Origin of the sequence: Nonomuraea rosea (assembly GCF_039539705.1) — a bacterium.
GTDB lineage: Bacteria > Actinomycetota > Actinomycetes > Streptosporangiales > Streptosporangiaceae > Nonomuraea > Nonomuraea rosea.
Genome location: NZ_BAABDQ010000056.1, coordinates 1 through 54,679, shown reverse-complemented (window position 1 = coordinate 54,679; position 54,679 = coordinate 1). Strand labels below are relative to the sequence as shown.

Annotated in this window: 59 protein-coding genes (1 of these 59 cut by a window edge); 30 read left to right on the top strand and 29 right to left on the bottom strand. The window is 72.2% G+C overall.

Annotation, left to right across the window (positions count from 1 at the left end; genetic code table 11):
• The 3 genes from ABEA43_RS61270 to ABEA43_RS61260 form a co-directional block, all read right to left on the bottom strand.
• Window positions 1–232, bottom strand: the 5' portion of a protein-coding gene (locus ABEA43_RS61270) for a hypothetical protein (protein ID WP_345577889.1). The gene continues 173 nt to the left of window position 1, outside the view; only the first 232 of its 405 coding nucleotides appear in the window; it begins with the start codon at window positions 230–232; the stop codon falls past the left edge of the window.
• Window positions 233–300: 68 nt separating this feature from the next.
• A complete protein-coding gene (locus tag ABEA43_RS61265; RefSeq protein WP_345577886.1) occupies window positions 301–1,059 on the bottom strand; it encodes a MerR family transcriptional regulator in 759 nt (252 codons plus the stop codon).
• A 10-nt stretch (window positions 1,060–1,069) separates the two neighbouring features.
• Window positions 1,070–1,954: a DUF2268 domain-containing putative Zn-dependent protease gene (locus tag ABEA43_RS61260; protein ID WP_345577883.1), complete on the bottom strand. Its 885-nt coding sequence runs from the start codon at window positions 1,952–1,954 to the stop codon at window positions 1,070–1,072.
• Between the two features lie 142 nt (window positions 1,955–2,096).
• Between ABEA43_RS61260 and ABEA43_RS61255 the strand changes: the two genes are divergently transcribed.
• Window positions 2,097–2,654: a GNAT family N-acetyltransferase gene (locus ABEA43_RS61255; protein ID WP_345577880.1), complete on the top strand. Its 558-nt coding sequence runs from the start codon at window positions 2,097–2,099 to the stop codon at window positions 2,652–2,654.
• 109 nt (window positions 2,655–2,763) lie between these two features.
• On the opposite strand, the gene ABEA43_RS61250 is transcribed toward ABEA43_RS61255, so the two are convergent.
• From ABEA43_RS61250 to ABEA43_RS61240, 3 genes are all read right to left on the bottom strand, one after another.
• On the bottom strand, window positions 2,764–3,339 hold the full coding sequence (locus ABEA43_RS61250; protein ID WP_345577877.1) for a dihydrofolate reductase family protein: 576 nt from the start codon (window positions 3,337–3,339) through the stop codon (window positions 2,764–2,766).
• Between the two features lie 104 nt (window positions 3,340–3,443).
• On the bottom strand, window positions 3,444–3,662 hold the full coding sequence (locus ABEA43_RS61245) for an SDR family oxidoreductase (RefSeq protein WP_345577874.1): 219 nt from the start codon (window positions 3,660–3,662) through the stop codon (window positions 3,444–3,446).
• A 197-nt stretch (window positions 3,663–3,859) separates the two neighbouring features.
• The gene (locus ABEA43_RS61240) at window positions 3,860–4,750 is read right to left on the bottom strand and encodes a hypothetical protein (RefSeq protein ID WP_345577871.1); all 891 of its coding nucleotides are present in this window, start codon (window positions 4,748–4,750) and stop codon (window positions 3,860–3,862) included.
• Window positions 4,751–4,892: 142 nt separating this feature from the next.
• On the opposite strand from ABEA43_RS61240, the gene ABEA43_RS61235 reads away from it, so the two are divergent.
• Window positions 4,893–5,408 (top strand): SigE family RNA polymerase sigma factor, encoded by a 516-nt coding sequence (locus ABEA43_RS61235; RefSeq protein ID WP_345577868.1) that lies wholly within the window; start codon window positions 4,893–4,895, stop codon window positions 5,406–5,408.
• A complete protein-coding gene (locus tag ABEA43_RS61230) occupies window positions 5,395–6,132 on the top strand; it encodes a hypothetical protein (protein ID WP_345577865.1) in 738 nt (245 codons plus the stop codon). The genes ABEA43_RS61235 and ABEA43_RS61230 overlap by 14 nt, the downstream gene beginning before the upstream one ends.
• A 59-nt stretch (window positions 6,133–6,191) precedes the next feature.
• On the opposite strand, the gene ABEA43_RS61225 is transcribed toward ABEA43_RS61230, so the two are convergent.
• Entirely contained in the window at window positions 6,192–7,514 is a 1,323-nt protein-coding gene (locus tag ABEA43_RS61225) for a phytase (RefSeq protein WP_345577862.1), read from the bottom strand.
• 108 nt (window positions 7,515–7,622) lie between these two features.
• Window positions 7,623–8,660, bottom strand: a complete 1,038-nt coding sequence (locus ABEA43_RS61220) for an ABC transporter substrate-binding protein (RefSeq protein WP_345577859.1) — start codon at window positions 8,658–8,660, stop codon at window positions 7,623–7,625.
• Window positions 8,661–8,902: 242 nt separating this feature from the next.
• Here ABEA43_RS61220 and ABEA43_RS61215 point away from each other — a divergent pair, with 242 nt between their 5' ends.
• Window positions 8,903–9,238 carry an HAD family hydrolase gene (locus ABEA43_RS61215; RefSeq protein WP_345577856.1) on the top strand — a complete coding sequence of 112 codons (336 nt, stop codon included), beginning with the start codon at window positions 8,903–8,905 and terminating at the stop codon, window positions 9,236–9,238.
• Between the two features lie 27 nt (window positions 9,239–9,265).
• Here ABEA43_RS61215 and ABEA43_RS61210 read toward each other — a convergent pair whose 3' ends face one another.
• From ABEA43_RS61210 to ABEA43_RS61190, 5 genes are all read right to left on the bottom strand, one after another.
• Window positions 9,266–10,282 carry an ABC transporter substrate-binding protein gene (locus ABEA43_RS61210; RefSeq protein ID WP_345577853.1) on the bottom strand — a complete coding sequence of 339 codons (1,017 nt, stop codon included), beginning with the start codon at window positions 10,280–10,282 and terminating at the stop codon, window positions 9,266–9,268.
• Window positions 10,279–11,094, bottom strand: a complete 816-nt coding sequence (locus tag ABEA43_RS61205) for an ABC transporter permease (RefSeq protein WP_345577850.1) — start codon at window positions 11,092–11,094, stop codon at window positions 10,279–10,281. Before ABEA43_RS61205 ends, ABEA43_RS61210 begins: the two co-directional genes overlap by 4 nt.
• 31 nt (window positions 11,095–11,125) lie before the next feature.
• A complete protein-coding gene (locus ABEA43_RS61200; protein WP_345577847.1) occupies window positions 11,126–11,893 on the bottom strand; it encodes an ABC transporter ATP-binding protein in 768 nt (255 codons plus the stop codon).
• Window positions 11,890–12,813, bottom strand: a complete 924-nt coding sequence (locus tag ABEA43_RS61195) for a DUF6282 family protein (protein WP_345577844.1) — start codon at window positions 12,811–12,813, stop codon at window positions 11,890–11,892. The genes ABEA43_RS61200 and ABEA43_RS61195 overlap by 4 nt, the downstream gene beginning before the upstream one ends.
• 74 nt (window positions 12,814–12,887) lie before the next feature.
• The gene (locus tag ABEA43_RS61190; RefSeq protein WP_345577841.1) at window positions 12,888–13,520 is read right to left on the bottom strand and encodes a GntR family transcriptional regulator; all 633 of its coding nucleotides are present in this window, start codon (window positions 13,518–13,520) and stop codon (window positions 12,888–12,890) included.
• Window positions 13,521–13,736: 216 nt separating this feature from the next.
• On the opposite strand from ABEA43_RS61190, the gene ABEA43_RS61185 reads away from it, so the two are divergent.
• The 8 genes from ABEA43_RS61185 (at window position 13,737) to ABEA43_RS61150 (ending at window position 22,100) form a co-directional block, all read left to right on the top strand.
• The gene (locus tag ABEA43_RS61185; protein ID WP_345577838.1) at window positions 13,737–14,504 is read left to right on the top strand and encodes an NAD(P)-binding domain-containing protein; all 768 of its coding nucleotides are present in this window, start codon (window positions 13,737–13,739) and stop codon (window positions 14,502–14,504) included.
• 55 nt (window positions 14,505–14,559) lie between these two features.
• A complete protein-coding gene (locus tag ABEA43_RS61180) occupies window positions 14,560–15,276 on the top strand; it encodes a PIG-L deacetylase family protein (RefSeq protein ID WP_345577835.1) in 717 nt (238 codons plus the stop codon).
• Window positions 15,273–15,914, top strand: coding sequence for an RraA family protein (locus ABEA43_RS61175; RefSeq protein WP_345577832.1), 642 nt, complete (start codon window positions 15,273–15,275; stop codon window positions 15,912–15,914). Before ABEA43_RS61180 ends, ABEA43_RS61175 begins: the two co-directional genes overlap by 4 nt.
• Complete coding sequence (locus ABEA43_RS61170) at window positions 15,911–17,044, top strand: ABC transporter ATP-binding protein (protein WP_345577828.1); 1,134 nt, start codon at window positions 15,911–15,913, stop codon at window positions 17,042–17,044. The genes ABEA43_RS61175 and ABEA43_RS61170 overlap by 4 nt, the downstream gene beginning before the upstream one ends.
• Window positions 17,044–18,798: an ABC transporter permease gene (locus tag ABEA43_RS61165; protein WP_345577959.1), complete on the top strand. Its 1,755-nt coding sequence runs from the start codon at window positions 17,044–17,046 to the stop codon at window positions 18,796–18,798. The genes ABEA43_RS61170 and ABEA43_RS61165 overlap by 1 nt, the downstream gene beginning before the upstream one ends.
• Before the next feature lie 11 nt (window positions 18,799–18,809).
• Entirely contained in the window at window positions 18,810–19,901 is a 1,092-nt protein-coding gene (locus ABEA43_RS61160; RefSeq protein ID WP_345577825.1) for an ABC transporter substrate-binding protein, read from the top strand.
• 80 nt (window positions 19,902–19,981) lie between these two features.
• The gene (locus ABEA43_RS61155; RefSeq protein ID WP_345577822.1) at window positions 19,982–20,620 is read left to right on the top strand and encodes a GntR family transcriptional regulator; all 639 of its coding nucleotides are present in this window, start codon (window positions 19,982–19,984) and stop codon (window positions 20,618–20,620) included.
• Between the two features lie 103 nt (window positions 20,621–20,723).
• The gene (locus ABEA43_RS61150; RefSeq protein WP_345577819.1) at window positions 20,724–22,100 is read left to right on the top strand and encodes an MFS transporter; all 1,377 of its coding nucleotides are present in this window, start codon (window positions 20,724–20,726) and stop codon (window positions 22,098–22,100) included.
• Window positions 22,101–22,276: 176 nt separating this feature from the next.
• Here the strand turns inward: ABEA43_RS61150 and ABEA43_RS61145 are convergent, their stop codons facing one another.
• Window positions 22,277–23,185, bottom strand: a complete 909-nt coding sequence (locus ABEA43_RS61145; protein WP_345577816.1) for a LysR family transcriptional regulator — start codon at window positions 23,183–23,185, stop codon at window positions 22,277–22,279.
• Between the two features lie 107 nt (window positions 23,186–23,292).
• Between ABEA43_RS61145 and ABEA43_RS61140 the strand changes: the two genes are divergently transcribed.
• From ABEA43_RS61140 to ABEA43_RS61060, 17 genes are all read left to right on the top strand, one after another.
• Window positions 23,293–24,276 (top strand): fumarylacetoacetate hydrolase family protein, encoded by a 984-nt coding sequence (locus tag ABEA43_RS61140; protein ID WP_345577813.1) that lies wholly within the window; start codon window positions 23,293–23,295, stop codon window positions 24,274–24,276.
• Window positions 24,273–25,217, top strand: coding sequence for a cyclase family protein (locus ABEA43_RS61135; RefSeq protein WP_345577810.1), 945 nt, complete (start codon window positions 24,273–24,275; stop codon window positions 25,215–25,217). The genes ABEA43_RS61140 and ABEA43_RS61135 overlap by 4 nt, the downstream gene beginning before the upstream one ends.
• A gap of 7 nt (window positions 25,218–25,224) precedes the next feature.
• A complete protein-coding gene (locus ABEA43_RS61130) occupies window positions 25,225–26,346 on the top strand; it encodes an FAD-dependent monooxygenase (protein WP_345577807.1) in 1,122 nt (373 codons plus the stop codon).
• Window positions 26,343–27,341: an amidohydrolase family protein gene (locus ABEA43_RS61125; RefSeq protein ID WP_345577804.1), complete on the top strand. Its 999-nt coding sequence runs from the start codon at window positions 26,343–26,345 to the stop codon at window positions 27,339–27,341. The genes ABEA43_RS61130 and ABEA43_RS61125 overlap by 4 nt, the downstream gene beginning before the upstream one ends.
• On the top strand, window positions 27,338–28,270 hold the full coding sequence (locus ABEA43_RS61120) for a VOC family protein (protein WP_345577801.1): 933 nt from the start codon (window positions 27,338–27,340) through the stop codon (window positions 28,268–28,270). Before ABEA43_RS61125 ends, ABEA43_RS61120 begins: the two co-directional genes overlap by 4 nt.
• Complete coding sequence (locus ABEA43_RS61115; RefSeq protein ID WP_345577798.1) at window positions 28,270–29,217, top strand: fumarylacetoacetate hydrolase family protein; 948 nt, start codon at window positions 28,270–28,272, stop codon at window positions 29,215–29,217. The genes ABEA43_RS61120 and ABEA43_RS61115 overlap by 1 nt, the downstream gene beginning before the upstream one ends.
• A gap of 224 nt (window positions 29,218–29,441) precedes the next feature.
• A complete protein-coding gene (locus ABEA43_RS61110) occupies window positions 29,442–30,638 on the top strand; it encodes a CaiB/BaiF CoA transferase family protein (RefSeq protein ID WP_345577795.1) in 1,197 nt (398 codons plus the stop codon).
• Window positions 30,639–31,241 (top strand): isochorismatase family protein, encoded by a 603-nt coding sequence (locus tag ABEA43_RS61105; protein WP_345577792.1) that lies wholly within the window; start codon window positions 30,639–30,641, stop codon window positions 31,239–31,241.
• Window positions 31,238–31,741, top strand: a complete 504-nt coding sequence (locus ABEA43_RS61100) for a MaoC family dehydratase (protein ID WP_345577789.1) — start codon at window positions 31,238–31,240, stop codon at window positions 31,739–31,741. Before ABEA43_RS61105 ends, ABEA43_RS61100 begins: the two co-directional genes overlap by 4 nt.
• Window positions 31,738–32,763 (top strand): LLM class flavin-dependent oxidoreductase, encoded by a 1,026-nt coding sequence (locus ABEA43_RS61095; protein WP_345577786.1) that lies wholly within the window; start codon window positions 31,738–31,740, stop codon window positions 32,761–32,763. The genes ABEA43_RS61100 and ABEA43_RS61095 overlap by 4 nt, the downstream gene beginning before the upstream one ends.
• Window positions 32,760–33,974: a CaiB/BaiF CoA transferase family protein gene (locus ABEA43_RS61090; RefSeq protein WP_345577783.1), complete on the top strand. Its 1,215-nt coding sequence runs from the start codon at window positions 32,760–32,762 to the stop codon at window positions 33,972–33,974. The genes ABEA43_RS61095 and ABEA43_RS61090 overlap by 4 nt, the downstream gene beginning before the upstream one ends.
• A complete protein-coding gene (locus tag ABEA43_RS61085; protein ID WP_345577780.1) occupies window positions 33,971–35,461 on the top strand; it encodes an MmgE/PrpD family protein in 1,491 nt (496 codons plus the stop codon). Before ABEA43_RS61090 ends, ABEA43_RS61085 begins: the two co-directional genes overlap by 4 nt.
• Window positions 35,458–36,618: a RidA family protein gene (locus tag ABEA43_RS61080; protein WP_345577777.1), complete on the top strand. Its 1,161-nt coding sequence runs from the start codon at window positions 35,458–35,460 to the stop codon at window positions 36,616–36,618. The genes ABEA43_RS61085 and ABEA43_RS61080 overlap by 4 nt, the downstream gene beginning before the upstream one ends.
• A complete protein-coding gene (locus tag ABEA43_RS61075; protein ID WP_345577774.1) occupies window positions 36,615–37,085 on the top strand; it encodes an FAS1-like dehydratase domain-containing protein in 471 nt (156 codons plus the stop codon). The genes ABEA43_RS61080 and ABEA43_RS61075 overlap by 4 nt, the downstream gene beginning before the upstream one ends.
• Window positions 37,067–37,471 (top strand): MaoC/PaaZ C-terminal domain-containing protein, encoded by a 405-nt coding sequence (locus ABEA43_RS61070; protein ID WP_345577771.1) that lies wholly within the window; start codon window positions 37,067–37,069, stop codon window positions 37,469–37,471. Before ABEA43_RS61075 ends, ABEA43_RS61070 begins: the two co-directional genes overlap by 19 nt.
• 4 nt (window positions 37,472–37,475) lie before the next feature.
• A complete protein-coding gene (locus ABEA43_RS61065; protein WP_345577768.1) occupies window positions 37,476–38,600 on the top strand; it encodes an acetyl-CoA acetyltransferase in 1,125 nt (374 codons plus the stop codon).
• Window positions 38,597–38,971, top strand: coding sequence for a Zn-ribbon domain-containing OB-fold protein (locus ABEA43_RS61060; protein WP_345577764.1), 375 nt, complete (start codon window positions 38,597–38,599; stop codon window positions 38,969–38,971). Before ABEA43_RS61065 ends, ABEA43_RS61060 begins: the two co-directional genes overlap by 4 nt.
• A gap of 157 nt (window positions 38,972–39,128) precedes the next feature.
• On the opposite strand, the gene ABEA43_RS61055 is transcribed toward ABEA43_RS61060, so the two are convergent.
• The 13 genes from ABEA43_RS61055 to ABEA43_RS60995 are packed head-to-tail and all read right to left on the bottom strand — an operon-like array spanning window position 39,129 to window position 52,033.
• Window positions 39,129–40,391: a DUF4437 domain-containing protein gene (locus tag ABEA43_RS61055; protein ID WP_345577761.1), complete on the bottom strand. Its 1,263-nt coding sequence runs from the start codon at window positions 40,389–40,391 to the stop codon at window positions 39,129–39,131.
• Complete coding sequence (locus ABEA43_RS61050) at window positions 40,375–41,889, bottom strand: class I adenylate-forming enzyme family protein (protein WP_345577758.1); 1,515 nt, start codon at window positions 41,887–41,889, stop codon at window positions 40,375–40,377. The genes ABEA43_RS61055 and ABEA43_RS61050 overlap by 17 nt, the downstream gene beginning before the upstream one ends.
• On the bottom strand, window positions 41,886–42,872 hold the full coding sequence (locus ABEA43_RS61045) for a hydroxymethylglutaryl-CoA lyase (RefSeq protein WP_345577957.1): 987 nt from the start codon (window positions 42,870–42,872) through the stop codon (window positions 41,886–41,888). The genes ABEA43_RS61050 and ABEA43_RS61045 overlap by 4 nt, the downstream gene beginning before the upstream one ends.
• Before the next feature lie 2 nt (window positions 42,873–42,874).
• Window positions 42,875–43,810, bottom strand: a complete 936-nt coding sequence (locus tag ABEA43_RS61040; RefSeq protein WP_345577755.1) for an alpha/beta hydrolase family protein — start codon at window positions 43,808–43,810, stop codon at window positions 42,875–42,877.
• The gene (locus tag ABEA43_RS61035; RefSeq protein WP_345577752.1) at window positions 43,807–44,466 is read right to left on the bottom strand and encodes a hypothetical protein; all 660 of its coding nucleotides are present in this window, start codon (window positions 44,464–44,466) and stop codon (window positions 43,807–43,809) included. Before ABEA43_RS61035 ends, ABEA43_RS61040 begins: the two co-directional genes overlap by 4 nt.
• Window positions 44,467–44,478: 12 nt before the next feature.
• Window positions 44,479–45,219, bottom strand: a complete 741-nt coding sequence (locus ABEA43_RS61030) for a maleate cis-trans isomerase family protein (protein ID WP_345577745.1) — start codon at window positions 45,217–45,219, stop codon at window positions 44,479–44,481.
• On the bottom strand, window positions 45,216–45,923 hold the full coding sequence (locus ABEA43_RS61025) for an SDR family oxidoreductase (RefSeq protein WP_345577742.1): 708 nt from the start codon (window positions 45,921–45,923) through the stop codon (window positions 45,216–45,218). The genes ABEA43_RS61030 and ABEA43_RS61025 overlap by 4 nt, the downstream gene beginning before the upstream one ends.
• Window positions 45,908–46,822 carry a hypothetical protein gene (locus ABEA43_RS61020; protein WP_345577739.1) on the bottom strand — a complete coding sequence of 305 codons (915 nt, stop codon included), beginning with the start codon at window positions 46,820–46,822 and terminating at the stop codon, window positions 45,908–45,910. The genes ABEA43_RS61025 and ABEA43_RS61020 overlap by 16 nt, the downstream gene beginning before the upstream one ends.
• The gene (locus ABEA43_RS61015) at window positions 46,819–47,601 is read right to left on the bottom strand and encodes a hypothetical protein (protein WP_345577736.1); all 783 of its coding nucleotides are present in this window, start codon (window positions 47,599–47,601) and stop codon (window positions 46,819–46,821) included. The genes ABEA43_RS61020 and ABEA43_RS61015 overlap by 4 nt, the downstream gene beginning before the upstream one ends.
• Complete coding sequence (locus ABEA43_RS61010; RefSeq protein ID WP_345577733.1) at window positions 47,598–48,803, bottom strand: aromatic ring-hydroxylating dioxygenase subunit alpha; 1,206 nt, start codon at window positions 48,801–48,803, stop codon at window positions 47,598–47,600. The genes ABEA43_RS61015 and ABEA43_RS61010 overlap by 4 nt, the downstream gene beginning before the upstream one ends.
• The gene (locus ABEA43_RS61005; RefSeq protein ID WP_345577730.1) at window positions 48,796–49,704 is read right to left on the bottom strand and encodes an alpha/beta hydrolase family protein; all 909 of its coding nucleotides are present in this window, start codon (window positions 49,702–49,704) and stop codon (window positions 48,796–48,798) included. Before ABEA43_RS61005 ends, ABEA43_RS61010 begins: the two co-directional genes overlap by 8 nt.
• Complete coding sequence (locus ABEA43_RS61000; RefSeq protein ID WP_345577727.1) at window positions 49,701–50,501, bottom strand: oxidoreductase; 801 nt, start codon at window positions 50,499–50,501, stop codon at window positions 49,701–49,703. Before ABEA43_RS61000 ends, ABEA43_RS61005 begins: the two co-directional genes overlap by 4 nt.
• Window positions 50,498–52,033, bottom strand: a complete 1,536-nt coding sequence (locus tag ABEA43_RS60995; protein WP_345577724.1) for a carbon-nitrogen hydrolase family protein — start codon at window positions 52,031–52,033, stop codon at window positions 50,498–50,500. Before ABEA43_RS60995 ends, ABEA43_RS61000 begins: the two co-directional genes overlap by 4 nt.
• Window positions 52,034–52,117: 84 nt before the next feature.
• On the opposite strand from ABEA43_RS60995, the gene ABEA43_RS60990 reads away from it, so the two are divergent.
• Entirely contained in the window at window positions 52,118–52,405 is a 288-nt protein-coding gene (locus ABEA43_RS60990) for a Dabb family protein (protein ID WP_345577721.1), read from the top strand.
• Here the strand turns inward: ABEA43_RS60990 and ABEA43_RS60985 are convergent.
• Together ABEA43_RS60985 and ABEA43_RS60980 are read right to left on the bottom strand one after the other, a co-directional pair.
• Window positions 52,387–53,331, bottom strand: a complete 945-nt coding sequence (locus tag ABEA43_RS60985; protein WP_345577718.1) for an alpha/beta fold hydrolase — start codon at window positions 53,329–53,331, stop codon at window positions 52,387–52,389. The two genes, ABEA43_RS60990 and ABEA43_RS60985, sit on opposite strands and share 19 nt — an antisense overlap.
• 91 nt (window positions 53,332–53,422) lie before the next feature.
• Window positions 53,423–54,679, bottom strand: a 1,257-nt coding sequence (locus ABEA43_RS60980) for an aldehyde dehydrogenase family protein (RefSeq protein ID WP_345577714.1), incomplete at its 5' end; no start/stop codon positions are given.

The following is a 54,679-nucleotide window of genomic DNA, read 5'->3' as shown; positions in this document are numbered from 1 at the left end:
CGCGGCGGGCCTCCTGGTAGGTCCAGTAGTACACCTTGCGGTTGAGGGTCTCCATGGTCCCGGGCTCCGCGCCGCCGAGCTGCGCTCCGACGCGTACGGGAAACTCGAAGAGGGCGGCGAACAGGTCGTCGGCGCCGGCCACGCCCGGGTCGGCGATCCTGGCGGCTCTGAGCCTGGTGAGCCCGGCCAGCCAGTCAGAGAACGCCCAGGACGCCTCGGGCGCCGCACCCACGCCCGCCAGCTCGGCCCGCGGGTGCGCCCCCCGCCGCGACGACCCCGGCCAGCAGCAGCGGTGGGGACCTACATCCGGGTCCGGGCGTACGCCTGCAGTGCGTCGCGGACGAACCTCGCCCCCGCGGCGTCGTCGTACATGCCGGCGAAGCGGGAGTCGTCGACGAACATGTCCCCCACGCCTTTCACCATCTCGATGGAGCGCTCCCGGTCGCCCTCCGCCGTGGGGGTGCCCGGGATCTGGCTCAGCCACCGGACGTGCCGGGCGGCCAGCGACTGAGCGTGCTCCGAGGTCGGAGAGACCCCGCCCTTCGCCGCGGCGACCCATGCGGCGACAAGGTCCTCGGTGTCCTGCTTCCAGGCCCGCTGCTGGTCAAGGGTCTTGCCGTGCCACCAGTCGTTGCTCACCTGGAACGCGCGCTCGCCCCAGCGTGAGATCACCTCGTCCTTGTAGTCGTCGTTGAACCCCGCCAGCATGACGTCCATTCGCGGTTCGATCCCCGCCTGCAGGGCTTCGAGCGTGTGACGTACGGACCGGATCTGCCGTTCGATGCGGTCCCGTTCCTCTTCCAGCGCGGCGATGTGGGCGCTGAGCCCGTCACACGTGTCCACCTCGTCGGCCAGAACCTCGGCGATGGCCGGCAGGCCCATGCCGAGCCGGCGCATGAGCAGGATCCGCTGGAGCCGGGCGACCGCGGCGGCGTTGTAGTAGCGGTACCCGTTCGCGCCGATCCTGGACGGGGCCAAGAGCCCGACGCGGTCGTAGTGACGCAGGGTACGGCTGGTGATGCCGGCCCTCGCCGCGAGCTCCTGGATCGTCCACTCCATCGTTCCAGTGTCACCCGCGGCGGAGCGTGGTCGCGATGATCTCCGAGCTGTCGGCGTGCAGGGCCTGCGCCGCCGTCTGCCCGGTCGCCGCCAGGTAGGTGTCGACCAGCCGGTTGCCCGCGGCGTAACCGGCGCCCATCGGCAGCCCCACCGGGGTGAGGCCGAAGCGCTCGGCGCTGGGGTCGCCGTGCACCCAGGCGGTGAAGTTCTCCATGCCTGTCACGTCGAGCCCGGTGAGCACCTTGGCGAAGACCTCGTCGTCGTGCAGGTGCGGCACGCCGATGCGGGCGGGGCCGAGCTCGTCGCCGTAGAGCTGGCGGGCGAAGGCGTCGGCCAGGCCCTCGCCGACGATGTGATCGCCGACCGTGACGGTCATCGGGTCCCAGACGATCCCGCCCGGACCCCACCGCAGGTTGTGGTTGAGCTCGTGCACGGCGGTGGCCTCCAGCCGCTCCACGTTCTCGGGGAAGGGCCAGAACGTGATGGCGATGTGGCCCGAGATGCCGCCGAACCCGGTCAATCCCTTGCAGGGACCCATGAAGTGTTCGTCACCCGGATCGCCGAGGACGAACAGCACGGTGATGTCGGGAACCTCCAGCCCGGGCGTCGCCTCCAGCAGCACGGCGAGAGCGTCGTCGAGCGCGCGCTGCATCCGCTCCCAGGCCCCGGCCGCCGCCAGGGTTTCGAGCGCGTCGAGGCAACGCTCCTCGTCGCGGTCGATGGGGAACCCGGACGTTTCGAGGTGCACGGCCACCAGGTCGACCTCGCCGGGGTTGTAGCGGTACATGCCCCTGTTGGCCTCCAGCATCGAACGCAGCAGGTCAACGCGGTCCGCGACCGGGGCCAGCAGGATCCGCCGCATGGCGGAGTAGGTGTCAAGAACGGTGATGGACATGGCCCCGATGCTAGAAGTTGACGCAGCGTCAACGTCAAACCGGCGTCGGCGCCACCGTTCAATAGGCCACTGCAGCCCTCTCGGGTCCGTGTGGTGGGTCCTAAAGTTGCGTCCCAGCGGTGACCATCCGAGGGGGCAGCACATGACGCAGCAGGGGACCATCGCGATCGAGCGCATGGACGGATCAGCCGCGGCGCAGGCCGAGGACGTGTTCAGGGTGATCTATGCCGAAGCGTTCGCCGAGCCTCCCTACGACGAGACCGAGGACGACGTCGCCGCCGCCTTCCGCCGTTTCCCCTTCCAGGCACGCAAGCACGGCTTCCGCGCTGCCCTGGCCCGTACCGGGGACGGCGAGCCGGTCGGCATGGCGTACGGCTTCCCGCTCGACCCCGGCGCGGGCTGGTGGGACGAGCTGACCGAGCCGGTGCCCGACGACATGCGGCGGGAGGACGGGCAGCGCACCTTCGGGCTGATGGAGCTCGCCGTGCGCGGGCCGTGGCGCGGGCAGGGCATCGCGCGGCGTCTGCACGAGAGGCTGCTCGACGGCATCCCGGCCGAGCGGGTGTTGCTGAACGTCCACCCGGGCGGCAGGGCGGCGCCGGCCGCCTACCGGGCGTGGGGATACCGCAAGATCGGCGAGGCGCGGCCATGGGGGACAGGCGCGGACCTCCATGACGTGATGCTGCTCGACCTGCGCTGAAAGCAGCCTGTGCGGGGAGGCCGGGGTGGCCGCCTCGCCGCCGCTTGAGGGTCCGCGGCGGCTGAGGTGGTCACCCCGGTCAGATTCCCGCCGAAGCCGGCATTTCCGCTTAGTTCGTGATCTCGTAGCGCAGGATCGCCACGCCGTTCTCGAACGCGGTGCCCTCGATCAGCTTCAGGTCGTGCCGATCCTCGAAAATGCGGGTTCCCTTGCCGCGTGCCGCCGGGCAGACGAGCAGGGTGATCTCGTCGACGACGCCGGCGGCCAGCAGGGAGCGCATGAGCTTCAGGCTTCCCCACAGCCAGATGTCCTTGCCGCTCTGCTCCTTGAGCTCGCGGATGGTGGCGACCGGGTCGCGTGTCACGGTCGCGGCGGGGAAGTCGCCCCAGGGGGCCTCATCCAGCTTCGACGAGGCGACGAACTTGGTGAGGTCGTTGAGCTTCTTGCCGTACTCGCCCTGCTCCTCGGCGTACGGCCAGTAGCCCTTGGACTGGGCGTAGGTGTTCGCGCCGAGAATGAGCGTGTCGACCGCGTCGACGAACCCCATCATGGTCGCCTTGAACCCCGGGTTGGTGGCGTCGGAAAAGGGCTCTCCCGACACGTAGCTGAGCCCGCCGTCCTCCTCCGCGGCGATGTTGTCGACGGTGACCCACTGCTGGACTATGAGTTTTCGGGTGGCAGTCATGGCATTACCTTGTGCCATGGGCTCGCCGGCGCACAGATGCATAAGTCACCTCGCGGGCGGTGAATTTCGCCGACGTCGTCGTCGACCCCATCGCGCGCCGGCGATCAGTGGACGCCGCGGATGGTGCCGCCGTCCACCCGCAGCGTGGTACCCGTGACGTAGTCGGCGAGCGGACCGCTGAGGTAGAGGACGGCGGCGGCGATCTCCTCGGGACGGCCCATCCGGCCGGCGTCGTTGGGCACCAGCTCCTCGATCGCGTTGCGTTCGATGTCCTCCCACGTCTCTCCGCTGATGCTCTCCCTGCAGGCGGGGGTGTGGCTCATGCGCAGCGTTCCGGGCACCACGGCACTGACCCAGGGACAGCCGCAGGAGCTCGCCCGGTGAATCGAATCGCTCTTCCAGGTGCTGGTGACACCTGCATCACCGCGGCCGGAACCAGAAGCATGAGGCTCGGCAGTCCCATGGCCTGAACGCCTGCCACGACGAGCCGCGACACCAGAACGCCGCACGCAAGCGCCCGTCAGGGCAGAGCCGGTACGGCAGGCGGGGAGTCGGTCCAGCCGACCTGGATCAGCGTCTCGTCGGTGGACATCTCCGGGAACGCCTTGCCGTCGACCGTGGCCTTCCGGTCCCGTGACAGCAGCACCATCCTGTCGGTGTCGACCGTCAGCCTCTCCCTGAACACGGTGACCTGCTTCCCCCTCCCGGTCGAGCTGTCGATCACGACGGCGGCGCCCGACCTGCCCAGGCCGTCCTTCGCGGCGCCTCCGGCGCGGACGCCCGGCAGCGTCAGCAGGGCCCGGTAGGCCGCGGTACGGACCTCCTTCGGGGCGGGGACGTCGTACAGCAGCTCGGGCAGGGTGTACCGGAGCCAGCCGGGGAGGTCGCTCTCCCGGCTGGCCTGGCCCGCCTTGGTGAGCCAGTCCTTCAGCCGATCCGGGTCGGCAGGCAGGCGCTGGACCTCGTCGTACGTCAGCCACTGCTGCGCGAACCAGAACCGGTTCGATTCGCCCGGCACGGGACCCACGCGGCCTTCGGCGGGATGGGCGGACAGCTTGACGGTCTTGCCGTCGATCGACTCGCTCCACTTGGACGGGGAGCCGTCGCGCCGCCACGCCTTCTTGTCGGCAGCGGTCCCCGGCAGCGTCGCCAGCTCCCGGTATCCGAACCAGGCCCCGCCGGCAGGGGCGCTCCACCGTTCCGTGATCTCCTGCTGAACCAGCGAATAGGGGTGCGCCTTGGTGCCGAATCGCCAGGGATGGGTGGACGTCGCCACCGTCCTGCTGTGCCAGTAGGCCCCCTCGGGGGGAGCCGCCGCGACGGCCGGCGGCGCGCTCAGGACGGTAACGCCCAGGGCCACGGCGACGCCGAGAACGGTCAGCCGGTTGGCCGGGGCGGCCGGGAAACTCATCAGATTGCTCCATCGATGGGAAGTCACGACCATCCATACGCCTGGGCCGCTCCAAGGGTTGCCCGCAAAACTATTCTGCGCGGGAGGGCAACGGTTGCGAAGGCCGAGGCGTATTAGGAGGCGTGAAATCGGACAGACAGCCGTGAGCGGCGGTGAACATGACTTCGGCGCCTTCGTGGCCGCGCGTGCCACGAGCCTGCTGCGGGTCGCCTATCTCGCCTGCGGCGACAAGACCGAGGCCGAGGACCTGCTGCAGACAGCACTCGAGCGCACCTACCGGAACTGGGACCGGGTGGCCTGCCACGACAACCCCGAGCCCTACGTGCGGCGCGTCATCATCAACGCCGCCATCAGCCGCGCCCGCCGCCGGGCGATCTTCAGCATCATCCCCATGCACAGCCCGCCGGAGACGCCGGCCGATGCGAGCGACCCCGACCTGCTCCATGTGCTCATGGACGCGCTGCGCACCCTGCCGCCCCGGCAGCGGGCGGTGATCGTGTTGCGCTACTGGGAGGACCTCACCGAGACGCAGACCGCCGAGGTGCTCGGATGCGCGGTCGGCACGGTCAAGAGCCAGGCGTCGAAGGCCATGGCCAAGCTCCGTACGGCGCTCGGCCGGGACATACTGGAAGGAGCGATCAAGGATGCCCACGCTTGAGGACGAGATCCGCCGGCTCATGGCAGACGAGACGGCGAGCCTCCACGCCGCGCCTGACCTGCTGGGACGGGTGATGCGCTCCCACCGGGACAAGAGGAGGAGGGTCAGGGCCGCGGTGGCCGCGGCGGTGGCCGCGTCCGTGGTCGTCGCCGCCCCGTCCGTCGCCTACCTGACCGCCGGCGCGGCGCGCCCCATCGGCGAGCAGAGCACGCTCTCCGCGGCACCGGAACCGCCTGCCATCGACGACGTCCCGCCCGTGCGGACCGAGCCGCCCGGCCTCGGGGACCTGGGCGACGGCAGGGAGTTCGGGCATGTCAAGGTGGGGTACCTGCCCGAGGGGCTGCAGTGGTCCCAGCGGTCGGTGAACCTCGGCGACAGGTACTCGACCACGTACGTCCACGCGGGCGACGACGAGGGCTCCTATCGCGTGCAGATTCACCTGTACGAGGAGGAGGCCGTCCAGGAGGTCGACGACCAGATCCAGGCGTATCGCGGCGAGGATGACGGCGAGGAGGTCACCGTCGGCGGACGGAGCGGCTACCTGGTCGTGCAGAACGTCGGTGAGGACGGCATGAAGGGCACCCCGACCCTCTTCCTCAGAATGGGCGACAGGCAGTGGGCCGAGATCACGTTCAGCCCTGTGTACGCGCAGGAGTTCGAGGGCGCCGATGCCGTCAGCGACGAGCTCAAGAAGATCGGGGAAGGGCTCACCTCCACCCTGTGATGCGACGTTCGAACGCGGGGCCCCGCTGACGCGGCGCGTCAGCGGGGGCGGTGCCGGGGTCAGTCGCGCGGGTCCCAGCCGCGCGTGTCCACGTCGAGGTCCAGCTCGCCGGCGATGTCCCCCCAGTCCGCGAACTTGAAGTTGGTGTTCTCGCGGTCCGGCACGGTCGGCGTGTTCTCGCCGTCGTGCACGACGAAGAGGCCCTCGTCGAAGCCGCCCACCGGGATGTTGAGCACGGCGGAGCCGTCACTGTGCTCGGCCCCATCGAGGTCGCCGCCGAGGTCGCCGTCGAGGTCACCGCCGAGGTCGCCGTCCTGGTCGCCGTCCGGTGCGACGCGGAACTGGCCCAGGTAGGCGTTGCCGCCCTCGCGGCGGTAGGCGGCGAAGGTGCTGTCGCCCTGGCTGGAGGCCAGCAGGTAGCCCTTGCCGTCCGCACGGTAGTAGATCGTGAGTCCCTCGGCGTCCGCGGTCAGGTGCCGGCCGCCGTAGCCGGGGTCCGCGCCCGGGGTGCATTCCTCCGTCTCCGGGTCGTACGTGCCGGGCACGCCGTACTCGCGTGTCTTGTCCATGAGCACGGGCCGGCCGGTGAGGTCGGCCCGCATCCGCCAGACGCCGACGTCCTCCTGGGCGGCGTAGAGCACGTCCCGCTGCTGGTCCACGACCATGCCCTCGACCTGCGCCTGCTCGCCGGGCTCCAGGCAGGGGGTCCAGGTCTGGCCGTTCGGCAACGCGAACGACGCGGGCAGGTCGAGCGTCCTGACGAGCTGGTAGCCGACCTTGCCGCCCGGCTTGGCGAGCAGCTTGACCAGGCCGACCGAGGTCCTGTGGCGGCGGCTGACCAGCGCGTACGTGCCGGTCGAGTCCTTCCAGGCGGCCAGCCCGTACGCGGTCTCCGCGTCGTTGACCTGCTCCTGCGTGGCGTTGAAGACGAACGGCGCGGCCGGGTCGGTCACGTCGGTGAGCCGGCCGCCGGAGATGGCGTAGATGCGCAGCGTGTCCCGCCCGCGGTCGGAGACGATCGCCAGGTCCCGCCGGTCGAAGCCGTAGGTGACGTCGACGTTGTTGAACCGGCCCGGCTCGTCCTCGGCCCCGGGCGCGGCGGGCGCCGGGACGTGCTGGAGCTGCCGCCCGCCGAGGTCGTAGACGAAGAGCCCGCCCTCCTTGGCGGTGGCGATCACCACGCTCTGGCCGGACCTGGACGGGTGCACCCAGATCGCCGGGTCGTCGCCGTTCGCCTTGCCGCCCGCGTCGTCGTCGAACAGGGCGGGGGTCTCCACCTCGGGCTCCACCGACGGGATGCCGCTGCCGGCCGCGGGCGCCGCCAGCCCTCCTATCAGTAAGAACGTCAGAGCGGCCGGGAACAGCCTGGACAGGGGGCGCATCGTGTCTCCTCGCTCGGGGATGATGGTGCCATGCAAGTAACAACGGATTAACTACGAAATAACAGGACATATAGGTGTTCTGGCCTGCTCGGGAAGACTGGGCCGCGCTCAGCCCCGGTTGACGCGCCAGAAGTCGGAGAGCGCCTGGCGGTTCTGCAGGTCGCCGAGCAGGCCCTTGGGGTCGGTGTGGAAGAGCCGGCCCTGCCAGTCGGGCAGTCCGGGCGGGGTGACCAGGGGCTTGACCGTGCTGTTGGCCGACACGCCGCCCTCGCCGATCTCGTGCTTGACGCCCTCCTCGGTCATGATGAAGTGGACGTACAGTTTGGCCGCGTTGGGGTGCTTGCTCTTGGCGGCGATCGCGACGTACTTGGGGTAGCTGAAGCCGGCGAACGGCGTCATCCCCTCGCACGCGGCCTGGTGATAGCCCTTGTCCTCGTTGTTGCGGAACTTCGAGATCGACATGAACGCGATCTTCCGGTCCGTGGCGTCCGGCGCGCCCACGGCGGCGGAGATGTCCTCGTCCGAGCCGGTCAGCACCGGCTTGTTGAGCGAGATCCGCTTGATCCACTCGTGTGCGGCGTTCTTGTCCTCCGTCTTCAGCGCCTTGCCGTACCTGGCCCGGTACGCCTGCTCCAGCCCCGCGTTGCCGTGCGCGTCGAGCTGGGTGAAGAACGACAGCACGGTCGGCTTGCCGAGCGGGTCCTGCATCACCAGCTTGCCGGCCCACGCCGGCTCGGTCAGGTCCCAGACGTTCTTCACCGGGCAGCCGCCGGGGGAGAGCTCGGTGTTGCAGGCGAAGATCGTCGCCTTCGACAGCGCGAGCAGGGGGTTGTGGTTCTCGGCCGGGATCTGCTCCGTCAGGTCGGCGGGCACCCACGTCCGTGTCACGCCGCGCGGCATCAGCTGGCCGACCAGCACGCCGCCGTCCTCGTACATCGCCGCGTCGATCGTGACGTTGTCGTAGACCAGCACGCTGCCCTCCTTCTCGGCAGCGGCGATCAGCGCTTGAAGATCGGAGTTCGCGTCGAGCGAAGCGCTGGGCAGCGCCGTGGCGGGCGCCGCCGCAGGCCGGCCGGCGGTGGACGGGGCACAGGCCACGGCGGTCGCCGGCAACGCCACAGAGATGATCTTCCCGGTACGCCTCATGCCGGCGTCGCTCCTCTTGCCTCTCGCGATCACGGGCGCCGCCTCGGCCCCGATCGGGCACCCGCATGTAACCCACGATGAACATCTGATGAACAGTTTGTCAAGACATACTTACTTCAGCTCGTCCGGGCAACCGCTCCTCGATTGGACCGAATGTCAGGACAAAGTATTGACTGTTCATCAATTGCTCATCTAGAACTGGCGACTGGACGGCCCTGCCGGAGGGCCGGATCACGAAGTGCATGCTGATCGGCGACCGGCTCCCCAGCCTGGACATCGCCGGGACGGTCACGGTCCGGTCCGAGGCCACCTACCTGGAGGTGCTGCTCGCGCAGGCCACCAAGGGCACCGCGCTGCGCGAGTTGGCCCTGGCGCGCGGGGTGCCCACGGGGCAGGTCGCGGCCATCGGCGACAACCCCAACGATCTCGACATGATCACGGCGGCCGGGCTCGGGGTGGCGGTCGGCGGCGGCCACCCCGAGGTCCGGGCGGCCGCCGACGTGGTGGCGCGGGCCTGCGCGGACGGGGCGGTCGCGCAGGTGGTGGAGCTCGCCTTCCAGCGCAACGCGTGGTCGTGACCCGCCGTTCGGCAGGGACCGTCCCGCTCAGCTCTGGTCGCGCAGCTCGGGCGGGACGATCTGCTCGTACGCGGGCAGGTGCTTGACCAGGCCGGTGGCGCGGTGGAAGGCGATGGCCCGGTCGAAGGAGGCCCGGGCGAAGCCGATGTCCTCCGGCATCTCGGTCCGCATGAGCTCCGGCAGGTCGGTCAGCGCCTTCGGATCGATGCCCTTGAGGTAGGCCGCCAGCATCGTGGTGACCTCGGCCGCGCTGGCCTCGTGGATGTAGCGCTGGGCGCGCTGGATCGCACGCTGGAAGGCGGCGACCTCCTTGGGCTTCTTGTCGATGATCCGCTGGGTGGTGAACACCACGCCGTGCGCCGTCCGCACCAGATCGGGCACGTCCCCGGCGGCGGGCGAGATGTAGCGGGTGCCGATGCCGGCCGCCGCGGCCTGCTGCGCGATCGGCTGGAAGAAGGCCAGCGCGTCCACCCGGCCCGCCTTGAGCGCGCCCAGCGCCGACGCGGCGGTGCTGCCCAGGTTGACCAGCTCGCAGTCGGTGGCCGAGTTCAGGCCGACCTTGGCGAACAGGTACGTCACCAGCGCCTCGGTGCCGCTGCCCGGACCGGTGATGCCGATCTTCGTACCGCGTAGTGCGCGGATGCGCTGGTCGAGGGGGTCGGTCGCGGCGGCGGCGGTGAAGGAGGAGCCGACCACGACGTCCACGTAGTAGCGGTCGACGAGGTTGGCCACGAGCCGGCTCTTGTCGTCGATCCTGGCCAGGTTGAGTGCGTCGGTCAGCACCCCGGCGCCCAGGTCGATGCTGCCCGACTTGAGCGCGGCGGCGACCTTGGCGCCGGTCCCGAGCCGGGGACGGTCGCCCAGCTTGACGCCTTCCTGGGTGAAATATCCCTTCTGCTCGGCGACGAAGAGCGGGAAGAACGCGATCGAGTTGCTGATCTGGCCGACGTTCAGCACGCCGGGCGGCGTCGTCGAGCTGCGCTGCGCGCACCCGCTCGCCACCAGGACCAGGACGGCGAGGATCGCCAGGGCCCGGCGCCTCACCGGTCCGTCCCCATCGGCTTCCAGCGGCCGGCCCGGCGGTCGAGCAGCCCGACGAACAGGTTCAGCAGCGCGGCGATCACGCTCAGGACCGCGAGCGTGGCGAACACCCCCGCGGTGTCGAACTGCGCGGCCGCGTCGTTGATCAGGTAGCCCAGCCCCCGGTTGGAGGCCACCAGCTCACCGATCACCGCGCCGATGAGCGCGTAGGGGACGGCGACCTTGAGGCCGGTCAGCAGCCCGGTCATGGACGACGGGACGACCACCTTGACCATGATCTCGCGCCGGCCGCCGCCCATCAGGCGCACGGCGTCGATCAGGCCGCGGTCCACCTCGCGCACGCCCGCTGCCGTGTTGAGGAAGACCAGGAAGAACACGGTCGCGCCGGCCAGCAGGACCTTCATGTTCATGCCGATGCCGAACCAGACGATGAACAGCGGCGCCAGCGCCACCTTCGGGATCGCGTACAGGGCCATGATGAACGGGTCGAGCACCCGGTAGACGGCGGGCGCGGAGGCCAGCAGGAAGCCGGTCAGCGCGCCGGCGACCGCGCCGACCACGAAGCCGTACACGATCTCCTGCACGGTGATCCACGTGTTGGACCACAGCGTCCCGTCCTGCTGCCACTCGGCCAGGCGGGTCCAGATGTCGCTCGGCCGGCTGGTGAAGGTGATGTCGAACCACCGGTCGGCGGTCAGCTCCCACACGACCAGCAGCGCCACCACGAGCGCCGCCCGCACGGACCACACCGTGACGGTGCCGCCATGCCTGCTCCACCAGCTCCGGTCGAGGGCCACGGTCTGAACGGCGGTCATCGCACTCCCTCCCGCGAGGTCTGGACGGCGGTCATCGGGCTCCCTCCCGCAGGGCGGCGGTCAGCTCGCGGTGCAGGGCCACGAAGTGCGGGTCCACCCGCAGCTCGTCGGCGTTCCGCGGCCTGGGCAGCTCGATCCGCCGGTCCAGCTCGATGCGCCCGACCCGGCCGAGCACGACGACCCGGTCGCCGAGCAGCAGCGCCTCCTCGATGTCGTGGGTCACGAACACCACCGTCTGCCCGCTCTCCCCCCACAGCCGCAGTAATTCGGCCTGCAGGTCGCCGCGCAACTGGGCGTCGAGCGCGCCGAACGGCTCGTCCATCAGCAGCGTCTCCGGATCGCCCGCCAGCATCCTGGCCAGGCTGACCCGCCGCCGCATGCCGCCGGACAGCTCGCGCGGATAGTGCTTCTCGAACCCGTCGAGGCCGACCTTGGCGATCAGCTCCGCCGCGCGTTCCCGTCGCCGCGCCGCGGGCACGCCGCCGATCTCCATGGGCAGCTCGACGTTGCGGCGCACGTCCCGCCACGGCATGAGCGTGTCGGACTGGGTGAGATAGCCCATCTCGGTACGCGGGCCCGCGACGGCCTCGCCCCGGTAGGCGACCGAGCCCCACGTCGGCGTGGTGAGCCCGGCGAGCAGGTTGAGCATGGTGGACTTGCCGCACCCGCTGCGGCCGAGCACCGTGACGAAGCTGCCCTCCTCGATCTCGAGGTCGAAGTCGCGCAGCGCCACGATGCCCAGGTCGTCCTTGACGAACTGCTTGCCGAGCCCGCCCATCTTGATCACGGTGTCGCTCACGACACCGCCCCCGCGAGCCGGCGCGAGTTGTCCACGGCCATGGTCCGTACGTCCTTCTCGGTGTATCCCTCGGCGAGCAGCCGGTCGGCGAGCAGGGCGAGGCCGTCCTCCACGGGCGGGTTGAACGGCTGGCCGAGGTCGCTGGAGAGCACGGAATGCTCGGGGCCCACGGCGCTGATGTGCTCCAGCCACGTCTCCCAGGAGACCTTGCCGCTGTGCGGGGTGGTGAAGCAGCGTTCGAGCAGCGCCCCCTTGGCGGCCAGCGCGCGCTGCCGGTCGATCGCGACGCGCTGGGAGGTGAACTCCGGATGGGTGATCACGATGCGGCGGACGCCTTCGGCCACGGCCGCGTCCACCACGGTCTCGATCTCGGCCGCGGCCAGATGGCCGGTGGCCAGCGTCATGTCGTGCTTGGCGATCACGCGCAGCACCTGGCGGGTGGGTTCGAGCACGTCACCGCCGGCGCCCACCACCTCCACCGGATCGGCGGAGATCCCCGACTCCCGCAGGTCGGCCTGCAACCGGGCCCACATGGGCGGCGTTGCCCCCTCGGGGTCGGTGGCCGTGCAGGCCCGCTGGTTGGCGCTGTCCACCGTGGGCAGCCACACGACCTGCGCGCCGCCCCTGGCGGCGATCTCGACCGCGATGGGGTTCATGCCGCCCACGGACGCGTTCAGGGTGATCGCGCCCACCGCGCCGAAGCCCGGCACCGCGGCCCGGACCACCGCCGCCCGCTCCGCCGTGGGGACGTAGTGCGATTTGAGCACGAACCCGGCCAGCCCCACCTCGGCGAAGCGCGCCGCCAGGGTGAGGTCGTCCGTCCGTCTGCGCATCACGTCGGGCGCCACGTGGATGTGGGTGTCGTACGCGCCGGCGACCAGTTCCCGGGCGCGGGCGGACGGCGTGGGATGATCCGGCATGCCTGTCTCCCAAATTGTTGCCATCTTGGTGAAACAGATTGTTAACAATAGGAGGACGAGCGGTCAAGGGCGGATCAGCCGGCGTGTGTCCGCAATGCCGCGATCACGCTGCGCAGGTGCCGGCGGGCGGCGTGCTCGGCCGCCTCCGGGTCGCCCGCGCGTACGGCGTCGATGACGGCCAGGTGCTCGCCCAGCGACACGGCCGGCCGCCCCCGCTGCATGGCCAGCCGGTACTGGTGCCGGACGCTCTGCGCGCGCAGCCGCTCCAGCACGCCGCCCGCGACGGACTGGCCGCTCAGCTCCCTGATCCGGCGGTGCAGGAGCTGGTTGAGCTCGGAGTAGGCGAGCACGTCGCCCGACGCGACCGTCTCCGACATCCGCACGCCGATCTCACGCAGCTCCTCGGCCTCCGCCGGGGTCGCCCGTTCGGCGGCCTTGGCCGCGCACAGCCCCTCCACCACCATGCGGACCTCGGTGATCTCGATGGCCTCCGCCAGGGAGACCGCGCGCACCCGTGCGCCCCGGTTCTGGACCCGTTCCACCAGGCCCTCGTTGGCCAGCTGCAGCAGTGCGGAGCGCACCGAGCCCCGGCTCGCGGCGAAGCGCTCTGACAGGTCGGCCTCGACGAGCCGCTGGTCAGGCACGAACTCGCCGCGCAGGATCCCCTCGCGGATCGCGTCGAGCACCGTTCCCGAGTCTGTGGACACTGTCCCTCTCTCTGATTGTCAACAATCGTCTGCCGGGCATCGTATCGATCATTGACTTCGCCGTGAGAGTCCCTGCGACGGCCCAGGCCGCAGCCCTTACATCATGGTCGGCCCGAAATCCCGCCCGCCTTCGACCGAAACATAGGGTTGACTTTGGCAACAAGAGTGTCAACAATTCTGGTCACTGTTTCATCAACAAGATGTACCGGAGTTGGCGTGACTGTGATCGCGGTGCTGGGGCTGGGCGAAGCCGGCCGGATCTACGCGCGGGACCTGCGCGAAGCCGGTTTCCACGTACGGGGCTTCGACCCGTACGTGCGGGCGGACGACGAGCAGATCGAGCAGGTGCCGGCCGTGGCGGACGCGGTGGTCCCGGCCGATCTCGTGATCAGCCTGGTGGGCGCCCGCGCCGCGGAGGCGGTCGCCCGGCAGGCCCTGCCGCACTGCCCGCCGGACGCCGTCTACGCCGACCTCAACACCGGATCGCCGGCGTTGAAGCGGACCCTGGCGGAGCTGGCGGCGGCGGCGGACGTCGCGTTCGCCGACGTCGCCGTGCTGGCGCCGGTGCCCAGAAAGGGCGCCCGCACGGCGCTGATGGCCAGTGGCACCGGCGCGGAGAGGTTCGCCGAGCTGGTACGCCCGGCCGCCGTGCCCGTGGAGGCCATCCCGGGCGGGGCCGGCGCGGCGGCCGCCAGGAAGCTGCTGCGCAGCGTCTTCATGAAGGGCCTGGCCGCGCTGATGCTGGAGTGCGAGAGCGCCGCCGCCGCGGCGGGCGAGCAGGAGTGGCTGCGCGGCCAGATGGTCGGCGAGCTCTCCGGCGACGTCGGCGAGCTGATCGACCGGCTGGTCGACGGCAGCAGGGTGCACGCGGCCCGGCGGGTCCACGAGGTCGAGGACGCGGCGGGCTACCTGGCGGAGCTCGGCCGGCCCGCCTGGGTCATGGAAGCCTCCCGCACCTGGCTCGCCTCGCTGCTGGACGACTGACCGGCCATCCCGAAACCCCCGAAACCCCCGAAACCCCCGAGAGAGGCAACCGAGCATGACCGCACGAAGAATGCTGGTCGTCGGAGCGCACAGCGCCGACTTCGTCTGGCGCGCCGCCGGCGCCATCGCCAAGCACACCCGGGCCGGCGGCGAGGCCCGGGTGGTCACGCTCTCGTACGGCGAGCGCGGCGAGTCCGGCGAGCTGTGGAAGGAGCCGGGGCAGACCGTCGAGAACGTCAAGCGGATCCGGCACGAGGAGGCCACCGCGGCGGCGAAGGCGGTCGGAGCCGGCTACGAGTGCTTCGACCTCGGCGACTACCCGCTGCACGCCGGAGCGGGCGACGTCGAACGCGTCGCCGAGCTGATGCGCGACTTCGCGCCCCACGTCGTGCTCACCCACCCGGAGAAGGACCCGTTCAACCCGGACCACCCGGTGGCCTACCAGGTGGTCTCCCAGGCCAGGCTGCTCACCTCCGGCGCGGTCGTCGAGGCCGGGTTCCGCACCGCGCCGCCGTCGGAGTTCCTGGTCTTCGAGCCGCACCAGCCGGACCTCTGCGGCTTCGTGCCCACGGTGTTCGTCGACATCACCGCGGTCTTCGAGGCGAAGGCCCAGGCCATGGCCGCGATGAGCGCGCAGGCGTACCTGCGGCAGTACTACACGGAACGGGCCGAGCACCGGGCCAACCACGCCCGCAAGGTGACCGGGGACAAGGAGATCCGCCACGCCGAGGCGTTCCAGCGGATGGTCCCGAACGTGGTGGGCGCCCTGTGAGCGCGGGATCCGCCGACAGGTTCGGCGAGCTGGCCCGGCTCGGGGTGGCCACGGTGTACGAGGCGTCCGGCCGCCAGGGCCTGGTGGACGAGGACTTCATCCGGCTGATCCCCGGCAGCGGCGTCGCGGGCCCCGCCAGGATCGCCGTGTGCGGCCCCGCGGACAACCGCGCCGTCCACGAGGTCGCCGCCCGCACCAGGCCGGGCGACATCGTCGTCCTCACCATGGACACCCCCGTCCCCGTCGCCCTGATCGGCGATCTGCTCGTCACCCAGCTCAAGGCCCAGGGGGCGGCCGGCGTGCTGGTCAACGCCTCGGTACGGGACGCCGACACCCTGCGCGAGCTGGGCCTGCCGATCTGGACCCGGTGGATCAGGGTGCGCGGCGCGACCAAGGCGCACCGTGGCGCCGTAGACCGGCCCGCCATCGTCGGCGGCACCCTGATCAGGCCGGGCGACGCCGTGGTGCTCGACGGCGACGGCGTGGTCGCCGTCCCCGCGGAACGCATCGACGACGTGCTGGCCGCCTCGCTGTCGCGGGAGGCCAAGGAGGCGACGGCGCGGCAGGAGTACCTGGCCGGCGGCCTGTCGTACGACCTGCACGGCTTCCGCGCGGCGGACGAAGGGAACCCGGCATGAAGGTCGAGGTCCACGGCCTGACCCTGACCTACGGTGACGCGGTCGCGGTGTCGGACCTGGACCTGACGGTCGAAGAGGGCGAGTCCCTGGTCCTGCTCGGGCAGTCGGGCTGCGGCAAGACCAGCACCATGCGCTGCATCGCAGGCCTGGAGACGCCGGCGGCGGGCGTCATCAGCATTGGCGGCCGGCCGGTGTTCGACAGCGGCAGCGGCCTCAACCGCGCGCCGAACAAGCGCAACATCGGCATGGTGTTCCAGTCGTACGCCATCTGGCCGCACATGACCGTCTTCGAGAACGTGGCCTTCCCGCTCAAGATGAAGGGCACGAAGGGCGCGGAGATGCGCACCGCCGTCCGCGAGACGCTGGAGCTCGTCGGCCTGGACCACCTCGCGGACCGGGGCGCCAGCCTGCTGTCCGGCGGGCAGATGCAGCGCGTCGCCCTGGCGCGCAGCCTCGCGATGCAGCCGTCGGTGCTGCTGCTCGACGAGCCGCTGTCGAACCTCGACGCCCGGCTGCGCCACCGGCTGCGGATGGAGCTGCGCGAGCTGCAGCTCAGGCTCAGGGTCACCTCGATGTACGTCACTCACGACCAGGACGAGGCGCTGGCCCTGGCGGACCGGATCGCGCTGATGCAGTCAGGCCGGATCGTCCAGATCGGCACCCCGCCCGAGATCTACGCCAAGCCCAGAAGCGCCTCCATCGCGGAGTTCCTCGGCGTCGACAACATCATCCCGGTCACCCGCGAGGACGCCTCCTGCGTCCGCCTCCCGTCGGCCGGGCAGAAGCTCCAGGTCGAGCCGTACGAGGCCACCGGCGACCTGCGGCTCTGCATCCGCGCCGAGGACGTGCTGCTCGGTCCGGACGGCATGAAGGACACCGACCTCGGGCCTGACGGCATGACGGTCACCAACGCGCTGCCCGGCAAGGTGGCCGGCTTCGTCTTCCAGGGCTCCACCGTCGTCTACCGGATCCGCGTCGGGACCGACCTGGAGCTGGACGCCGTCCAGCTCAGATCGTCCGGGCCGCTGCTCGGCCTGGACGACGCGGTCACCGTGGCCCTGCCGCCGGGCGCGATCCGCGTGCTCCCGGCGGAGGTACCCGTAGAAGAGCCCGCGGGAGTGCCCGCGTGATGACGGCACAGACCACAGAGCGGCCGGTACGCGCCGAGAGCGCCGCGCTGCCCGCCCGCGCCCGCCGCCTGCTGCGCTCGGCGACGTTGCCCGGGGCGCTGTTCGTGGTGCTCGCCGTGCTGATCCTGGCCCCGGTCGGGCTGGTGGTGCTGGCCGCGTTCGCGTCCGACGCCCCGAGGCCCGGCAACGTCGGCCTGAACGGGCTCACCCTGGACAACTTCGCCAGCGTGACGACCGCCGGCTCGGTCGCGGCGACGCTCAACTCGCTCAAGGTGGGGCTCGGCGCCTCCGTGCTGGCCCTGCTCATCGGCGGGTTCCTGGCCTTCGTCACCGCGCGGACCAACGTGTACCTGCGCGGATTCCTGTACCTGGCCGGGCTGGTGCCCATGCTGCTGCCGTCCTACGTGGGCGCGCTGGCGTGGTCGGTGCTCGGGAGCGAGAACGCCGGCCTGCTCAACATCACCCTGCGCGACCTCGGCCTGCCCGGGTTCGTGGACGTCAACAACGTCGCCGGCCTGATCCTGGTGCTCGCGCTGTACTACGCGCCGTACGCGTTCCTGCTCATCCACGGCGCGCTGAGCCTGATGAACCCCGACCTGGAGGAGGCCGCCAACGTCCACGGCGCGTCGTTCGGCCGGGTGCTGCGCCGGGTCACCCTGCCGCTGATCACCCCCGCGATCCTCGGCGCCACCGTGCTGATCTTCGTGCTCACCGTCGAGAACTTCCCGGTGTCCCAGATCATCGGCGGGGCGGCCGGCGTGGAGACGCTGCCCACCTACATCTACCGGCTGATGAACTCGACGCCGTCGCGGGGCAACGAGGCGGCCGCCGTGTCGATCGCGCTCGTGGCGGTCGTCCTGGTCGTCACCGCGCTGCAGCGGCGGATGCTGGCCAAGCGCGCGTTCACCACCGTCTCGGGCAAGGGGATGAAGCCGCGCAGGATCGACCTCGGCCGCTGGCGGCTGCCCGCGCTGCTGCTCGGCCTCGGCTATTTCGCGCTGTCGGCCGTGCTGCCGGTGCTGGCGCTGCTGTTCGTCGCCCTGCACGACTCGCCGTACATCGGCACGGTGCTCGGCGCGTTCACCAAGGCGGGCGCGTTCACGCTGGAGTCGTTCCAGGACGTGCTGAGCTCCGGCGTCACGCACCGGGCCACGGTCAACAGCGTCGTGGTGTCGATCGTGGCGGCCCTGCTCGGCACCCTGCTCGCCTTCGTCGTGGCCTACGTGGTGCACAGGACCAAGCTGCCCGGCCGCGGGCCGCTGGAGTACGTGTCGATGCTCCCGCTGGCGATCCCGTCGATCGTGCTCGGCCTGGGCCTGCTGTGGACCTGGCTGATCGCGCCCGTCCCGGTGTACGGGACGCTCGCCGTCATGGTGATCGCCTTCGTCGCGGCCCAGATGCCGCAGGGCTTCCGCGGGGTGGCGGCCTCGATCGTCCAGGTGGACCGCGACCTGGAGGACTCCGCCGTGATGCACGGCGCCTCCCGCGTCCGGGCGATCACCGCGGTCACCGCGCCGCTGCTGCGGGTCGGGCTGACCTCGACGTTCCTGCTGCTGCTGATGCTGTCCATGCGCGAGCTGACGGTCCCGCTCTTCCTGTTCACCTCCGATACGCGGCTGCTGTCGATCGTCATCTTCGACGACTTCGACAACGGAATCCTGCAGCGGGCGGCCGCCACGAGCCTGCTGTATTGCCTGGTGATCCTCACCCTCTCCATCGTGTCCCGGCGTCTCGGCGCCAAAGAGCAGAAGTAGCTGGAGATGTCATGAAAGCTGGCCGTACGGGCGCCCTCACGGTGGCGCTGCTGGTGACCCTGCCGATGGCCGGGTGCGGCGGCGGAGCCGCAGGCAGCGCCGACGCCACGTCCCTGGTCGTCGGCGGCGAGACGATCGCCGACCAGAAGCTGTACAGCGCCGCCAAGGACGAAGGCTCGCTGGTCTTCTACACCGGCGGCAGCGAGCAGTCGGAGAAGGCCGTCACAGAAGCGTTCACCAAGGCCACCGGAATCAACGTGGAGATCGTCCGGCTGGCTCCCAACAAGCTCACCGAGCGCATCCTCGCCGAGACCGGCGCCAAGAAGCTCGGCGCCGACGTGATCCGCACGTCGGGCGAGGACATCATCCTCTCCCTCGCCAAGGCAGGCACCTTCCAGAAGCTGACGCTCCCGGCCGCGGTGACGTCCGCGGTGGGCGACGCGGTCAAGGAGGGCGGGCTTTACTTCTCCGGGTTCGACCGGGTCTATTCCTTCGCGTACAACAACGCCGTCGTCCCCAAGGACCAGGCGCCGAAGAACTGGGCGGACCTGCTCGACCCGAAATGGCAGGGCAAGCTGTCGATCGTGCAGGTCGGCGCGGGCGGCAGCACGGCCGCGCTGACCCGGTTCCAGATCGACAAGATCGGCGAGGAGTACCTGACGAAGTTCGCCGCCAACAAGCCGCGGATCTTCGACTCGTCGGCCGGGCAGACCGACGCGCTGGCGCGCGGCGAGGTGTCGGTGGCGACGATGCCGGTGGCGACCGGGATCGGCTCGATCGCCGACGGGGCCCCGATCACGGTCGCCGTGCCCGCGGAAGGCGCCGTCGGATACCCGTTCTACGTGGGCGTCGGCGCGCAGGCGCCCTCGCCCAACGCGGCGAAGGTCTTCGCGAGCTGGCTGCTGTCCAAGGACGCCCAGAAGATCGCCGTGCAGCAGGGCGACTATCCGGTGCGCAAGGACGTCGGCACGCCCAAGGTCGGTGACGTGGCGTTCCCCGCCGCCGATTCCGGCTGGCTCTACCGGGCGGACGCGAAGACCATGCTGGCGCACACGGCGGAGGACGCGAAACGGTGGCGGGAAATCTTCGGCTACACCGGCTGACGGAAACCGGCGGCCGATCCCCGTCCGCCGATGTGGAACGATCAAGCTGCCTATCGGAGCCAGATCAGGGACGTCCGACCATGAAACTTGTTGACCGCATTCGTGAGGCCATCTTCGCGGGAGACCTGGCGCCGAACCAGCGACTCATCGAGGCGGATCTCTGCGCGCAGTTCGGCGCCTCCAGATCGCACATCCGCAACGCGCTGGCCGATCTGGTGAGCGAAGGGCTCGTGGAGCGGATCCCGCACAGAGGGGCGCGGGTCCGGGCCATCACGCTCGCGGAGGCCATCGAGTTCACGGAGGTCCGCATGGTCGTCGAGGGGCTGTGCGCGGCGAAGGCGGCCGCCAGGGTCACCGGCGACCAGGCCGGGCAACTGCGCTCCATCGGGGCGCGGATGAAGGAGCACGTGGCGGCCGGCGACCTCATCGAATACTCCACCTGCAACAAGGAGCTCCATTCGTTCATCCGGCTGATCGGCGGGCAGTCGGCGGCGACCGACATCATCGAGCGGATCCGCGGCAACCTGGCCCGCCACCAGGTCCGGCTGGCCTTCCAGCCGGGCCGGGCGGCGGTGTCGCTGCCGCAGCACCTCGAGATCATCGAGGCCATCTGCGCGCACGACGAGGACCGGGCGGAGGCGGCCATGCGCGGTCACCTGCGCAGCGTCATCGAGGCCCTGGAGCAGGCCAGACCGACCGGCGAAACCGGAACGCCCTGATGGCCGTGCCCCCAGCCCCGGCCCCGCCCTCACCTCCGCCTCCGGCCGCGCCTTCTGTCGGGCCGCCTGTGCCTGTCGGGCCGCTCTGGCCGGCGGGGCCGCCGTGACCGGTGGCCGGCGGCTGTTCTGGCCGTTGCTGGTGGTCCACGCGATCCTGGTCCAGGCCATCAGCTACGGGATCAGGCCGTCTCTCTCGTACGCGGTGCTGGACCTGGGGTACGGGCCGGCCTGGCTGGCGGTGGTCGGGGCGATGTTCGCGATCCCGCCGCTGGTCCTGGCGATCGCGGCCGGGCGGCTGGTGGACCGTGTGGGAGAGCGGCCTGGCATGGTGATCGGCGGGGTCGCGCTGACCGGATCGGCGGTGGTCGCCTACGTCGGCTCGGCGCAGATCGGGCTGCTCGTCACCGCCACCGCCCTGCTCGGCATCGGCATCATCTTCTCCATGGTCGGCGAGCAGTCCGCGGTGGCGGGCCGGGCCCGGGGCCGGGGGCTGGACTCCGTCTTCGGCGTCTACACGTTCGTCACCTCGCTCGGGCAGGGCGTGGGCCCGCTGCTCCTGCTCCTGCCGCCCGCGCCGGGCAGCCAGTCGCCGCCGCTGGAGCCGATCGCCGCCGCGTGCGGGCTGGCCGGCCTGGTGACGCTTGCGGTCTCCTTCGGTTTCGGCACCGTCCACCGTGCCGCACCGTCCGGATCGCCATCTGGATCACGGCCTGAGGCGTCCGGATCGCCGCCTGAGCCGTCTGGGTCGCCGCCCGCACCGTCCGCACCGTCCGCACCGTCCGAGTCGCCTGGGACGCCTGGGACGCCTGGGACGCCTGGGTCGCCTGGGTCGCCTGGGACGCCTGGGTCGTCTGGGTCGTCTGGGTCGCCTGGGTCGTCTGGGTCGTCGTCCGGGCCGGCGGGCCGGCGCTGGCCGGCGCGGCGGCTGCTCGCCATCCCGGGCATGGGGCGGGCGCTGCTGGTCGGCGGGTTGATCCTGGCGTCGATCGACGTGACGCTGGCGTACCTGCCCGCGCTCGCGCACGCCAGGGGGATCGCGCCCGGCTGGGTGACGGCGATGCTCGCCGTCCGTTCGGTGACGCAGATGGTGTCGCGCATCAACCTGGCCCAGCTCGTACGCAGGCTCGGCCGCAGGCGGCTCACCGTGGCGGCCTGCGCGGTGTCGGCGCTCGCGCTCTGCGGCCTGACGCTTCCCGTGCCCGTCGCCGTGCTCGTCGCGCTCACCGGCGTGTACGGGTTCGCCGCGGGCGTCTGCCAGCCGATCACCATGGGCTGGGTCACCCAGCTTGCACCCTCCGGGACCCGCGGCACCGTGCTGTCGCTGCGGATCGCGGGCAACCGCCTGGCCCAGACCGTGATCCCCGCCGTGTCCGGGGCGGCGGCCGTGGTGGGCGGCGTCACCGGCGTGCTGGTGCTCACCGGGGCGACCTTGGGCGCCGCGGCCTGGTCGGCCTCAGCGGTCCCCGACCCCGAGGACTGACCCCGAGGACTGACCCCGAGCTACTGACCCCGGGGGACTCACCCCGGGGCCGACCGCGTCGGCTGCCCTCCGTGGGTCGACCCTGGGGGCTGACCCCGCCGGGCTGACCCCGCCGGGCTGACCCCGCCGGGCTGACCCCGGCGGGCCGACCCGCCGGGCCGACCCGGTGGCGCGCCTCAGGCGTCGGGCAGGCCGGCGGCGACGCGGGCCGCCGTCTCGCGCAGCCAGATGTGGGCCGCGTCGTGGGTGTGCACCGGATGCCACCACAACGCCTCCTGCAACGGCACCGCCTCGAACGGGCAGGGCAGCGTGCGTACCGGGGCGAGCCCCTCCAGCAGCCTGGCCAGCCGCCGCTGGATCAGCGCGACCCGCCGGGTGCCGGCCACCAGGCTGGGCAGGAGCTGGAAGCTCTGCACCGACACCTCCACGTACGGCTCCAGCCCCAGCATGGCCAGCTGCCGGGCGACGGTCGCGTCGAACGCCCGCTGGTAGATCACCCAGGGCAGCCGGGCCAGGTCGTCCATGGTGATGCGGTCACCGAGGCCGGGATGGTCGTCGGAGACCAGGCACACCCACTCGTCGCGGTACAGCTCCACGGCCGGCAGATCGCCGATCACGCCGTGCGGCATCAGCAGGCCGTCCACGCCGCTGAGCAGCGCCCCGGCGTGCTCGGCGACGCCGGGCGGCACGTGCTGGAAGTGCAGGCGGACGCCGGGCGCCTCGGTGTGCAGGATGCGGGCCAGCTCGGCGCCGAAGACCGCGATCGCGTAGTCGGAGGAGAGCAGCGTGAAGTCGTGCTGCTCGGTCGCGGGATGGAAGTCCGCGCGGCTGGTGAAGAGCCGCTCCAGCATGGCGTACGCGTTGGCGGCGGGCGCGCGCAGCGCGTTGCCCAGCGGGGTGAGCTCGTACCGGTTGCCCTGTCTGACCAGCAGCTCGTCGGCGAAGTGGTGGCGCAGCCTGGCCAGCGCGGCGCTCATCGCGGGCTGGCTCAGCCCGATGCGCCGGCCCGCCTTGGTGACGTTGAGCTCCTCCAGCAGGGCGCGCAGGGCGATCAGGAGATTGAGGTCGAGGCTGGCGAGGTTCACAGCGTCCCATGCTATCCATGGAACGGATGCCAAGGATCTGTTGAATCGATTTCCCAGATCCTTCCGGATGGTTCAAGGTTAGGGGCACCACACCGGAAGGCAATCTTGTGGAAACACTTCCGTCTCTCGCCGGCCCTTTCGCGCTCGGCACCTTCTCCGCCGGCGATCAAGCGCCCTTTCCCGGCCTGATCGCCGGCGATCGCGTCCTGGACCTGCGTACCGTGCCCGCGCTCGGCCAGCCCCCGCGGACCACCCGTGACCTGCTGGAGCGCTGGGACGACGTCCTGCCGCTGCTGGCCGGGGCCGCCGCGGCGGACGCGGGGGAGTGGCGGCCCCTGGCCGGCCTGCGGGTGCACGCTCCCGTCGAGCCCCGCCAGGTCCTCCAGTCGGGCGCCAACTACCGCACCCACGTGATCGACCTCGCGGTGGCGCACGAGCCCGAGGGCGGCAGGCCCGCCGAGCAGGTGCGGGCCGAGACGGCCGCGATGATGGACCGGCGCGCGGCCGGGGACCAGCCGTACGTGTTCACCGGCCTGCCCTCCGCGATCACCGGCCCGTACGACGACGTGGTCCTGCCGTCCTGGTGCACGAAACCGGACTGGGAGCTGGAGCTGGCGGCGGTGATCGGCCGCCCGGCCTTCCGCGTCGGCCGGGACACCGCGTTGGCGCACGTGGCGGCGTACACGATCGCCAACGACCTCACCGCCCGCGAGCTGGTGTTCCGCCGCGACATGCCGGAGATCGGCACCGACTGGCTGCGGGCCAAGAACGCGCCCACGTTCACGCCGCTCGGGCCGTACCTGGTGCCGGCCGGCTTCGTCGCCGACCCGGGAAGCCTGCGGGTGACGCTGCGGCTGAACGGCCAGGTCATGCAGGACGAGTCCACCAAAGACATGATCTTCGACGTGGCCCGGCTGGTGTCGTACGCCTCCCAGACCGTCCGGCTGCTGCCCGGCGACGTGCTGCTCACCGGCAGCCCGGCCGGAAACGGCCTGCACTGGGGGCGGCTGCTGCGGCCGGGCGACGTGATGGAGGGCGCCATCACCGGGCTCGGCGTCCAGCGCAACCGCTGCGCGGGCGAGGCGGCATGACGCCCGAGGACGCCATCGCCGAGGCCGCGGCCGCCTACTCCAACTGGGGCCGCTGGGGCCCGGACGACGTCCTGGGCACCGTCAACTTCCTCGACGAGGCCAAGCGGGCGGCCGCGGCCCGGCTGATCCGCCTGGGCGTGAGCTTCTCGCTGGCGCAGCGGTTCGACATGAACGGCCCCCAGAACGGCTGGCGGCGGCGGACGAACCCGGTGCACACCATGCTCGACACCGGCCTCGACGCCGTCCACGGCGACCAGGGGTTCCCGCACGGGTTCGGCGGCGCGGACGACGTGATCGCCATGCCGCTGCAGTGCTCCACCCAGTGGGACGGCCTCGGGCACATCTTCGACCACGGCCGGGCCTGGAACGGCCGTCCGGCCGACAAGGTCGTGACCGGCGAGGGCGACCTGGTCACCGGCATCGAGCACCTGGCCCCGTTCGTGGCGGGCCGCGGCGTGCTGCTGGACGTGGGCCGGGTGATCGGCGGCGGGGAACTGCCCGACGGCTTCGCCATCACCGAGGAGCACCTGAACGCCACGGCCGAGGCGCACGGCGTCGCGGTCAGGTGCGGTGACATCGTCTGCGTGCGCACCGGCCGGCTCGCCAGGGCCCGGCGCGAGGGCTGGGGCGACTACGCCGGCGGCCCCGCGCCAGGGCTGTCGTTCACGACCGCCGGCTGGCTGCACCGTACGGAGATCGCCGCGATCGCCACCGACACGTGGGGCTTCGAGGTGCGCCCCAACGAGTTCGAGAACGCCTTCCAGCCGCTGCACCAGGTCGTCATCCCGCACATCGGCCTGCTCGTCGGCGAGATGTGGGACCTGGAGGCCCTCGCCGCGCACTGCGCGGGCGACTGCGTCCACGACTTCTTCCTCGCCGCCGCCCCGCTGCCCGTCACCGGCGCGGTCGGATCCCCCGTCAACCCCCTCGCGATCAAATGAGGCCCACATGCCAGCAGTCGGGAACGTCCTCATCGTCGGCGCCGGCACCGCCGGCTCCGCCCTGGCGATCCTGCTCGCCCGCGGCGGCGTCGCCGTGGACGTCGCGGAGATCGAACCGGGGCTCACCACCCTGGGCTCGGGCATCACGCTGCAGGGCAACGCGCTGCGGGTGCTGCGCGACCTCGGCGTCTGGGACCGGGTGAGCGCGGCCGGGTTCGCGTTCGGCTCGCTCGGGCTGCGCGCCCCCGACGGGAGCCTGGTCGCCGAGCTGCCCGACGTCCGCACCGGCGGCCCCGATCTGCCTGCGGCGCTCGGCATGAACCGCCCGGAGCTGGCCGCGATCCTGACCGCCGCCGTGCGTGCGGCCGGCGCGCGGATCATGCCGGGCACGACGGTGGACACCCTCGACGACACCGGCCCGTCCGTACGGGTGCGGTTGTCGGACGGCGCCACCGCCACGTACGACCTGGTCGTGGGCGCGGACGGCATCCGCTCCTCGATCCGCGGCCTGCTCGGCATCGACGCCGCCCCAGAGCCGACCGGCATGGGCATCTGGCGGCTGCACACCCGCCGCCCCAAGCGGGTCGAACGCACCGACCTGGTCTACGGCGGACCCTGCTTCATCGCCGGCTACTGCCCGACGGGCGATGACACCATGTACGCGTACCTGGTGGAGAAGGCGCGGCCCAGGGAGGTCGCCGCGGACAAGGCCGGCATCATGCGGGCGCTCTCCGAGGGCTACGGCGGCGTCTGGGACGAGATCCGCGCGGACATCACCGACCAGGACCGGATCAACTACACCTGGTTCGAGTCGCTGCTCGTGGACCGGCCCTGGCACCGGGGCAGGACGGTCCTGATCGGCGACGCCGCGCACGCCTGCCCGCCGACCCTCGCCCAGGGGGCGGCCCAGTGCCTGGAGGACGCCACCGTCCTGGCCGAGCTGCTGCTCGCCGCCGACCAGCTCGGCGAAGAGCTGTTCGACGCCTTCATGGACCGCCGTCACGAGCGCGTCAGGGCGGTGGTCGAGGCGTCGGTGCACCTGGCCCGCTGGCAGCTCGAACCGGAGCCGGACGCCGACGTGCCGGGGCTGATGGGCCGCATCGCGGCGATGGTGAGCGAGCGCCCATGACCACCGTCGACGTACACGCGCACGTGCTGCTGCCCGAGATCGAGCAGGCCGTGGCCGGGCGGCCCGGCCTGGCCGCGCACCGCGAGCTGGACGTCCGCCGCAACGGCGCCGAGTCGCTGGCGGTCAGCGGCCGGATGATCGAGGCACGGATCGCGCGCCTGACCCAGGTCCCCGCGCGGCTGGCGGACATGGACGCCGCCGGGGTGGACGCGCAGATCGTCAGCCCGTCACCGTCCCACTACCACTACTGGGCCGATCGCGACCTGGCCCGCACCGTGTGGCGGCTGGCCGGCGAGGGCGTGGCCGCGCACTGCGCCGCCGCGCCCGACCGGCTGAGCGGCATGGGCCTGGCTCCGCTCCAGCATCCCGAGCTGATGGTCCAGGCCCTCGACGACGCGCTCGCCCTGGGACTGAAGGGGGTGGAGATCTCCTCGCACGCCCCCGGGCGGGAGCTGTCCGACCCGGGTTACGAGCCGTTCTGGGCGCACGCGGCGCAGACGGGGGCGGTCGTGTTCCTGCACCCGTTCGGCTGCACGCTGGACGAACGCCTGGATCGCTGGTACCTGTCCAACCTCGTCGGCGCGCCGGTGGAGAACGCCGTGGCGCTGTCGCACCTGATCTTCTCCGGCGTGCTCGACCGGCATCCCGGCCTGCGGCTGCTGGCCGCGCACGGAGGCGGCTACCTGCCGTACTACCTGGGCAGGGCCGACCACGGCTGGCGGGTCAGGCCCGAGTCGCACACCTGCGCCGAGCCGCCCAGCGCGTACCTGCGGCGCATCTCGTACGACTCCCTCGTCTTCGAGCCCGCGGTCCTGCGCGCCCTGATCGACACCGCGGGGGTGTCGCAGGTCCTGCTCGGCTCGGACCACCCGTTCGACATGGGCGTCGAGGACCCCCTGGACCGGCTGCGCGCCGCGCTGCCGGACCAGGCCGGCTACGACGCCGTCAGCGGCGGCAACGCCGTCCGACTGTTTCGACTGAAGGAACACCGATGAGACTCATCAGCCATCTGCGGCACGTGGACCTGGCCGTGCCCGACTACGACCGGCAGCGCGACTTCTACGCCGGCGTCTGGGGCCTGACCGAGGTCGCGGGCGACACCGGCCTCAGCTTCCTGGCGGCGGAGGGCTCACCCGAGCAGTACGTCATCCGCCTGCGCAGGGCCGCCGAGAAGCGGCTCGACCTGATCTCCTTCGGCGCGGCCACGCCCGCCGACGTGGACGCCCTGGCCGAGCGCCTGCGGGCCGCCGCGGTCCGGCTCGTCTCCGAGCCCGGCAAGATCGACACTCCGGGCGGCGGGTACGGCTTCCGCTTCTTCGACCTCGACGGCCGCACCGTCGAGGTCTCCGCGGACGTCGCCGTCCGCGCGCACCGCAGGCTGGAGGCCAAGGAGGCCGTCCCGGTACGGCTGTCGCACGTGGTGCTCAACGCCCCCGACATCGACGCCACCCGCACCTGGTACGAGACCCACCTCGGCTTCGCCGTGTCCGACACCCTCGCCCACCCGCACATGGGCGAGGTGATGCACTTCATGCGGTGCAACCCGCGGCACCACAGCATGGCCATCGCCCGCGGCCCGCACGCCTCCCTGCACCACATCAGCTTCGAGCTGCGCGGCGTCGACGAGTACATGTACGGCACCGGCCGCCTCCTGCGCGCGGGCGTGCGGATGATCTGGGGTCCCGGACGGCACCTGGCCGGCGACAACACCTTCTCCTACTTCCTCGACCCGCACGGCAACACCGTCGAGTACACCACCGAGCTGGAGGAGCTGGACGAGGACGCCTGGCACCCGCACGTCTACGACTTCTCCCAGCCCGAGGTCACCGACCAGTGGGGGACCGCCAACCCGATGAACGAGCTGGTCGCCAAGGAGTCCTTCAACGACGTCGACCGCGGCGTGTTCGTCGCCCCTCCCGTCTGATGCGCCTGGCCACCTTCATACATGAGGGGCGTACCCGCTGCGGAGTCGTGACCGGCGACGCGGTCAGGCCGTTGCCCGGCGGCACCGGCCTGCTCGACCTGCTCCGCGACGACCGGCTGGGCGTCGCCGGCGGCCTGGCGGGGGAGCCCGTCCCGCTGTCCGAGGTCCGGCTGCTGGCCCCCTTCACGCCGCCGTCCGTACGGGACTTCGTGGCGTTCGAGGAGCACGTCGAAGGGGTGCGCAAAAGCGTGGACGGGCGCTCCGGCGTTCCCGAGGCCTGGTACGAGGCCCCGGCCTTCTACTTCACCAACCCGTACGCCGTCGTCGGGCCCTTCGACGACGTGCCCGTGCCGCCGGGCTGCCGGGCGTTCGACTTCGAGCTGGAGGTCGCCGCCGTCATCGGCAGGGCGGGGCGGGACCTCACGCCCGAGGCCGCGAAGGAGCACATCGCCGGCTACCTGATCATGAACGACTGGTCGGCCCGCAACCTGCAGAGCCGCGAGATGCAGGTCAACCTGGGACCGGCCAAGGGCAAGGACGCCGCCACCACGCTCGGGCCGTGGCTGGTCACGGCGGACGAGCTGGAGCCGTACCGGGACGCGGACGGGTTCCTGCGGCTCGGTCTCACCGTCGCGGTCAACGGCGTCGAGGTCGGCCGTGACCTGCTGTCCAACATGAGCTGGCCGTTCGAGGACCTCGTCGCCTACGCCTCGCGCGGCACCTGGGTCCGGCCAGGGGACGTGCTCGGGTCCGGCACGTGCGGCAACGGCGGGTGCCTGGCCGAGCTGTGGGGGCGGCGCGGCGTCCAGGACCCGCCGCCGCTCCGGCCGGGGGACCGGGTGGAGATGGTCGTCGAGGGCATCGGCGCCATCGCCAACACGGTCGTCGCCGGCCACCCGCCGCACCCCATCCCACCAGCCCGAACCCGCCCGCGCACCCGTCCCTGACTCACGCAGGGCCGAGACGGCACCCTTCACACTGTTCCCATACGAGGAAAGCTGTTCCACAATGGGAGACAGGAGCCGATCGGCAGGAGGCCGCCGAAGTGATCAGCCAGACCGTCGCGACGTCGACCAGATGATCATGCCCGTGCCCCTCGGCGTGCCCCGCCCACGAAGGAAAGATCGCCGGTGAGCCGCCGGGCTCCCGCCTGTACCGCTGAGGAGCGGACATGAGCGTGCTCCCCCTGGACGACGTGCGCGTCGTCGAACTCGGCCAGCTCCTGGCCGGCCCGTTCTGCGGGCAGTTGCTCGGCGACTTCGGCGCCGAGGTCATCAAGGTGGAGGACCCCGGGCGCGGCGACCCGATGCGCCAGTGGGGCAGGGAGAAGCCGTACGGGCTGTCGCTGTGGTGGCCGGTGGTGGCGCGCAACAAGAAGTCGGTCACCTGCGATCTGCGCACGCCGGAGGGCCAGGCGCTGGTCAAACGGCTGGTGGCCACGGCCGACGTGCTGCTGGAGAACTTCCGGCCCGGCACGCTGGAGCGATGGGGCATGTCGCCGGAGGAGCTGCACGCGCTCAACCCCCGGCTGGTGATCACGCGGGTCACCGGGTTCGGGCAGACGGGCCCGTACGCCCCGCGCGCCGGATACGGCTCGATCGGCGAGGCGATGGGCGGCATCCGCCATGTCACCGGCGACCCCGACCGGCCGCCGTCGCGCACCGGGATCTCCATCGGCGACTCGCTGGCGGCCACCCACGCCTGCGTCGGCACCCTGGTCGCGCTGCACGAGCGCGAGCGCAGCGGCAAGGGCCAGGTCGTGGACTCGGCCATCTACGAGGCCGTGCTGGCGATGATGGAATCGCTCATACCCGAATGGCAGCAGGCCTCCTACCGGCGCGAACGCACCGGGCCCGTGCTGCCGAACGTGTCGCCGAGCAACGTCTACCCGGCCAAGGACGGCGACTCGCTCCTCATCGCGGCCAACCAGGACAGCGTCTTCGGCCGGCTCGCGCGCGTGATGGGCCGGCCCGAGCTGGCCGAGGACGCCCGTTTCGCCACGCACGGCGCACGCGGCGAGCACATGGCGGAGCTGGACGAGCTCATCGCCGCGTGGACGGCGACCCTGCCCGCCGACGACCTGCTGCGGACCCTGCACGAGGGCGGCGTCCCCGCCGGGCGCATCTACACGGCCGAGGACATGTTCACCGACCCCCATTTCGCCGCGCGCGAGGCCATCGTGCGCGTGCCGCATCCCGAGTTCGGCGAGCTGGCCATGCAGAACGTCGTGCCGAAGCTGTCGGCCACACCCGGCGCGGTGCGCACCGCGGGCCCGGCTCTCGGCCAGCACAACGACGAGGTCTACGGCGGGCTGCTCGGGCTGACGGCCCAGGAGCTGTCCGGCCTGAAGGACAAGGGGGTCGTCTGAGTGGACCCCTTCGACGGCGTCCTGCCGTTCGGCGAGCGGCCCGCGCTGATCCTCGTCGACCTGATGCGGGCGTACTTCGAGCCGGACGCCGACCTCTACGTCGGCTCGCGCGACTGCCTGCTGGCCGCCGCGCGGGTCCTGGCGGCGGCTCGTACGGCGGGCGTCCCGGTCCTCCACACCCGCGTGGCGCACAGCAGGGACGGCGCCGACGGCGGCCTGTTCTACCGCAAGGCGACCCCGCTACGCCGGCTGCACGGCCCGCTCGGAGCGCTCATGCCCGAGGTCGCGCCCGCCGGGGACGAGGTCGTCATCGTCAAGCAGTACGCCAGCGCGTTCTTCGGCACCACGCTCGCCTCCACGCTCACGGCGCTGCGCGTGGACACGCTGGTCATCACGGGCGTCTCCACCAGCGGCTGCGTACGGGCCAGCGCCGTGGACGCCGTCCAGCACGGGTTCGTCCCGATCGTGGTGCGCCAGGCGGTGGGCGACCGCTCGGCCGGCCCGCACGAGGCGAGCCTCCACGACATCCAGGCCAAGTACGGCGAGGTATGGGAGGAACAGGCGGTGCTCGAACGGCTGCGCGAATCGGGACCGGCATCATGAGTGCAGGCCGCTATTACGAGGACTTCACCGTCGGCGACGTCTACCAGCACCCGCTCGGCCGCACGATCAGCGAGGCCGACAACACCTGGTTCACGCTGCTGACCATGAACACCAACCAGAACCACTTCAACGCCCACTTCGCCGCCGCCTCCCCGGCGGGCAGGGTGATCGTGAACTCGGGGCTCACCGTGGCGATCGTGCTGGGCCTCTCGGTGGCGGACGTGAGCCAGAACGCGATCATGAATCTGGGCTGGGAGGAGATCAGGCTCACCCATCCGGTGTTCGTCGGCGACACCGTCTACGCGGAGTCGGTCGTCACCGCTCTGCGCGAGTCCGCTTCGCGGCCTTACGCGGGCATCGTGACCTGCCGTACCAGGGGGCTCAACCAGGACGGCGCGGACATCATGTCCTGGCGGCGGACGGTCATGGTCTACAAACGCGACGCGCCCCACGACAAGGGCCACTTCCCGCAGGCCGCGAGCGGGCCGCTGACGCCATGAGGATCACCTACGGCCCATGGGGCGAGACCCTGGAGGAGCTGACCGCCGCCGCCCGCAAGGCCGAGGAGGCGGGCGCCGAGGTGATCTGGGTGCCCGAGCTGCACCGTAGCGCCATGGTCGGCGCCGCCGCCGTGGCGGGCGCATTGACGGGCGGGGTGGGGGGCAGGGCGAGGGGCGCGCCGACGGGCGCGGGGGTCGGCACCGCCGTCGCGCTCGCCTTCGCCCGCAGCCCGATGGTCACCGCGCTCGAAGCGCTCGACCTCGACGAGCTGACCGGCGGGCGGTTCATCCTCGGATTGGGCGCGGGCACGCGCAGGCTCAACGAGAAGTGGCACAACGTCCCCTGGGAACGCCCGCTCGCCCGGCTGCGCGAGACCGTCGAGGTGATCCGGGCGGTCGTGGCGGGAGCGCCGCTGGAGTACGACGGCTCGCTCCAGCGGCTCGACGCGCGCGGCTTCCGCCGTCCGTACGAGCCGGTCCGCACCCGGATCCCCATCTACCTGGCCGCCGTCGGGCCGCAGATGACCAGGCTCGCCGGGCGCATCGCCGACGGGTGGCTGTCGCACGAGCTGTCCTCGCCCGCCTACCTTCGTGAGCAGGTGCTGCCGAACCTGTCGGCCGGACTGGATGCGCGACCGGACGGGCGGGACGCGTTCGACGTGGTCGTCTCCGCCTGCTGTTCGATCGATCCCGATCCGGCGCTGGCCCGCCGCCGGGCGGCCGGCGTGCTGGCCTTCTACGCCTGCGTCGCCACGTACAAGGACTTCTTCGCCTTCCACGGCCTGGCCGCCGAGCACGCCGCCGCGGTCACCGCCTTCCGGGCGGGGCGGCGGCCGGTGGTGCCCGACCGCATGATCGACCCGCTGGTGCTGGCGGGCACGCCGGACCAGGTGGCCGAGCGGCTGGCCCGCTACGAGGGACTGGCCGGGACCGTCAAGCTCACCCCGGCCGTGTACGGCAACGCGCCGGAGGAGATCCGCCGGAACCAGGGACGCATCATCGAGCTGATCGGAACGTTATGAGACCGCTGGAGGACGTCAGAGTCGTCAGTCTGGAGCAGTACGGGGCCGGACCGTTCGGCAGCGTGCACCTGGCCGATCTCGGCGCCGAGATCATCAAGATCGAGGACCCTCGGGTGGGCGGCGACGTTGGACGATATGTACCCCCTTATGCGGATGAGGAGGACTCCCTGTTCTTCGAGACCTTCAACCGCAACAAGAAGTCCATCTCCCTGGACCTGTCCGTCCCCGCCGGAAGGGAGGTCTTCGACGACCTCGTACGGCACGGCGACGCCCTCTACTCCAACCTGCGCGGCGACGTCCCGGCCAAGATGCGCCTGCGCTACGCCGACCTCAAGCACCTCAACCCGCGCATCGTCTGCTGCTCGCTGTCCGGCTTCGGGATGACCGGGCCCCGGACCGCCGAGCCCGGCTACGACTACATCCTGCAGGGGCTGGCCGGATGGATGCACCTCACGGGGGAGCCGTCAGGACCGCCGGCCAAGTCCGGGCTGTCGCTGGTCGACTACTCCGGCGGACTCGTCGCCGCGATCGCCCTGCTCACGGGCGTGCACGCCGCCCGCCGCGACGGCATCGGCATGGACTGCGACCTGTCGCTGTACGACACCGCCGTCAGCATGCTCACCTACGTCGGGACCTGGGCGCTCAACACCTCCTTCACCCCGGTGCGCACGGCCGATTCCGCCCATCCCTCGCTGGTGCCGTTCCAGAACGTCGAGGCCGCCGACGGGTGGCTGGTCGTGGGGTGCGCGAAGGAGAAGTTCTGGCGGCGGCTGGCGCTGATCCTCGATCGCGAGTCGCCCGGCGCCGGGTTTGCCGCCGATCCGCGCTACGCCACGTTCGCCGCGCGCCGCGAGCACGCGGACTCGCTGCTGCCCCGGCTGGCCGCGATCATCCGTACCAGGGAGGTGGCCTGGTGGCTGGGCGAGCTGCGCGCGGCGGGCATCCCGTGCGGGCCGATCAACGACGTGCGGGAGGCGCTCGCCGACCCGCACACCGCCGCGCGGGGGCTGGTGGTGGAGACCTCCCATCCCCGCTACGGCCCGCTCAAGCAGCTCGCCTCCCCGGTACGGGTCGGGACAGAACCGGTCGCCCACCGGAGGGCTCCCCGGCGGGGCGAGGACGGCGAGGAGATCCTGCGCGGGCTGCTCGGCTACCCGGCGGAGCGCGTCGAGGAGCTGGCCGCCGGCGGCGCTTTCGGGGAAGCCCCATGACCACCGCCGCGGCCGTGCTCGCCGGCTGGGCGCTCGGGCTCAGCCTGGACGCGGTGCCCGCGAGGGCCAGGCAGGCCGCGATCCGGCACCTGACCGACGGGTTCGGCTGCGCGGTCGCCGCGCCGCCGCACGGGTCGCCCGCGGTCGCGGTCGCGCTGGAGCTGGGCGGGCCGCCGCAGGCCACGATCATCGGGACCCGCGCCCGGGTCGGCGCGCCCGCCGCCGCGCTGGCCAACGGAGCCCTGGTGCATGCGCTCGACTTCGACGACACCCACGCGGGCGGGCTCGTGCACGCGACCGCGCCGGTGCTGCCGGTGGCGTTCGCGGTGGGGGAGGAGACCGGGGCGTCCGGCGCGGAGGTCCTGGTGGCGGCGCTGATCGGCTACGAGGTGATCTGCCGGCTCGGAGCCGCGGCGCCGCACGGCTTCCACGCGCGCGGGCTGCACGCCACCTCCGTGTGCGGCGTGCTCGCCGCCGCCCTCGTGGCCGCCAGGCTGTATGGACTGGGCCCGCGCCAGGCCGTCCACGCGCTCGGCATCGCGGGCAGCCAGGCGGGCGGGCTCCTGGAGTTCCTGAGCACGGGGGCCGACACCAAGCGGCTGCACCCGGGGCTGGCCGCGCACGCGGGCATCCTGGCGGCTCGCCTGGCCAGGGCGGGCGCGACGGGGCCCGACACGGTGCTGGAAGGCGAGCACGGCCTGTACGGGGCACTGCTCGGCAGGCCGGGGGTGCGGCCTGCGGGGCGGCTCGGCGAGGTCTGGGAAGTCACCCGGATCACCGTCAAGCCTTATCCGGCCTGCCAACTCCTGCACGCGGCCCTGGACGCCGCCCGCAACGCCATGACGCCGCCCCGCGACGCTCACGACCTCCGCGACCTCCGCGACGGCCGAGGTGCCCGAGGCCCCGGCGACGCTCGCGACCTCCGCGACCCCCGCGACCCCCACGGCCTTCACGACCTCCACGGCCTTCGCGACCTCCGCGACGGCCGAGGTGCCCGAGGTATTGGGGACGCCGGAGACATCGAGCAGGTGGTGGCTGAGGTGCATCCCGACGCGGCCGCGATCGTGTGCGGGCCGGGCAAGGAGCGGCCGCGCACGCCGTACGAGGCCAAGTTCAGCCTGCCGTGGAGCGTCGCGGCGATGCTGCTCGACGGGGCGGTGGACGTGCGCACCTACGAACGGGTGGACCGGCCGGAGGTGACGGCGCTGGCCGGCCGGATCGCGCACGAGGTGGTCGCGTTCCCCGGTGCCGCCGCCGACCAGCCGGGGCGGCTGCGGGTGCGGTTCGCCGACGGGACGCGGGTGGTGGGCCAGGTGCCGCGCAGCGCCGGCGGCCCGGACGATCCGGCGGCCGGCGAGCTGGTACGCCGCAAGGCGCTGGCCAACGGGCTGTCCGCCACGGCGATGGCCGCCCTGTCGCGGCTGGCCGAACTGACCGAGGTGACGACGCTGATGTCCGGGCTCACGGACCAGGAGGAGGTCTCATGACCGTGTCCGTCGCACATGGCACCGTACGGTTGCCCGCACTCTCCGCGCCGACGGCGGCCCAGGCGTACGAGCGAGCCCGGGCAGCCCTGGCGGCGGCCGGGCTGAGCGAGCAGGACGTCGTCCAGGTCGTCGAATACGTCACCCCGCACGCCATCACCCCAGAAGCTGTCGCTCCGGACGCCGTCGCTCCGGACGCCGTCGCTCCGGACGCCGTCACGCCGGACGTTGCCGCACCGGATGCCGTTGCGCCGGATGTCGGTGGGGCGGGCGATGGGAGGGCGGACCTTGGCAAGCCGGGTGGCGCAGGGTGGGAGGTCGCTGGGTTCGATGGGGTGACCGTGTCCAGGGTGCCGGTTGAGCGGCTGGTCGAGCCGGGGCACCGGGTGGCGGTCGAGGTGACCGCGTACCCGGGCGGCGGGGAGCGGATCGTGACCCCGCACGGCGTGGTCACGGTGGCCGGCGAGATCGTCTATCTGCCGGGCATCCTGCCCGCCGACCTGACGGCCGGCTTTCGCGAGCAGTACCGCTCCTGCCTGGAGGTCGCCGGCGACCTGCTCAAGGCGGCGGGCACGGACCTGGACGCGCTGGTGCGCACGACCGACTACACCGCCACGGCCACCCGCGCCGAGTACCCGCGATGCGGGCGCCCGCGCAGGGAACTGCTCGGCGGAGCGGGTGGCGTGTACCCCGGCGCGGCGGGCATCCTCGTCGACCATCCGGTGGCCGGGGGCGCGATGGTGTGGCTCGACGCGGTCGCCTCCCGGCGCCCGCTGCGGCCGGTCAACCCCGGCTGGGAACGGTACGACACGCTCACCTACCGGCCGGGCGTGGCAGCCGGGGACACGCTGTTCATGTCGGGGTTCGGGGCGCTCGACCCGGTGACGCAGCGAGCCGTCTTCGACGGGGACCTGATCGCCCAGGCCGAGTTCACCTACGCCTCGATCGCGGCGGTGCTGCGTGAGGCGGGGCTGGCGGGGGACGCGGTGGTGCGCCTGGTCGAATACCTCACACCCCCAGCTATCCCGAAATATCACGAAATCAGCGATCTGCGGGACCGATGCTTCCCCGGCGGGTACGTGCTCACCTCGGTGGTCTGCTCGGCCCTGCTCCGCCCGGAGTTCCTGATCGAGGTCGTGCCCACGGCGGTGTTCCCATGACGCCCGGCGAGATCGCGGCACTGGTCGGCCGGGAGGCGGCCTACACCGCACCCGAGGAACTGGGCAGGGCCGCACTCCGCTACTTCGCGCAGGCCGTGGGCGACGACAATCCGCTCTACACCGACGACGCCTACGCCCGCGCGCACGGCTACGACGGGGTCGTCGCCCCGCCCACCCTGATCTGCGAGACCAACCAGTACACCGGGCTGCCCAGGGACGCCGACGGCTTCGCCGGGCACAGCTGGGGCCTGGAGATCCCGGGCGCGCGGCTGGTGCGCGGTGGCAACGCCTACGAGCTGCACCAGCCGGTACGCCCGGACGACGTCGTCACGGTGACCTGGCGGATCCAGGACGCCGAGGAGAAGGCGGGCAAGCTCTTCGTGACCTCCCGCGCCACGTACACCAACCAGCACGGCGACCTGCTGGCGGTCAACGAGGAGACGTTGATATGGATCCCGGCTCAGTGACCCAGGACATCGATCCCGGCACCGTGATCCCGCCCCTGGAGCGGCGCATCGAGCTGCCCGACATGATCGCCTACGCCGGAGCCACGTGGGACTGGCACCGGCTGCACTACGCCCCCGAAGGACTGGACCGGCCGGTGGTCGACGGGCAGGTCTTCGGCGCGCTGCTGGCCGAACAGCTGCAGGACTGGCTGGGCCCCGCGGCCCGCGTCGTGAGGCTGCGCTTCCGGTTCAGGAGCATGGTGTTCGCCGGCGAGACCGTGCGCTGCACCGGGCGGGTGGCGGGCGCCGAGGACGGCCTGATCACCGTCGAGCAGCAAGTCGAGGTGGTCGAGGACGGCAGGGTCGCGGTCGCTCCCGCAGGAGCGACAGTGGCGACCCGGTGGTGATCCGGTGACGGTCGCGATCGTGGGTGTGGCCGAATCCGATCTCGGGGTGACCGGCAAGTCCATCCTGCACCTGCAGACGCAGGCGATCATCAGGGCGCTCGACGACGCCGGCCTGATGCTCCGCGAGGTGGACGGCCTGGCCACCGCCGGGGCCGCGCGTTTCTCGACCGCCCAGGTCGCCGAATACCTCGGCATCCAGCCCGCCTGGAGCGAGTCCACCTTCGCGGGAGGGTCGGCCTTCGAGATGTACGTGGCGCGCGCCGTCCAGGCCATCGAAGCCGGCCAGTGTACGACCGTGCTCATCTCCTACGGCTCCGACCAGCGCAGCGCCCGGTCGCGCTCGCTGACGGGAGCGCTGGAGCCGCACACGCCGCAGACGCTGTTGGAGGCGCCGTACGGCCCGCTGTACCCGGTTTCGTACTACGCGATGGTCGCCCAGCGGTACCTGCACGAGCGCGGGGCGCGGCGGGAGGACCTGGCCGAGGTCGCGGCGGCCGCCCGCGAATGGGCGTTGCTGAACCCGAAGGCCTTCCGCCACCGGGCGGGACCGCTCACCGTCGAGCAGGTCCTCGCCCAGCCGATGATCTCCAGCCCTTTGACCGCCGCCGACTGCTGCCTGGTCACCGACGGCGGCGCCGCCGTCGTGCTGACCAGCCTGGAACGCGCCCGTGACCTGCGCGAGGATCCCGTCGTCGTGCTGGGGTACGGCGAGTCCACCACGCATGACGGCATGGCGGCCCCCGGCGACCTGCTGCGGACCGGCACGATCGACTCGGGACGGCGCGCCTTCGCCCAGGCGGGGCTGGGGCCGCGGGACGTCCACGTCGCTCAGCTCTACGACTCCTTCACGATCACCGTCCTGCTCACGCTGGAAGGGCTCGGCTTCTGCGGGCCCGGGGAGGCGGGCGACTTCGTCCGCGCACGTGAGCTGCCCTTCAACACCACGGGCGGAGGGCTGTCGTACTGCCATCCCGGCATGTACGGGCTGCTCCTGCTCGTCGAGGCGGTGCGCCAGGTGCGCGGGGAGTGCGGCCCGCGCCAGGTGCCGGGCGCCGAGATCGCACTCGCGCACGGCGTCGGCGGCATCTTCTCCACCCACGCGACCGTGCTGCTGGGAGCCGCGCGATGAGCGACGAGATCACCGCGCCCTGGTGGGACGCCACCCGCGAAGGGCGGCTGCTGGTGCAGCGCTGCACGGCCTGCGGGCACACACAGCACTACCCGCGCGCGCTCTGCACCGGATGCGGCGGCACCGACCTGGGCTGGCGGGAGTCGGCCGGGCGCGGGAGCGTCGACTCCTTCACCGTCGTGCACCGGTCGCCGTCCCCCGAGCATCCGGCGCCGTACGTGGTGGCCCGGGTCCGGCTCGACGAGGGCCCGGTCCTGCTCACCAACCTGATCGGCGGCGCCGACTGGCGCTGCGACCAGCGCGTCCGGCTGGCCTGGCGCGAGCTGGACGACGGCCGCCGCCTGCCGGTGTTCGTCAGCGACCCGCCCTAGCGGCGACGGCCCCCGCGGGAGACGTCATCGGCGTGCCCGGCCGACAGCCCAGCCGCGCCCGGCTGGCCGTCCCGCCACGGCCGGCTGCCCCGCCACGGCCGGCAGCCTCGTCGCGGGCGGTACGAACGCGCGGGTGCACAGCGAGTCGCCATCGAGGTCACAAGCCGTCGCCGTCCCAGCGGCCGCGGGACCGGCTGCGTACGGGGAGGCTGGAGACGATGGGAGCGGGCACGGGATCGCCCGGCTTCCAGGCGCGGCCCTGCCCCCAGTTGTGCGACTCTCGCTCGTGCGCGTGCTCAAGCTCCGCCGGGTCCGCGCCCCATTCAAGCGGGTGATGCTCATGATCCCCGTGATGGTCAGCAAGGCCGTGGTCGTGGTCGGCGAGCCCGTGGTCTCCGGGGCTGTGGTCTCCGGGGCCGTGGCCGCCCTGGAGGCGGGCGGCGTCCATGGCCTTGGCGATGGCCACCAAACTCTGATCGGGGCCGTGGCCGGGCGGGAGCCAATCGGAGTCGGAGGCACCCTGCTGCCTGGCGTACCCGAGCGATACCCCGAGCAGTTCGCGGTCGTGCTCGCTCCGCCTGCCGGAGCCCCGCCCGAGGTCGTGAGCCGACTGCGACCAGCGCATGCGCCCCCCGCCAGGACCCCAGTTGATGGCCTCGCCGCCCCAGCGCGCCCACGCGTTCTCGGTGTACCAGTTGTACAGCTCGCCGTCGGAGCGCAGCAGCCAGGTAGCGCCACCCTCCAGAGAGGTGAAGTGGCCGTGCTTGACCCGGGCGGGACGGAAGAAATAGGTGCCCAGGTCGAGCGTGCCGAAGTTGTACTCCATCAGCCCCTGCACCGTGTACGCCTCCTCGTAGCACGGATGGTGCGCCAGCCGGTGGTCGGCCCAGCCCTCCTGCGCGTGCACGAGCCGGGTGTAGAAGCCGGTGACCGGATCGACGTGCAGATACTTGATGAACATCCCCGGCATCGGCCCCGGGTTCGGCACGGCGTCCCAGCTCATGGCCGCCGAGTCGATGACGATGACGTCCTCGCGAGCGCCCTCCCACCGGGGCGCGTTCAGGCTGTCCACGGGGTCGAAGCCGGCGTCGCCGTACTCCCTGTAGTGCAGGACCCTGGTGCCCTCCGCGAAGGTGACCGCGTCGGCGGGGACGCCCTTGGGCAGGTAGAGGTAGCCGCCCGTGCCGATGCGGCGCCCGCCGTACGTCATGGAGCCGTCGAGCACGTAGAACTCGGTGGTGGCGTGATGGATGCCGGGGCCGCGCCCCCAGCCGGTGTGGAAGTCGACGCGCAGCGAGCAGGAGCCATCCTCCTCATCGGCCGACAGCCGCCGTTCGCTGGCCCGGCCCTCGCCGCCGGCGAGCTCGGCCGCGTGCCAGATGTAGTCGTCCTCGTGGATCACTTCAACATGGGGGCGCATGGCTCTCCTTCAACGCGCGCTTGAGAATCTTGCCCGCCGCGTTCCTGGGCAACGCGGCCACCACCTCGACCGCTCGTGGGACCTTGGGCCCGCTCAGGCGGGTACGGCAGTGCGCGATCAGGGCCGCGACGTCCACGCCCGCGCCGGGGAAGGCGACCACGAAGGCGGTCACCCGCTCTCCCCAGCGCTCGTCCGGCAGGCCCACCACGGCCGCCTCGGCCACGCCGGCGAACGCGGCCAGGACCTCCTCGACCTCGCGCGGCGCGATGTTCACGCCACCAGAAATGATCATGTCCTTCTTGCGGTCCACGACGTAGATGAAGCCCTCGTCGTCCCGCTCGACGATGTCGCCGCTGGTCAGGAAGCCGTCAGGGGTGGTGCACGCCGCCGTGGCCGCGGGGTCGCCGAGGTAGCCGTTCATCAGGTACGGCGAGCGGCTGAACAGCTCGCCGCGCGGAGCCGGCCTGCCCTCCTCGTCGAGGATCCTGACCTCGGTCATGAACCAGGGGCGGCCGACGGAGCCCAGCTTGCGCCGCGCGTCCGCAGGGCGGCAGACGGTCACGATGCCCGCCTCGGTCGATCCGTACAACTCGTGCACGCCCACACCGGGAAAGGAGTCCAGCACCCACTCCTTGAGCGTCCCCGGCAGGGCCGCCGCGTTGAAGTACAGGGTGTCGAGCGACGACAGGCCGTGCGCGCGCAGCGCGGCGGGGCCGAGCGCGCGCAGCATGTGGGCGTGCGTGGGGACGAGGAAGACCGACTGGGCCCGCTCCTTCGCGATCATCGCCAGCAGCAGCTCCGGGTCCCACTGCCTGAGCATCGCGACGGTGCCGCCGGTGCACAGCGGAGCGTAGCCGAAGGCGAACCCCGCGCCGTGGTACATCGGCGCCACCGCGATCGTGCGCCGACCGGGGCCGAGCCCCCACTCCAGGGCGGAGGCGTAGAAGGTGAGACAGCGGGAACGATGGCTGATCAGCACGCCCTTGGGCCTGCCGGTGGTGCCGGAGGTGTAGGCGACGCAGAACGGGTCGAGATCGCCCGCCTCGGCCCGGGGATCGGCGGCGTCCGCCACGGCCAGCGCCGCCTCGTAGGAGGGGCCGAGCCCGTGACCGTCCAGGCACAGCACCGTTCGGGGCAGCGTCGTGCCCTCCACCGCCGCGGCGTGCGCCTGGTCGGCGACGAGGGCGCCCGCGCCGGAGTGGCCGAGGATGTACGCGCTCTCGGCCGGGGTCTGCCGCGGATTGAGCGGGACCATGACCAGGCCCGCCTTGGCGATGCCCGCCGCCACCTCCGGGTATTCGAGCCGGTTGCCCAGCAGGACCGCCACCCGCGCGCCGGGACGGAGGCCGGCGGCGAGCAGGACGTTCGCCAGGCGGCTCGAACGGTCGTCGAGCCCCCCGTACGTCAGCCGCCGGTCACCGTCGATCACCGCGACGACGCCGGGCGAGGCGGCCGCCACCTCGCGGATCCCGCCCGCGATCGAAAGCCGGACGCTCACGAGAGCGGCACTCCCTCCGGCGGGAAGTCGCCCGCCCGTCCGAGCGGCACTTCCTCCGGTGGAAAGTCGCCCGTCCCTCCGAGCGGCACTCCCTCCGGCGGGAAGTCGCCCGCCCGTCCGAGCAGTGCGGGCACCTGCCTGCCGAGGCGCTCCCCGATGAAGGCGGCGGCCGAGACCAGCCGCTCCAGCCGCACACCGGTGCCCACGCCGGACCTGCGCAGCGCGTACGCGAGATCCTCCGTGGCGATGTTGCCCGTCGCCGCCGGGGCGAACGGGCAGCCGCCGATCCCGCCGCTGCTGGCGTCCAGCGCCGCCGCCCCGGCCTCGACCGCGGCCAGGGCGTTGGCGTAGCCGGTGTTGCGGGTGTTGTGGAAGTGGAAGCGCAGCGGCAGCGCCGTGTGCTCCCGTACGGCGGAGACCAGGCGGCGCACGTCGGCCGGCACGCCGACGCCGATGGTGTCGGCCAGCGCGATCTCGTCCGCGCCCGCCTCGGCGCACCGCCGCGCCAGCTCGGCGACATGGTCCGGCGCGACCTCGCCCTCGAAGGGGCAGCCGAAGGCGGCCCCGATCGTGGCGGTCACCCGCAGCCCCGAGGCGCGGGCCGCGACGGCGGCGAAGGACGCGAAGGACTCGGCGACCGTCATGTTCTGGTTGCGCCGCGAGAACGTCTCGGTGGCCACCAGGACGACGTTGACCTCGTCCACGCCCGCGTCGAGCGCCCGGTCGAGACCGCGGGCGTTGAGCACCAGCCCGATGTAGCCGAGCCCCGCGCGCCTGGGAACCTTGGCCATCACCCGCTCCGCGTCGGCCAGCTGCGGGACCAGGCGCGGATGGGCGAAGCCGACCGCCTCGATCCGGGTCAGCCCCGCGTCCGCCAGCGCCTCGATGTAGGCCACCTTGTCGTCGGTGCCGAGGACGGCCCGCTCGTTCTGCAGGCCGTCACGGGGACCGACCTCCACCACCGTGGTGTTGGCCAGCAGCACGCTCACGTGCCGCCCTCGTCGTGGACCACGATCGTGCTGCCCTTGTCGTGGACCACGACGACGCCCTCGTCGGAGGCGTCGCCGAAGCCGTAGACGTAGGCCGCGGCGAGGGAGTCGCCGAGCGAGGCGCGCAGGAACAGCGCGCTCCACCTGGCGGCGGCGTCGACGCTCGCGTTCTGGGCGATGGTCTGCGGCGAGGCGTCCGGAGTCGCCCCGGGCGGCGTCTGGGTGTCGGTGAGGCCGTAGTGGTTCGCGCCGCCGACCGTGACGTATGCCTTCGGCGGGGAGGACAGCCCGTCGTAGGTGGCGCGGGCGGCGGCGGGCGGGTTGACCCCGTCCGCGGCGCCCTGCACCAGGGCCACCGGCACGCCGGCGTTGCCGATGGGCACGGCCTGGCCGCCCTGCGTCGCGGTGGCGGCCCCGTAGAAGGCGGCCGCCCGCAGGACGGCCGGCCGCTGGTAGACGGGCCCGAAGCAGAACGGCGGCGTGCACAGCCCGCCGATCGCGAACAGGCCCGCAGCAGCGCCGAAGGAGTGCCCGAGCAGCACCAGCCGGCCGGCGTCGAGCCGCCCGGCGAGCGGGGACCCGGCGCGTACGTTCTCCTCCGCGGCCCACTGCGCGGCGGCGTCGATCTGCCGGCTCTCCGGGAAGAGCCCGCTGACGGGACCCACCGCGCGCCGGTGGTCGGGCACCGCGACGGCGAAGCCGAAACCGGCGACCGTCCTGGCGAAACGCCCGTAGCTCTCCCTCGGCACGTTGCCGCCCTGCAGCAGCAGGGCGACGGGGAGAACGGTCCTGCCCGGCGGCAGGTAGACGGTCGCGGGATCCGCGCCGATCTGGATCTCGTACGAGCTCACCCGGGCAGGCGTCGCCGAGGCGGGCGAGGCGGGCAGGACCGCGATGACGACGAGGGCGACGGCGGAGCACAGCCGCCTCAATGACGTGGCGATGATGTCTCTCCTGTCGGTTCGGGACGGTCGTCCGCCGGGGCGCTGTCGCGTGACAGCCGCCAGACGGCCAGGGCGAAGGCCGCCCAGGTGAGGGTGTTGAGCGTCTCCTCAGCCCACTGCAGGGCGACGGTCTGATCGGGACGCGAAGCGAGCAGGCCCATGGCGTACGTGCCGAGAAGGTTGAAGCCGAACAGCGAGCGCCCGGCCGGGTGACGGGAGAGCAGGAGCAGCCGGACGCCGAGGATCGTCGCGCAGACGGTGGTCACGAGCAGCAGCGGCCACGTGGCGCCGGTCACCAGGGCGGCGGCGACGCCCGCCCCCGCGAAGGAGCTCAGCGCCCACAGCGGCGCCCCCGTTCTCCCGGCGCTCAGCGCCGCCCAGGCCAGCAGCGCGAACCCCGGGCCGAACAGGAAGAACTGCGCTCCGGCCAGCCAGGCGACATCGGGACCGCCGGCCGCCACCAGCAGCTTCCAGACGGCCTTGAGCGCACCGCCGAGCACGACCAGCACGCCCCCCGCCAGCGCCACCCGGGCGGCGAAGCGTCCCGAGGCCAGAGCGATGTACGGCACGAGCAGGGCGATGCCGGCCGCCATGGCGAGCACCGGCAGGAAGTCGACGAGAGCCAGGGCTAACGGATACTCCATCGCTCGCGCCTCTCAGTGCTCTCTCAGCAGGCTTCCCGCGCCGTGCACCCGGTCCTTGACGCCGTTGTCCCGTAGCGCCATCCACCAGGTGGCGGCGTTGATGGCGATGACCGGCAGGCCGAGCCAGCGCTCCGCCTCGTCGGCCAGGCCCACCATCGACAGGTTGGTCCCGCACTGCACGATCGCGTCCGCGCCAGGAGCGACCTGCGCGAGCGCCTCGCGCAGCTCGGACTCGGTGACGTGGGCGATCGACACGGCGGTCGGGCACTTCAGCCCCACGATCGAGGTCACCTCGAAGCCGATCTCGGAGAAGAAGCGCACCACGTTCTCGTCGCCGACGGGCTGGTAGGGGGTGACCACGCCGATGCGGCGCGCCCCGTACAGCCGCAGCGCCCGCTCGCACGCCTCCGCGCCGGTGGCGACCTGGAGGCCGGTGAGGTCGTGGATCTGCCGGACGAACTGGCGGTTGCCCTCGACCCCGCCCCAGAACGTCTCGGCGGACATGCCCATCACCATGTAGTCGGGCTCGCAGGTGAGCACCCGTTCGCAGGCCGCGCCGATCTCCTCGCGGATCTGCTCCAGGAGCCGCTCCATGCCCTCGTCGCCGGCCATGTTCTGGTCGCGGATGTGGATCCGGCCGAAGTGCGCGGTCACCCCGGGAACGGTCATGCGGTAGAAGTCGGGCTCCACGATCGTGTTCGTGGAGGGCGCGATCACGCCGAACTTGCGGCGCCAGCCGAGCGCGTCGGTCACGGAAGCACCTTCCGGTCGGTGAAGGGGGCCAGAGCGAAGCGGGTGAGGACCTTGCGGCCGGTCAGCCAGCGCACGTGCGCGCCGTTCTTCGCCCGTTCGACGGCCTTTTCGGCCAGCCACGGCGTGACGGTCTCCACCCGGTCGGCGAGCAGGCCGAACACCCGGCTGGAGCCGGGGTCGGCGTCGCGCAGCAGCAGGTCGGTGACGACCATGCCGGGGCTGAGCAGCCCGACGGAGACGCCCGCGGGCACCTCCTTGGCCAGCGCCTTGGTGAGGTAGGTCAGCGCCCGCTTGCTCGCGCCGTAGACGGCCAGTCCCGGCACGGTACGGCCGTCGCTGCCCAGCCCCTCCATGTTCCACACGTGGCCGTGGCCCTGCGCGGCCATGCCGGCCAGGGCGACGGCGCAGCCGTTGACGACGCCGTTGAGGTTGACGTCGATCACGTGGCGGGCCTCGTCGCCGGGCAGCTCCCACAGCGGCAGGCGGGACTGGGTGATGCCGGCGTTGTTGATCCACATGTCCACGCGGCCGTGCCGTTCGACGGCGGTGTCCCACACCTTGCGGACCTGCTCGCGATCGGTCACGTCGGCGACGACGTCGCCGCCCGTGGTGCCGCAGGTGACGACCTGGTGGCCGCGGGAGAGGAACTGGTCGGCGAGTCCGCGGCCGATGCCGCGGGTGGCGCCGGTTACGACGATGACCATGTGAGCACTCCATACAGGACCGCGCTGAGCAGATTGCCGTCGAAGACCTCGTAGACGACCGCCATGGCGGTTCCCGCGCCCATGCCGGGCGCGGCGTCCATCATGAACTCGCGCCCCTCCACCCGGGCGCCGTCCGTGAGATGCAGGCGGGGGAAACTCGCCCTGCCGTACGCCTGCGCGTTGCCCCAGGCGTCCGGCCCTTCGAAGAAGGAGCGGAATCCGTCGCGGCGGACGTCCACGACGTGCCGGCGCTCCAGGTCGCCCGTCCACGTGACGTGGTGGCGGGTCCTGAGCAGGTCGATCGGCTCGAGCTCGACGGTGATCTGCACGCCGCCTCGCGGCTTGCCGTCGGCGCCGAACAGCTCACACGCTCCCGCGTAGGCGCCGGCCGCCTTGGTGGGCAGGATGTACGGCACGGGCCCGTTCGCCGTCTCGGCCCGCAGCCAGTCGCCGACCTGAGCCGGGTCACGGGTGTAGAGGCCGTTGAAGCAGCCGGCCACCGCCGGGCCCTGGAACAGCAGTGACGAGTAGACCTGGGTGTCGCCGATCGTCTGGTTCCAGGTGTTCAGGCCTACCTGCCAGCCGGGCCCGTAGTACCGGGCGTCCACGAAGGAGCCGTACGGCCGTCCGGAGCCGTAGAAGTCGGGGCCGGTGTAGTGGCGGTCCGCGCCCGCGTCGGTCACGCCGAACGCGAACGGCGCGCCCACCTTGAAGCGGCCGGCCAGCGGGCCGCCGCCCTCCAGGCCACCGTCCATGGAGTACGTGACCACGCCGTCCTCGAAGACCGACGAGCGCCGGATGTCCTCGAACCCCTGCCAGGCGCCGGTCGGGTCGAAGAGCGACGGCCTGCCGTGCCACTCGCCCTCGATGCGCCGCTGCCACTCGCTCGGCTCGCTCATCCCAGCAGCTCCCCTCGGACGCGTTCGGCCTGCTCCGCGCCCAGCAGCCGGGTCACCTGGTGCCAGACCGGGTCCACGTCGGGGGAGAACAGGTTGGCCCTGTTGGCGTGGTCGCGGCCGGCCGGATCGCCGCCGGGCCGCCACACGCCCGTGGTGAGCAGGTGCAGCCAGTGGCCGAGGTAGGCGTCCACGGTCGGGCCGAGCTTGGCGAAGGCCTCCTCGGTGGCGCGGCAGACCAGCATCCAGGGGGACATCATCGCCCGCTGGCGCGGGCCGACCGCGGCCGGCGACAGGCCGTCGAGCCGCCAGGCGTCCTCCAGGGGCTCGGTGAGCGGGGCGAAGCAGGCGTCGAGATAGGCCAGGTGGACGGCCAGGTCGGCGCGGGGGATGAGGTCCAGGTGCAGGGCGTGATAGTCGGCGGAGGCGACCGCGTCCAGCGTGAAGTGCGGCACGGCGGACTCGGGGCGGGTGAACGCGAAGATCATGTGACTGTCCAGGCCGATCGGCGGCACCACCAGCGACACCGCGACCACCTTCGCCACGCGCTCCGCCGCCCGGTCCGCCACCCGGTCCGCCACCCGCTCCTCCACTGGGCCCGCCGCCTGGTCCGCCGGCGCGGCCGCCACCCGGGGCGGTGCGGCCGGGCGCAGTACGCGCAGGCGTCCGACGGGGGCGGGTGACATCGGCGAGGTCAGCGGCACGTCCTCGCCGGCGCGCAGGTCCAGGGCGGCGACCAGGCGCTCCAGCGTGCGCTCGCTCAGCGTCGCGGGCAGGCTCATGAATGCTCTCCTCGAAGGTCGCCCGCGGCTTCCGCTGCAGCGCCGCCAGCGCCACCAGCGTTGCCGGTGGGGTGGCCGGTGCCGTTGGTGCTGTCGGTGCCGCGGGATTTGTGCACCCAGGCGCGAGCGAGCTCCGGATTGTCCCGGCGCGCGGGAGAGGCGATGACGGTGGCCTGGCGGCGCGGCACGTCGCCCATGACGAGGTCGTCGCCACCCACCCACCAGCCCTGGTCGATGAGCTGCTGACGCCGCCGCCGATAGGCGACCTGCAGCGCGTCGCTGCGCAGGTGCAGCTCCGCGGACAGGTCGAAGGGCAGCAGCTCGGGCCGCTGCGACTCGACCACGGGCCGGTCCTGCTCGAAGATCTTGGCGATGCGCTTGATCGCGTTCCCGTCGGCCCATTTGCCGGTGAAGAAGTTGCGGTATCCGACGATCTTCACCTGGGTGCGTCCCTGCGAGAGCGGGATGTTGTGGTCGTACAGGATGAGATCGCCGAACGGCAGGCGCACGTGCAGCTTGACGATGTTCGGCAGGTACCAGCCGTTGGTGACGACCACGTGCTCGGGGCGCGGCCCGGAGCGCAGCAGGCTCCACAGGCCCTTCGGCGGCGGCGGGCTGAGCAGGATGTCGGCCTCCGCCTGCCACTCGCCCTGCGTCACCTCGAAGTCGGGGATCTCCGGCTTGTCCGGGTTGCCGAAGGAGGTGCCGTGGACGAACGGCGTGTGCGCGGCGTCCACGACGTTCTCCATCGTGCGCTCGTAGTTGGCCTCGATCGTCGTCTCCCAGTAGACGGCGCGGAAGGCCGGGTCGTCGTGCTCGGGGAAGTGCGGCATCGGCGGACGCCGTTCCTCGGGCAGATCGCCCAGGTAGGCCCAGACCAGGCCGTAACGCTCGACGGCCGGATAGGCGTCCACACGCGCCTTCTTGGGGATGCCGCGGCCCGGCGGATTGGCGGGGATCTTCACGCAGGTGCCGTCGGGCTCGTACTCCCAGCCGTGGTACGGGCAGGCGATGCGGTCGTCCCCGGCGAGCGTCCCCATCGACAGGGCGCCGCCCCGGTGCACGCACAGGTCGGACAGGACGGAGACCTGCCCGCCGCGCCGCCGCCACACCACGAAGTCCTGGCCGAGGCAGGTGACCTTGCGCGGGCGGCGCTCCACGGCGTGGCTGAACTCGATGGCGTACCAGAAGTTCTTAAGCATGACTCCTCCTCAGGTCCAGGCCGTCCAGCATGGCGCGCGCCTCCGCGTCGCCGTGCAGGTGGGCGCGGAGGAAGGAGGTGATCAGCCGGGCCAGCTCCGGCCGGCGGTCGGCGGTGGCGGGCAGGTCGAGGAAGGCGCGGGCCGCCGTGGCGTCGACCGGGTCGGCGATCGCGAAGTGGTTCGCCCCCTCCATGACGGCGAGCAGATGCTCGCCCGCGCCCAGGGCCTCCTCGAAGGTACGGGTGACCGGATCGTGGCCGGGCCCCTCCTGGCCGTACCGGTCGGAGCTGCCCATGATCACGCCGTCGCGGGTGCCGACCGAGAGCAGGACGGGGCAGTCCGTCTGGGCGGGCACGACGGTGCCCGGCGCCCAGCCCAGCATGGTCGCCACCATGGTGTGCGCGCCGTAGGCGAACACCGCGCGCACCGAGGGGAAGTGCCTGGCGGACTGGAGGACCACGGTCCCGCCCGCCGAGTGCCCGCCCAGCGCCACCCGATCGAGGTCGATCGCGCCCTTGAGCAGGTCGATCTCCGCCAGCGCGGCCAGCACGGCACCGATGGCCGGGCAGGTCGGGCGGGTGCCGTACGCGGCGGGGGAGGCGGCGTCGAGGTCCACGCCCGGCGTCAGGCCGCGTTCGCCGCCGAACAGCTCGCCGACCCGGTCGAACGTCACGCACACGAACCCCGCCCGCGCGATCTCGACGGCCAGCCAGCGATAGGCGTCCTGCCCGACGTTGATCCCGGAGACGAACAGCACGACGGGGTACGGCCCGCCCTCCGATGCGAAGACGCCGGTCAGCCGGTCACCGTCCGCGGCGGCCGGATAGTGGATCTTCAGATGGGCGGTGTCGAAGGGCGGCTCCCCGCCGGTCTTCGCGGCCCACCACAGCGACCTGATCATGACGGCCTCGGCAACTCGCGGTCGCCGCCCCAGAGCCCTCTGACCAGGCGGTCGGTCTGCTCCTGGCCGAAGTAGCGCACGCCCATCACGTTGGCCGGATCGCGTTCCGCGATGTTGCGGCGCGCCGCCAGGTCCGCGGCGGCCAGATCCGTCCGCTCGGCCTCGGGCACCGGCTCGGCCTCGTCCACCCATTCCAGCCAGCGGTCGACGCGGTCGTGCAGCAGGTCGCGCACCGTGTCGAGGTGCGGCCGGGCGCGGGGGAAGGAGTAGCAGTAGGCGTTGGGCGACAGGCTGGCCCGGATGAACGCGGCCCTGCTGGTGAACCACACGAACTCGGGGTTCTCCTCCTTGAACGCCAGCCAGGCCGCGTCGAGGGGCGCGTAGTAGCGGTCGAAGTGGCCGCCGTCCTGCGTGAGGCTCGCCCGGGGGATGAAGTCCTGGTAGAACCAGCCGTCCGGCCACACCAGCAGCGCGATGCCGAGATGCGGCACCCTGATCTGGGGGCCGAGCCAGGCGGTGAGGTGCAGGTTGGCGAAGCTCGCCGTGGGATTGCCCAGCCAGGAGTGGACCAGCCAGTCGATCTCCGGCCCCGCGTAGGCGTCCAGCCGGCCGCCGGCCCCCTCCGGATGGGTGCCGTACTCGCCCGGTGAGCCGGGATCCCTGACCAGCTCGAACCGAGCGTCGATCTTGGCCCTGAGCTCCCCGAGGATCCCGTCGAGCCGTTCGAACGTCTCGGTGACGTCGATCACCGGCGACTCGTCGAGCATCTGCTCCACGTGCTGCAGCGTTTCCTTCACTGATGTCCTTCCAGGAGTGCTCCGGCCAGCCGCCACGGTCGTCCCGCCACCAGGTCGGTGTTGCGGGAGACGAGCCGGTTGACGCTCTGGGCGGGGGAGAGGGTGCCCTGGACCAGCAGGTCGGCGTTCTTGACGTGGGTGACCAGGGGATGGCTGATCTGCCCCGTGAACGGGCCCTGCCACGCGGTCCACAGGGTGAAGTCGGCGGGGAGGGAGAGAATCGCGCCCGCCAGGCCGTCGGGGCCGTCCTGCCCGGCGGCGACGATGTTGAGCCGGTTCTCCGCCGAGCGCTCCAGCAGGCCGAGACGCAGCTCCCACGGCTCGCGCGGGGTGCACGGCACGGCCACGACGTCGGCGTCGGCCAGCGCCGCGAGCCTGAACTCCTCGGGGTGCCGCGCCGCCGCACCCGTGATGATCGCCAGCCGTCCCCACGGCAGCCGGTGGACGGCGCCATCGCCCACGGGGGTGACCGGGCCGTCGTGGCCGATCAGGAGGCCCGTGCCGGTCACGACGTGCGCCGCCGTCCCGGCCACGGCCTGGGCGGCCTCCTCCGGGGTGACCGGCGAGCCCTCGGGCAGGACGATCAGCAGGGCTCCCCCGGCGGCGGCCCGGCGTACGAGCGCGGCGTCGCCCCGCACCACGGCGACCGGGAGACTCGGCGCGCCCGCCGGAGCCGTGCGGTCGCGGGGCGGCCCGGCGATCGGGCCGTAGCGATCCGGGCGGCGGGTGGCGAAGTGGCGGGCCCGCTCGGCGTCGGCGGCGGGCGGATCGATCTCCGCCACCACCACCGCCGCACCGGTACGCGGCCCCCGCGCCACCACGGAGCCGTCGGGGGCGACGATCTGGCTCTCACCCGCCCCGTGCAGCCACTCGGGCGGCACGCCGAGCCCCTGCCCCACCTCGGCCAGCCGGTCGGCGGGGATCAACGGGCCCACTTTGTTGGCCGCGACGACCCAGACCTTGTTCTCCGCCGCGCGGACCGGGATGTGCAGGGCCGCCTCGTCGACGGCGAAGGAGTTGAGGCTGTTGAGCAGCACCTGCGCCCCGCGCAGCGCCAGGCCGCGGGTGACCTCGCAGATGACGCCCTCCATGCACGCGTACATCCCGAGCCGGCCGGCCGTCGTCTCCAGCACCGGCCCCGCGGTGGCGCCCGGGTCGAGATGGTCGTTCTCGGCGCCCATCAGCACCTGCTTGTCCGCCTCGCCGAGCAGCGCCCCGCCGGGGCCGTAGAGCAGCGACGCGCCGGTGGTGCGCCCGTCGGCGCGGGCCAGGGTGACGCCGAGCTTGACGTGCGCGCGGTGGCGGGCGGCGCGGCCGGCGATCGCGGTCAGGAAGGCGTCGCCGTGGCGGCAGGCCAGCGCGCGAGCGTGTTCGCGGCTCTCGTACCAGGACAGGTGGTTGCAGAACTCGGGCAGTACGATCAGCTCGGCGCCCTGCTCCGCGGCCGCGTCGACCATTCGGAGACCGGTGGCGAGGTTGGCCTCCGGGTCCGTGCCGACCTCGTACTGAACCGCGGCGACGCGTACCAACACGGCCTCCTGTTACATCTGGAGAAACACCGTTTCCAAGAAGTAGGATCTCGCGAACCACACGTGAATGTCCAGAGGAGGCGGCCCGTGCTGACCCACGTGGTGCTGATGAAGTTCGCCGACCGCGCCGACGCGGCCAGGGCGAAGGACCTGCTCGAAGGGCTGAGGGGACGGGTCGAGCAGATCAGGGAGCTGACGGTCGGCCTGGACGTGGTCGGTTCGCCGGTCTCGTACGACCTGTGCATGACCACCGTGCACGACTCGCCCGGCGGGTTGCGCGGCTACCAGGAGCACCCGGCGCACCTGGAGGCGGCGGCCTGGCTGCGCCCCCGGATAGCCGCGCGCGCCGTCGTCGACTACGAGACCAGCGGCTGAACGGTGCCCGCCGAACGCAGCCCCTCGTAGTAGCCACCGCCGGGATAGAGGCCGGGGGTGACGGATCCGGTGACGAAGTCGGAGGCCCAGCCGGTCGCGAGGGTCTGCAGCGCGGAGACGTTCTTGGCCTGGGGCGTGCCGCAGGCCAGGCGTTCCACCGCGGGCGCGCTCGCGCCCTCGACGTCGATGTGGGATCCGCTGGTCAGCCGCACGCCCAGGAAGGGCCGGGCCAGCCGCGCGACGAGCTCGTCCGTGCCGCCCGCGTTGCTGTTGCACAGGTACGGCGGCGAGGAGATCGCCAGGATCGGCAGGCCGGTCGCGCCGAGCGGGCCGAGCGAGCTGCCGAGGTTGTCGCCGGCGATGGACTTCACGGGATCGAAGAGGACGAGCCCGCGCACCCTGGCGAAGACGGCCGGATAGCCGGTGTGCAGCTGCTGGGCCACGTACGGCACCGCCTCGCCGCCCGCGGAGTGACCGGCGAGGACGAGCGCGGCGGGCAGCGCGAGGCCCGGCCTTCCGGCCTTGGTCCTGGCGTCGGCGAAGCTCCGGCCCAGGCCCGCGGCCGGGTCGCCGAACAGGGCGGCGACGTTGCGCAGGAAGTCGGTGTTGTTCCCGAGGTTCTGCAGCGTGCAGCCGTAGATGTGGGCCGAGGGCAGCGTCGGCGCGAACACCAGGAACCCCTGGGCCGCGAAGCGTTGCGCGGTGTCGGCCATGCCGTCGTTGGTCCCGGCGAAGCCGTGCTGTAACCACAGCAGAGCTTTGGGTGTGCCGGAGGGGAAGTACCAGTCGCTGCCCTGGCGGAGCGTGGTGAAGGCGCAGCCGATCTCCACCGTGTTGTCGACTCTGGTCACGGACTGGGCGTGCGCGGGGGTGTGCAGCAGGGCCGGCGCCACGATCAGCGCGGCCAGCAGGCTTCTGATGCCCAAGGTGTTCCTCCTCGGAACGCTGTTTCATATAAGGAAACGGCGTTTCCAAACGAAGTCAATGGGCGCTTGACATCTCGCAGCTCAGCGGGCGTCAGAGATCCGGATAGGCGGTGGCGGCCATGCCGGATCCACCTGGGCGGAAGGCCGCGGGGGCGTGCGCGACCGTGGTCTGGACGTACTCCAGGAGGCCCTCCGCGCCGTACTCGCGGCCGTGGCCGCTGCGCTTGATCCCGCCGAAGGGCGCGCGGGGCGACATGCCGGTGCGGTTGTGCGTGTTGACGAAGACGAACCCCGCCTCCAGCCGTCCGGCCGCCGCGAAGGCGCGCTCCTCGTCGGCGGACCAGACGGACGCGGCCAGGCCGAGCTCGCTCGCGTTCGCCCTGGCCAGGGCCTCCTCCTCGGTGTCGTACGCGAGCAGGGGCACGGCCGGGCCGAACTGCTCCGCGGTGACCAGAGGGGCGCTGTCCGGCAGGCCGGTCACCAGCGTCGGAGTCACGAAATATCCGGTGCTGAGATCGCCGGTGGCCCGCCCCAGCGGCACCGCCGTACCGTCCTGGCCGACCAGCGCCCTGATCCGATCGGCGGCCTGGGCCGAGATGACGGGACCCATGCTCACCCCGGCGGTGAGCGGGTCGCCCACCAGCAGGATCCGCTCGGCCGCCGCGACGTAGGCCGCCACGAACTCCGCCGCCCTGCGGCGCGGGACATACAGGCGCTTGGCCGCCATGCACACCTGCCCGCTGGTCGCGAACGAGGCCATGACCAGGCGCTCGTAGTCGTCCGGCGTCAGCGCGAAATCGGGCAGCAGCAGGGCGGGATCGTTGCCGCCCAGCTCCATCACCGAGGGCGTGAGCATCGAACCGGCCGCGGCGGCGATCGCCCGGCCCGCCGCGTCGCCACCGGTGAAGGCGACCTTGCGGACCAGCGGGTGGGCGACGAGCGCCTGCCCGGTCTCCGCGCCGCCGTGCACGATCTCGACGTGGGGCAGCGCCGCGGCGATCTCGCCCACCGTCAGCGGGGCGAGCGGCGACGGCTTGACCACCGCCGTGTTCCCCGCGGCCAGGGCGGGCGCGAGCTTGGTCATGGCCAGGATGACCGGCGCGTTCCACGGGGTCACGCACGCCACGACGCCGTACGGCCTGCGCCGCGTCACCAGCCGGCCCGCGCCGTCGGCGACGTCGGAGACGGCGAGCACCCCGGGCGCGTGCTCACACACCCACCGCAGCCAGGCGAGCGCGAAGGCGATCTCGCCCCGGCAGTCGGCCAGCGGCTTGCCCGACTCCCTGGCCAGCAGGACGGCCAGCTCCTGAAACCGGGCGGCGATCGCGGCGGCGCCGTCCCGCAGCGC

Coding starts and splice junctions, on each gene's coding strand:
- ABEA43_RS61205 (WP_345577850.1), bottom strand. CDS start 11,094: ATGACCGCCGTTCAGACCGTGGCCCTCGACCGGAGCTGGTGGAGCAGG.
- ABEA43_RS61070 (WP_345577771.1), top strand. CDS start 37,067: ATGGATCCCGGCTCAGTGACCCAGGACATCGATCCCGGCACCGTGATC.
- ABEA43_RS61245 (WP_345577874.1), bottom strand. CDS start 3,662: ATGAGCCACACCCCCGCCTGCAGGGAGAGCATCAGCGGAGAGACGTGG.
- ABEA43_RS61195 (WP_345577844.1), bottom strand. CDS start 12,813: ATGCCGGATCATCCCACGCCGTCCGCCCGCGCCCGGGAACTGGTCGCC.
- ABEA43_RS61060 (WP_345577764.1), top strand. CDS start 38,597: ATGAGCGACGAGATCACCGCGCCCTGGTGGGACGCCACCCGCGAAGGG.
- ABEA43_RS61110 (WP_345577795.1), top strand. CDS start 29,442: ATGAGCGTGCTCCCCCTGGACGACGTGCGCGTCGTCGAACTCGGCCAG.
- ABEA43_RS61165 (WP_345577959.1), top strand. CDS start 17,044: ATGACGGCACAGACCACAGAGCGGCCGGTACGCGCCGAGAGCGCCGCG.
- ABEA43_RS61010 (WP_345577733.1), bottom strand. CDS start 48,803: ATGCTTAAGAACTTCTGGTACGCCATCGAGTTCAGCCACGCCGTGGAG.
- ABEA43_RS61125 (WP_345577804.1), top strand. CDS start 26,343: ATGACCACCGTCGACGTACACGCGCACGTGCTGCTGCCCGAGATCGAG.
- ABEA43_RS61215 (WP_345577856.1), top strand. CDS start 8,903: ATGCTGATCGGCGACCGGCTCCCCAGCCTGGACATCGCCGGGACGGTC.
- ABEA43_RS61115 (WP_345577798.1), top strand. CDS start 28,270: ATGCGCCTGGCCACCTTCATACATGAGGGGCGTACCCGCTGCGGAGTC.
- ABEA43_RS61075 (WP_345577774.1), top strand. CDS start 36,615: ATGACGCCCGGCGAGATCGCGGCACTGGTCGGCCGGGAGGCGGCCTAC.
- ABEA43_RS61020 (WP_345577739.1), bottom strand. CDS start 46,822: ATGAGCGAGCCGAGCGAGTGGCAGCGGCGCATCGAGGGCGAGTGGCAC.
- ABEA43_RS61130 (WP_345577807.1), top strand. CDS start 25,225: ATGCCAGCAGTCGGGAACGTCCTCATCGTCGGCGCCGGCACCGCCGGC.
- ABEA43_RS61035 (WP_345577752.1), bottom strand. CDS start 44,466: ATGGAGTATCCGTTAGCCCTGGCTCTCGTCGACTTCCTGCCGGTGCTC.
- ABEA43_RS61090 (WP_345577783.1), top strand. CDS start 32,760: ATGAGACCGCTGGAGGACGTCAGAGTCGTCAGTCTGGAGCAGTACGGG.
- ABEA43_RS61265 (WP_345577886.1), bottom strand. CDS start 1,059: ATGGAGTGGACGATCCAGGAGCTCGCGGCGAGGGCCGGCATCACCAGC.
- ABEA43_RS61260 (WP_345577883.1), bottom strand. CDS start 1,954: ATGTCCATCACCGTTCTTGACACCTACTCCGCCATGCGGCGGATCCTG.
- ABEA43_RS61135 (WP_345577810.1), top strand. CDS start 24,273: ATGACGCCCGAGGACGCCATCGCCGAGGCCGCGGCCGCCTACTCCAAC.
- ABEA43_RS61170 (WP_345577828.1), top strand. CDS start 15,911: ATGAAGGTCGAGGTCCACGGCCTGACCCTGACCTACGGTGACGCGGTC.
- ABEA43_RS61015 (WP_345577736.1), bottom strand. CDS start 47,601: ATGAGCCTGCCCGCGACGCTGAGCGAGCGCACGCTGGAGCGCCTGGTC.
- ABEA43_RS61100 (WP_345577789.1), top strand. CDS start 31,238: ATGAGTGCAGGCCGCTATTACGAGGACTTCACCGTCGGCGACGTCTAC.
- ABEA43_RS61225 (WP_345577862.1), bottom strand. CDS start 7,514: ATGCGCCCCCTGTCCAGGCTGTTCCCGGCCGCTCTGACGTTCTTACTG.
- ABEA43_RS61240 (WP_345577871.1), bottom strand. CDS start 4,750: ATGAGTTTCCCGGCCGCCCCGGCCAACCGGCTGACCGTTCTCGGCGTC.
- ABEA43_RS61080 (WP_345577777.1), top strand. CDS start 35,458: ATGACCGTGTCCGTCGCACATGGCACCGTACGGTTGCCCGCACTCTCC.
- ABEA43_RS61120 (WP_345577801.1), top strand. CDS start 27,338: ATGAGACTCATCAGCCATCTGCGGCACGTGGACCTGGCCGTGCCCGAC.
- ABEA43_RS61025 (WP_345577742.1), bottom strand. CDS start 45,923: ATGGTCATCGTCGTAACCGGCGCCACCCGCGGCATCGGCCGCGGACTC.
- ABEA43_RS61220 (WP_345577859.1), bottom strand. CDS start 8,660: ATGAGGCGTACCGGGAAGATCATCTCTGTGGCGTTGCCGGCGACCGCC.
- ABEA43_RS61160 (WP_345577825.1), top strand. CDS start 18,810: ATGAAAGCTGGCCGTACGGGCGCCCTCACGGTGGCGCTGCTGGTGACC.
- ABEA43_RS61055 (WP_345577761.1), bottom strand. CDS start 40,391: ATGCGCCCCCATGTTGAAGTGATCCACGAGGACGACTACATCTGGCAC.
- ABEA43_RS61095 (WP_345577786.1), top strand. CDS start 31,738: ATGAGGATCACCTACGGCCCATGGGGCGAGACCCTGGAGGAGCTGACC.
- ABEA43_RS61005 (WP_345577730.1), bottom strand. CDS start 49,704: ATGATCAGGTCGCTGTGGTGGGCCGCGAAGACCGGCGGGGAGCCGCCC.
- ABEA43_RS61155 (WP_345577822.1), top strand. CDS start 19,982: ATGAAACTTGTTGACCGCATTCGTGAGGCCATCTTCGCGGGAGACCTG.
- ABEA43_RS61180 (WP_345577835.1), top strand. CDS start 14,560: ATGACCGCACGAAGAATGCTGGTCGTCGGAGCGCACAGCGCCGACTTC.
- ABEA43_RS61255 (WP_345577880.1), top strand. CDS start 2,097: ATGACGCAGCAGGGGACCATCGCGATCGAGCGCATGGACGGATCAGCC.
- ABEA43_RS61230 (WP_345577865.1), top strand. CDS start 5,395: ATGCCCACGCTTGAGGACGAGATCCGCCGGCTCATGGCAGACGAGACG.
- ABEA43_RS61250 (WP_345577877.1), bottom strand. CDS start 3,339: ATGACTGCCACCCGAAAACTCATAGTCCAGCAGTGGGTCACCGTCGAC.
- ABEA43_RS61085 (WP_345577780.1), top strand. CDS start 33,971: ATGACCACCGCCGCGGCCGTGCTCGCCGGCTGGGCGCTCGGGCTCAGC.